Annotated in this window: 57 protein-coding genes and 2 pseudogenes (1 of these 59 only partly in view); 26 read left to right on the forward strand and 33 right to left on the reverse strand. The window is 60.0% G+C overall.

All coding sequences use genetic code 11. The features are described from left to right. From BSG20_RS20090 to ftsZ, 3 genes are all read right to left on the reverse strand, one after another. On the reverse strand, nucleotides 1–281 hold a 281-nt coding region (locus tag BSG20_RS20090; RefSeq protein ID WP_143147508.1), incomplete at its 3' end, for a transposase. A gap of 99 nt (nucleotides 282–380) precedes the next feature. Beyond that, entirely contained in the window at nucleotides 381–1229 is an 849-nt protein-coding gene (locus tag BSG20_RS20095) for an oxidoreductase (protein WP_072378000.1), read from the reverse strand. A 157-nt stretch (nucleotides 1230–1386) separates the two neighbouring features. After that, complete coding sequence (gene ftsZ, locus BSG20_RS20100) at nucleotides 1387–2415, reverse strand: cell division protein FtsZ (protein WP_072377998.1); 1029 nt, start codon at nucleotides 2413–2415, stop codon at nucleotides 1387–1389. Nucleotides 2416–2611: 196 nt separating this feature from the next. Here ftsZ and BSG20_RS20105 point away from each other — a divergent pair, with 196 nt between their 5' ends. Together BSG20_RS20105 and BSG20_RS20110 are read left to right on the forward strand one after the other, a co-directional pair. Further along, the gene (locus tag BSG20_RS20105; protein WP_072377996.1) at nucleotides 2612–2827 is read left to right on the forward strand and encodes a hypothetical protein; all 216 of its coding nucleotides are present in this window, start codon (nucleotides 2612–2614) and stop codon (nucleotides 2825–2827) included. A gap of 89 nt (nucleotides 2828–2916) precedes the next feature. After that, nucleotides 2917–3924 (forward strand): ketopantoate reductase family protein, encoded by a 1008-nt coding sequence (locus BSG20_RS20110; protein ID WP_072377994.1) that lies wholly within the window; start codon nucleotides 2917–2919, stop codon nucleotides 3922–3924. Between the two features lie 93 nt (nucleotides 3925–4017). Here BSG20_RS20110 and BSG20_RS20115 read toward each other — a convergent pair whose 3' ends face one another. Next, nucleotides 4018–5175 carry a pyridoxal phosphate-dependent aminotransferase gene (locus tag BSG20_RS20115; RefSeq protein ID WP_072377992.1) on the reverse strand — a complete coding sequence of 386 codons (1158 nt, stop codon included), beginning with the start codon at nucleotides 5173–5175 and terminating at the stop codon, nucleotides 4018–4020. 210 nt (nucleotides 5176–5385) lie between these two features. Here BSG20_RS20115 and BSG20_RS20120 point away from each other — a divergent pair, with 210 nt between their 5' ends. The 5 genes from BSG20_RS20120 (at nucleotide 5386) to aat (ending at nucleotide 9194) form a co-directional block, all read left to right on the forward strand. Next, the gene (locus BSG20_RS20120) at nucleotides 5386–6144 is read left to right on the forward strand and encodes a DsbA family protein (protein WP_072377990.1); all 759 of its coding nucleotides are present in this window, start codon (nucleotides 5386–5388) and stop codon (nucleotides 6142–6144) included. A gap of 144 nt (nucleotides 6145–6288) precedes the next feature. Beyond that, nucleotides 6289–6726: a type II 3-dehydroquinate dehydratase gene (gene aroQ, locus BSG20_RS20125; RefSeq protein WP_037117527.1), complete on the forward strand. Its 438-nt coding sequence runs from the start codon at nucleotides 6289–6291 to the stop codon at nucleotides 6724–6726. A gap of 22 nt (nucleotides 6727–6748) precedes the next feature. Continuing rightward, nucleotides 6749–7216 carry an acetyl-CoA carboxylase biotin carboxyl carrier protein gene (gene accB / locus BSG20_RS20130; RefSeq protein WP_072377988.1) on the forward strand — a complete coding sequence of 156 codons (468 nt, stop codon included), beginning with the start codon at nucleotides 6749–6751 and terminating at the stop codon, nucleotides 7214–7216. 10 nt (nucleotides 7217–7226) lie between these two features. Further along, nucleotides 7227–8573, forward strand: coding sequence for an acetyl-CoA carboxylase biotin carboxylase subunit (gene accC / locus BSG20_RS20135; protein WP_072377986.1), 1347 nt, complete (start codon nucleotides 7227–7229; stop codon nucleotides 8571–8573). A 6-nt stretch (nucleotides 8574–8579) separates the two neighbouring features. Continuing rightward, entirely contained in the window at nucleotides 8580–9194 is a 615-nt protein-coding gene (gene aat / locus BSG20_RS20140) for a leucyl/phenylalanyl-tRNA--protein transferase (protein ID WP_024317834.1), read from the forward strand. Nucleotides 9195–9197: 3 nt separating this feature from the next. Here the strand turns inward: aat and BSG20_RS20145 are convergent, their stop codons facing one another. The 5 genes from BSG20_RS20145 to gatB form a co-directional block, all read right to left on the reverse strand. Continuing rightward, entirely contained in the window at nucleotides 9198–9629 is a 432-nt protein-coding gene (locus BSG20_RS20145; protein WP_072377984.1) for a DUF2155 domain-containing protein, read from the reverse strand. A gap of 103 nt (nucleotides 9630–9732) precedes the next feature. Next, nucleotides 9733–10131, reverse strand: a complete 399-nt coding sequence (locus BSG20_RS20150; protein ID WP_007792741.1) for an NADH:ubiquinone oxidoreductase subunit NDUFA12 — start codon at nucleotides 10129–10131, stop codon at nucleotides 9733–9735. A 104-nt stretch (nucleotides 10132–10235) separates the two neighbouring features. Then, a complete protein-coding gene (locus tag BSG20_RS20155; RefSeq protein WP_072378016.1) occupies nucleotides 10236–10697 on the reverse strand; it encodes a GNAT family N-acetyltransferase in 462 nt (153 codons plus the stop codon). A gap of 13 nt (nucleotides 10698–10710) precedes the next feature. Next, nucleotides 10711–11214, reverse strand: coding sequence for a GNAT family N-acetyltransferase (locus BSG20_RS20160; protein ID WP_072377982.1), 504 nt, complete (start codon nucleotides 11212–11214; stop codon nucleotides 10711–10713). Nucleotides 11215–11218: 4 nt separating this feature from the next. Next, the gene (gene gatB / locus BSG20_RS20165) at nucleotides 11219–12721 is read right to left on the reverse strand and encodes an Asp-tRNA(Asn)/Glu-tRNA(Gln) amidotransferase subunit GatB (RefSeq protein ID WP_072377980.1); all 1503 of its coding nucleotides are present in this window, start codon (nucleotides 12719–12721) and stop codon (nucleotides 11219–11221) included. 140 nt (nucleotides 12722–12861) lie between these two features. On the opposite strand from gatB, the gene BSG20_RS20170 reads away from it, so the two are divergent. Further along, nucleotides 12862–13176: a DUF1294 domain-containing protein gene (locus tag BSG20_RS20170; protein ID WP_072377978.1), complete on the forward strand. Its 315-nt coding sequence runs from the start codon at nucleotides 12862–12864 to the stop codon at nucleotides 13174–13176. Here BSG20_RS20170 and BSG20_RS20175 read toward each other — a convergent pair. Next, on the reverse strand, nucleotides 13168–13680 hold the full coding sequence (locus BSG20_RS20175; RefSeq protein ID WP_072378014.1) for a GNAT family N-acetyltransferase: 513 nt from the start codon (nucleotides 13678–13680) through the stop codon (nucleotides 13168–13170). The genes BSG20_RS20170 and BSG20_RS20175 overlap by 9 nt on opposite strands. A gap of 296 nt (nucleotides 13681–13976) precedes the next feature. Here BSG20_RS20175 and BSG20_RS20180 point away from each other — a divergent pair, with 296 nt between their 5' ends. Further along, complete coding sequence (locus BSG20_RS20180; RefSeq protein ID WP_072377976.1) at nucleotides 13977–14234, forward strand: YjhX family toxin; 258 nt, start codon at nucleotides 13977–13979, stop codon at nucleotides 14232–14234. 43 nt (nucleotides 14235–14277) lie between these two features. Here the strand turns inward: BSG20_RS20180 and BSG20_RS20185 are convergent, their stop codons facing one another. The 5 genes from BSG20_RS20185 to BSG20_RS20205 form a co-directional block, all read right to left on the reverse strand. Further along, complete coding sequence (locus tag BSG20_RS20185; protein WP_072377974.1) at nucleotides 14278–14553, reverse strand: hypothetical protein; 276 nt, start codon at nucleotides 14551–14553, stop codon at nucleotides 14278–14280. A gap of 201 nt (nucleotides 14554–14754) precedes the next feature. Further along, entirely contained in the window at nucleotides 14755–15024 is a 270-nt protein-coding gene (locus BSG20_RS37600) for a hypothetical protein (RefSeq protein WP_244541369.1), read from the reverse strand. Nucleotides 15025–15065: 41 nt separating this feature from the next. Next, nucleotides 15066–16547, reverse strand: coding sequence for an Asp-tRNA(Asn)/Glu-tRNA(Gln) amidotransferase subunit GatA (gene gatA, locus BSG20_RS20195; RefSeq protein ID WP_072377972.1), 1482 nt, complete (start codon nucleotides 16545–16547; stop codon nucleotides 15066–15068). Nucleotides 16548–16601: 54 nt separating this feature from the next. Then, nucleotides 16602–16889 carry an Asp-tRNA(Asn)/Glu-tRNA(Gln) amidotransferase subunit GatC gene (gene gatC, locus BSG20_RS20200; protein WP_072377970.1) on the reverse strand — a complete coding sequence of 96 codons (288 nt, stop codon included), beginning with the start codon at nucleotides 16887–16889 and terminating at the stop codon, nucleotides 16602–16604. 124 nt (nucleotides 16890–17013) lie between these two features. Continuing rightward, nucleotides 17014–17718: a metal-dependent hydrolase gene (locus BSG20_RS20205; RefSeq protein WP_072377968.1), complete on the reverse strand. Its 705-nt coding sequence runs from the start codon at nucleotides 17716–17718 to the stop codon at nucleotides 17014–17016. 118 nt (nucleotides 17719–17836) lie between these two features. On the opposite strand from BSG20_RS20205, the gene ruvX reads away from it, so the two are divergent. Continuing rightward, nucleotides 17837–18331, forward strand: a complete 495-nt coding sequence (gene ruvX, locus BSG20_RS20210; protein ID WP_072377966.1) for a Holliday junction resolvase RuvX — start codon at nucleotides 17837–17839, stop codon at nucleotides 18329–18331. On the opposite strand, the gene BSG20_RS20215 is transcribed toward ruvX, so the two are convergent. From BSG20_RS20215 to BSG20_RS20230, 4 genes and pseudogenes are all read right to left on the reverse strand, one after another. Then, a complete protein-coding gene (locus BSG20_RS20215) occupies nucleotides 18268–18600 on the reverse strand; it encodes a DUF6105 family protein (protein ID WP_072377964.1) in 333 nt (110 codons plus the stop codon). The genes ruvX and BSG20_RS20215 overlap by 64 nt on opposite strands. Nucleotides 18601–18892: 292 nt before the next feature. Further along, nucleotides 18893–19555: a TetR/AcrR family transcriptional regulator gene (locus BSG20_RS20220; protein WP_072377960.1), complete on the reverse strand. Its 663-nt coding sequence runs from the start codon at nucleotides 19553–19555 to the stop codon at nucleotides 18893–18895. Nucleotides 19556–19705: 150 nt separating this feature from the next. After that, nucleotides 19706–20322: pseudogene (locus BSG20_RS20225) on the reverse strand (GNAT family N-acetyltransferase). Then, nucleotides 20322–21971 (reverse strand): acyl-CoA dehydrogenase family protein, encoded by a 1650-nt coding sequence (locus BSG20_RS20230; RefSeq protein ID WP_072377959.1) that lies wholly within the window; start codon nucleotides 21969–21971, stop codon nucleotides 20322–20324. Before BSG20_RS20230 ends, BSG20_RS20225 begins: the two are co-directional and overlap by 1 nt. Nucleotides 21972–22150: 179 nt before the next feature. On the opposite strand from BSG20_RS20230, the gene BSG20_RS20235 reads away from it, so the two are divergent. The 10 genes and pseudogenes from BSG20_RS20235 (at nucleotide 22151) to rpmG (ending at nucleotide 33299) form a co-directional block, all read left to right on the forward strand. Then, entirely contained in the window at nucleotides 22151–23107 is a 957-nt protein-coding gene (locus tag BSG20_RS20235; RefSeq protein ID WP_072377957.1) for an aspartate carbamoyltransferase catalytic subunit, read from the forward strand. Then, nucleotides 23104–24393 carry a dihydroorotase gene (locus tag BSG20_RS20240; protein ID WP_072377955.1) on the forward strand — a complete coding sequence of 430 codons (1290 nt, stop codon included), beginning with the start codon at nucleotides 23104–23106 and terminating at the stop codon, nucleotides 24391–24393. Before BSG20_RS20235 ends, BSG20_RS20240 begins: the two co-directional genes overlap by 4 nt. A gap of 20 nt (nucleotides 24394–24413) precedes the next feature. Next, nucleotides 24414–25034, forward strand: a complete 621-nt coding sequence (gene plsY, locus BSG20_RS20245; RefSeq protein ID WP_072377953.1) for a glycerol-3-phosphate 1-O-acyltransferase PlsY — start codon at nucleotides 24414–24416, stop codon at nucleotides 25032–25034. 84 nt (nucleotides 25035–25118) lie between these two features. Next, a pseudogene (locus BSG20_RS37605) lies at nucleotides 25119–25664 on the forward strand (DprA-like winged helix domain-containing protein); the annotation flags it as partial. Between the two features lie 186 nt (nucleotides 25665–25850). Beyond that, nucleotides 25851–26084, forward strand: a complete 234-nt coding sequence (locus BSG20_RS35710; RefSeq protein WP_143147509.1) for a hypothetical protein — start codon at nucleotides 25851–25853, stop codon at nucleotides 26082–26084. Beyond that, nucleotides 26084–28729: a type I DNA topoisomerase gene (topA, locus tag BSG20_RS20255; RefSeq protein ID WP_072377951.1), complete on the forward strand. Its 2646-nt coding sequence runs from the start codon at nucleotides 26084–26086 to the stop codon at nucleotides 28727–28729. The genes BSG20_RS35710 and topA overlap by 1 nt, the downstream gene beginning before the upstream one ends. Nucleotides 28730–28731: 2 nt before the next feature. Further along, nucleotides 28732–31104 (forward strand): ribonuclease R, encoded by a 2373-nt coding sequence (gene rnr, locus BSG20_RS20260; RefSeq protein WP_072377949.1) that lies wholly within the window; start codon nucleotides 28732–28734, stop codon nucleotides 31102–31104. Nucleotides 31105–31136: 32 nt separating this feature from the next. Continuing rightward, nucleotides 31137–31592: a DUF983 domain-containing protein gene (locus BSG20_RS20265; protein WP_024314697.1), complete on the forward strand. Its 456-nt coding sequence runs from the start codon at nucleotides 31137–31139 to the stop codon at nucleotides 31590–31592. A 258-nt stretch (nucleotides 31593–31850) separates the two neighbouring features. Continuing rightward, on the forward strand, nucleotides 31851–33038 hold the full coding sequence (locus tag BSG20_RS20270) for an MFS transporter (RefSeq protein ID WP_072377946.1): 1188 nt from the start codon (nucleotides 31851–31853) through the stop codon (nucleotides 33036–33038). Between the two features lie 93 nt (nucleotides 33039–33131). Continuing rightward, complete coding sequence (rpmG, locus tag BSG20_RS20275) at nucleotides 33132–33299, forward strand: 50S ribosomal protein L33 (RefSeq protein WP_003587245.1); 168 nt, start codon at nucleotides 33132–33134, stop codon at nucleotides 33297–33299. Nucleotides 33300–34008: 709 nt separating this feature from the next. On the opposite strand, the gene BSG20_RS20280 is transcribed toward rpmG, so the two are convergent. Next, nucleotides 34009–35379: a PleD family two-component system response regulator gene (locus BSG20_RS20280; RefSeq protein ID WP_072377944.1), complete on the reverse strand. Its 1371-nt coding sequence runs from the start codon at nucleotides 35377–35379 to the stop codon at nucleotides 34009–34011. An 18-nt stretch (nucleotides 35380–35397) separates the two neighbouring features. Further along, on the reverse strand, nucleotides 35398–35769 hold the full coding sequence (locus BSG20_RS20285; RefSeq protein WP_007531841.1) for a response regulator: 372 nt from the start codon (nucleotides 35767–35769) through the stop codon (nucleotides 35398–35400). 133 nt (nucleotides 35770–35902) lie between these two features. On the opposite strand from BSG20_RS20285, the gene BSG20_RS20290 reads away from it, so the two are divergent. Together BSG20_RS20290 and BSG20_RS20295 are read left to right on the forward strand one after the other, a co-directional pair. Then, nucleotides 35903–36211, forward strand: a complete 309-nt coding sequence (locus BSG20_RS20290) for a DUF3572 domain-containing protein (RefSeq protein WP_029709995.1) — start codon at nucleotides 35903–35905, stop codon at nucleotides 36209–36211. A 2-nt stretch (nucleotides 36212–36213) separates the two neighbouring features. Then, on the forward strand, nucleotides 36214–36885 hold the full coding sequence (locus BSG20_RS20295) for a hypothetical protein (RefSeq protein WP_083539953.1): 672 nt from the start codon (nucleotides 36214–36216) through the stop codon (nucleotides 36883–36885). On the opposite strand, the gene BSG20_RS20300 is transcribed toward BSG20_RS20295, so the two are convergent. Continuing rightward, complete coding sequence (locus BSG20_RS20300; RefSeq protein ID WP_072377942.1) at nucleotides 36860–37447, reverse strand: GNAT family N-acetyltransferase; 588 nt, start codon at nucleotides 37445–37447, stop codon at nucleotides 36860–36862. The two genes, BSG20_RS20295 and BSG20_RS20300, sit on opposite strands and share 26 nt — an antisense overlap. A gap of 75 nt (nucleotides 37448–37522) precedes the next feature. Between BSG20_RS20300 and BSG20_RS20305 the strand changes: the two genes are divergently transcribed. Then, nucleotides 37523–38812 carry a DNA polymerase IV gene (locus tag BSG20_RS20305; protein WP_072378010.1) on the forward strand — a complete coding sequence of 430 codons (1290 nt, stop codon included), beginning with the start codon at nucleotides 37523–37525 and terminating at the stop codon, nucleotides 38810–38812. Nucleotides 38813–38906: 94 nt separating this feature from the next. Further along, entirely contained in the window at nucleotides 38907–40142 is a 1236-nt protein-coding gene (locus BSG20_RS20310; protein ID WP_072377940.1) for a L,D-transpeptidase family protein, read from the forward strand. 2 nt (nucleotides 40143–40144) lie between these two features. Here BSG20_RS20310 and dnaE read toward each other — a convergent pair whose 3' ends face one another. After that, a complete protein-coding gene (dnaE, locus tag BSG20_RS20315; protein ID WP_072378008.1) occupies nucleotides 40145–43645 on the reverse strand; it encodes a DNA polymerase III subunit alpha in 3501 nt (1166 codons plus the stop codon). A gap of 304 nt (nucleotides 43646–43949) precedes the next feature. On the opposite strand from dnaE, the gene BSG20_RS20320 reads away from it, so the two are divergent. Both BSG20_RS20320 and BSG20_RS20325 read left to right on the forward strand, forming a co-directional pair. Continuing rightward, on the forward strand, nucleotides 43950–44534 hold the full coding sequence (locus BSG20_RS20320; protein ID WP_072377938.1) for a hypothetical protein: 585 nt from the start codon (nucleotides 43950–43952) through the stop codon (nucleotides 44532–44534). Between the two features lie 71 nt (nucleotides 44535–44605). Continuing rightward, nucleotides 44606–45070, forward strand: coding sequence for a DUF5680 domain-containing protein (locus tag BSG20_RS20325; protein WP_072377937.1), 465 nt, complete (start codon nucleotides 44606–44608; stop codon nucleotides 45068–45070). On the opposite strand, the gene BSG20_RS20330 is transcribed toward BSG20_RS20325, so the two are convergent. From BSG20_RS20330 to nuoL, 10 genes are all read right to left on the reverse strand, one after another. Then, nucleotides 45071–45754 (reverse strand): ABC transporter ATP-binding protein, encoded by a 684-nt coding sequence (locus BSG20_RS20330; RefSeq protein WP_072377935.1) that lies wholly within the window; start codon nucleotides 45752–45754, stop codon nucleotides 45071–45073. 14 nt (nucleotides 45755–45768) lie between these two features. Continuing rightward, on the reverse strand, nucleotides 45769–47076 hold the full coding sequence (locus BSG20_RS20335) for a lipoprotein-releasing ABC transporter permease subunit (RefSeq protein WP_072377933.1): 1308 nt from the start codon (nucleotides 47074–47076) through the stop codon (nucleotides 45769–45771). Nucleotides 47077–47092: 16 nt separating this feature from the next. Beyond that, the gene (proS, locus tag BSG20_RS20340) at nucleotides 47093–48415 is read right to left on the reverse strand and encodes a proline--tRNA ligase (RefSeq protein ID WP_072378006.1); all 1323 of its coding nucleotides are present in this window, start codon (nucleotides 48413–48415) and stop codon (nucleotides 47093–47095) included. Nucleotides 48416–48989: 574 nt separating this feature from the next. Then, on the reverse strand, nucleotides 48990–49271 hold the full coding sequence (locus BSG20_RS20345; protein ID WP_024314709.1) for a DUF1467 family protein: 282 nt from the start codon (nucleotides 49269–49271) through the stop codon (nucleotides 48990–48992). 127 nt (nucleotides 49272–49398) lie between these two features. Then, nucleotides 49399–49803, reverse strand: coding sequence for a methylmalonyl-CoA epimerase (gene mce, locus BSG20_RS20350; protein WP_072377932.1), 405 nt, complete (start codon nucleotides 49801–49803; stop codon nucleotides 49399–49401). 3 nt (nucleotides 49804–49806) lie between these two features. Then, nucleotides 49807–51477, reverse strand: a complete 1671-nt coding sequence (locus BSG20_RS20355; protein WP_072377930.1) for a ribonuclease J — start codon at nucleotides 51475–51477, stop codon at nucleotides 49807–49809. Between the two features lie 17 nt (nucleotides 51478–51494). Further along, the gene (locus BSG20_RS20360; RefSeq protein WP_072377928.1) at nucleotides 51495–52259 is read right to left on the reverse strand and encodes a biotin--[acetyl-CoA-carboxylase] ligase; all 765 of its coding nucleotides are present in this window, start codon (nucleotides 52257–52259) and stop codon (nucleotides 51495–51497) included. Further along, on the reverse strand, nucleotides 52259–53704 hold the full coding sequence (nuoN, locus tag BSG20_RS20365; RefSeq protein WP_072377926.1) for an NADH-quinone oxidoreductase subunit NuoN: 1446 nt from the start codon (nucleotides 53702–53704) through the stop codon (nucleotides 52259–52261). The genes BSG20_RS20360 and nuoN overlap by 1 nt, the downstream gene beginning before the upstream one ends. Before the next feature lie 18 nt (nucleotides 53705–53722). Continuing rightward, on the reverse strand, nucleotides 53723–55234 hold the full coding sequence (locus tag BSG20_RS20370; protein ID WP_072377924.1) for an NADH-quinone oxidoreductase subunit M: 1512 nt from the start codon (nucleotides 55232–55234) through the stop codon (nucleotides 53723–53725). Continuing rightward, a protein-coding gene (gene nuoL / locus BSG20_RS20375; protein WP_072377922.1) for an NADH-quinone oxidoreductase subunit L crosses the window boundary here: on the reverse strand, nucleotides 55234–56139 show its 3' end. The gene runs 1095 nt beyond the window's last position; only the last 906 of its 2001 coding nucleotides appear in the window; its start codon lies off the right edge, out of view; the stop codon is at nucleotides 55234–55236. Before nuoL ends, BSG20_RS20370 begins: the two co-directional genes overlap by 1 nt.

The raw sequence follows: 56139 nt of genomic DNA on the forward strand, positions 1-56139 counted from the left end.
CAGATCACCTCGATGTTGCGGCGCGTTTCCGCTTCCAGTCGCCGGCTGGAACGCACACGGTTGATATACCCGTACACGTAAAGCTTCAAAAGGTCGGCTGGGTCGTAACCCGGACGGCCGGTCTCCTTCGCCGCCACCCGCACGAACCCGGCGGCTTGGAGATCGAGGCCGTCAACGAAAGCCTCGATGAAGCGAACCGGATTGTCCGGCCCCACATAATCATCAACCGCTTCCGGCAGAAGCAGCAATTGAGAGCGGTCTGTTCCTGAAAGATGCGCCATGGCAAAAGCTACCACGGCAGTCTAACGTGAGGAATCCCCGACGGGGTTTTCAGACGGTCTGCGAGATTATCGCGAAGGGTGACACCGTGCTGCGACGACCTACTCCTTCGGAAAATCCGCTCCGAGGCTCGTTTCGCGCCATTCCTCGATCTGCGCCAGCCGTTCGCGCAGCTTGTTCGTGACATTGCTGTAGCCGATTTCGCCAAGCACGAGATGCCGCGGCGGATTCGCCACTTGCGTGATCCGGATCATCGCCTCGCCGGCGCGCACTGGATCTCCGGCCTGCTTGCCGCTGTATTCCGATGTCTGGCGCATGCGGGAAGCTGCGGTTTCGGCATAGTCTGAAATTCTGCTCTTCGTTTGTCGAAGTGAGCGGCCGGCCCAATCGGTGCGGAACGGACCAGGGGCGACGCAGGTCACCTTGATGCCGAGCGGCCTGCCCTCGGCGTAGAGTGAATCGGAAAAACCTTCGACCGCATGCTTGCTCGCGGCATAGAAACCTGAGCCGGGAAAGCCGATAAAGCCGGCAACCGAGGTGATGTTGATGATGTGGCCATGCCGGCGCTGCCGCATACCAGGCAGGACGGCACGGGTCATCGAAAACAGGCCGAAGACGTTCGCCTCGAACTGATCGCGGATTTCCTGCTCTTGCGCCTCCTCGACCGTTGACTGGTAGCCATAGCCGGCATTGTTGACGAGAACGTCCACGCGGCCGAAGCGCTGCTCGGCGGCCGCGACCGCCGCCTTGACCTCAGAGCGATTGGTCACATCGAGATCCAGCGCCAGTGCGTTCGCTTCATTCGCGGATGCCAGATCGGCAACGCGGGCCTTATCGCGCGCGGTCACGACCGTCGGCCAGCCGCGGGCAATGGTGAGTTTCGCAAGCTCACGGCCGAAGCCAGTGGAGCAGCCGGTGATGAGCCAGACGGGAGACTTGTCCTGAGACATGTGATTTTCCTGATGCTGTCGGGAACGCCTGAATGGGCGAAAGGGGCGAGAGCGGATTTAGGGCCGCCGCCTGACATTTCCAGCGCACGACTACGCCGAAGTGACATCGATCAGGAAAAGTCTGCGCGCCCGATCGGACGCGCAGACGATAAGAAGCCTACTGCAGCGTACGCGTGTGCAGGTCTTGGCCAGGCGCTACGCCCTGACGGGCCTGCGTTCCAGCCGTCGCCCCGTCGAGGCCCGTCGCCACAACCGCGACGCGGAACTTGCCATCGAGGTTGCGGTCGAAGATCGCGCCAACGACGATGTCGGCCTCATCCTGGACCTCGTCGCGGATGCGGCTTGCCGCTTCGTCCACTTCGAAGAGCGTCATGTCCGTGCCGCCGGAGATCGAGATCAAAACGCCCCTGGCGCCCTTCATCGAAATGTCGTCGAGCAGCGGGTTGGCGATCGCAGCCTCCGCGGCCTTCATCGCACGCCCCTCGCCCGATGCCTCGCCCGTGCCCATCATCGCCCGTCCCATTCCCCGCATGACGGATTTCACGTCTGCGAAATCGAGGTTGATGAGGCCTTCCTTGACGATCAGGTCGGTGATGCAGCCCACACCGGCATATAGCACACGGTCGGCGGTCATGAAGGCATCCGCGAAGGTGGTCTTTGCATCGGCGATGCGGAAAAGGTTCTGGTTCGGGATGACGATCACCGTATCAGCCGCCTCGCGGAGCGCCTCGATACCGACATCGGCAGTCTTCATGCGGCGATTGCCTTCAAAGGTGAAGGGCTTAGTAACCACTCCGACCGTCAGGATGCCGGCGTTGCGCGCGGCCTGGGCAATAACAGGTGCAGCCCCCGTTCCGGTGCCGCCCCCCATACCTGCGGTGACGAAGCACATATGCGAGCCAGCCAGATGGTCCATGATCTCATCGATCGATTCTTCGGCGGCTGCGCGACCGACCTCCGGCAGCGAACCGGCCCCCAGCCCTTCGGTGACATGCGCGCCGAGCTGTATGCGGCGGGATGCCTTCGAGGTCGCCAGCACCTGCGCATCCGTATTGGCCGCGATGAAATCGACGCCCTCGAGATTTTCCGCTATCATGTTGTTGATCGCATTGCCGCCGCCGCCGCCGACGCCAATTACTGTAATTCTCGGTCGCATTTCGGAAATCCCGTTCTTGGCGTTCGTCATCGCAATCTCCTTGGTGCGTTTTCGTCATGGCTCCGCATTTTTTGGGAACCGAATCGAGCATCAGCTTAGTCGCGCAACAAGGCAGAGCCGGGGCGAAAGAACAAGATGAAGCTTTCTTGAAACTTTATCCGGAACCTTTTTTGCCATCGCGCTTTATTTTGAGTCATCCCCTGCCAGAGAGAGGAGCACCGTGCAGATGCCTACGCCAGCCACCCGCCAGTCAGTTACCCCTCCAAACGAGCATATTCTTACCGCCCAGGAGGCCTTGGAACCGCTCTTTCTCAAGATCGAAGAGGAGGCCGAGGTCCGGATGATCGGCGCTGCCATTCGGGCGGGCTGGTCTGCGGAAGATGCGGTGGCAGCCATCGACGAGCTTCGCCGCAACGAGCTTCTTCCCGGCACCGGCCACTAAAAGCGACAGGCGGCTTCAAAATATCACTCGCCTCGAGGAATGGATGACCTAAGTTCAGCGCGACCCACCAATCGCGGAAAGATCATCGCATGCCCCTCAAGAATATCTGCATCTTCGGCGCCGGTGCACTCGGCGGCGCCATCGCCTCCAAGTTTGCCTTATCGCTCGGCCCAGAGGTAACGGTTTCGGTCGTTGCCCGCGGCGCTCATCTCGCTGCCATCCGAGGCGAGGGATTGCGTCTCCTTGAGGCGGGCGCAGAAGCACCCCTCATCGTCAAACTGAGAGCCACCGACGATCCGAGGGAACTGCCACCGCAGGATCTCGTGATCACCGGGCTGAAGGGCCATCAGCTCAGCGCTGCCGCGCAGGGAATCGGTCATCTGCTGAAAGATCGCACGCGCGTCATGATGATCCTCAACGGCATTCCGTGGTGGTATTTCCACCGCGATCGGGACAGCGGGCACGCGGAGCTGCAATTCGACGAGCTCGATGAGGGCGGCAAGCTTTGGCGCCTTGTCGGCCCGCAGCGCGTCATCGGCTGCGTCGCCCACCAGGGCGCTGAAGTCAGCAAGCCCGGCGAGGTCCGGCTCAGCAACAAAGGCCACTTCATTCTCGGGGAGGCCTCCGGCGAGATCAGCGCAGATCTGCGCGACATCGAGGCACTGCTGCAGCGCGCCGATATCGGCGTTAAGCTCTCGAGCCGCATCCGCGATGATATCTGGAGCAAGCTGATGGGCAACGCCTCCTTCAACCCGATCAGCGCGCTGACGCGATCATTGATGTCCGATCTGATGGCAGATGCCGCAATCACCGACCAGATCGGGAAGGTCATGAAGGAGGTAAAGGCCGTTGGAGAGGCACTCGGCGCCAATGTCGGGATGTCCGTCGAGGAGCGACTGGAACAGGCCCGGCAGATCGGGCCGGTTCGCACCTCTATGTTGCAAGACCTTCTGGCAGGGAAGTCGCTGGAGATTGCGCCGCTGGTGGGAATGGTCGTTTCATTGGGCCGCCTGACGGCAACGCCGACACCGGTTTCCGAAACGATCCTGGCGTTGGTATCGCAGCTTGACCGGGAGAATTGCCGACCGGCGAAGTGACTGTGCGAGCGGTCGAGCGGCTTGCCGCGTTCTAGGGAGAACGCTCATAAATTGAATTAGGAGATTTCCACAAGCCGCTCTGAAGCAACAGACTTATTTCAACCACGCTGCGATGCGCTCGACTGCTTCAACGATCTCGGCCTCGGAGCCGGCGTAGGACATGCGCATCGACCGGTTGCCGTCCAGCGGATCGAAATCCAGACCCGGCGTCGCGGCGACGTTGATCTCGGCCAGCATCCGCTTGGCGAACGCCATGCTGTCATTGGTGAAGCGCGTTACGTCGACATAGGCATAGAACGCGCCATCCATCGGCGATGCAATGGACAGGCCGATTTCCGGCAGACGCTTCAGCAGAAACTCGCGGTTGGCCGCGTAGCTCGCCTTGTAGACATCGAGTTCCGCAGTCGCGCCGAGCGCTGCCGTCGCTGCGATCTGCGAGAGTTCGGGCGGCGAGATGTAGAGGCTTTGCGCGACACGCTCGATGGGTCGCACCAGCCGCTCAGGCAGCACCATCCAGCCGATGCGCCAGCCGGTCATGCAATAAAATTTGGAGAAGGAGTTGATGACGATCGCCTCGTGCGTCAATTCCAGTGCGCTGGTCTCTTCGCCGGCAAAAGTCAGCCCGTGATAGATCTCATCTGAAATGAACGCGATCGAATTGGCCGTACAATAGTCGGCTAGCGCCTTCAGCCCCTGGCGGCCGGTCACAGTACCTGTCGGGTTGGCAGGGCTCGCCAGCAGAACACCCTTCAGCCTGACGTTGTGTGCCGCTTGTGCAGCCTCAAGGCTCTCGGGCGTCAACGTGAAATGCGTGTCGGTAGTGACCGGCACCTCGATCACCCTGAGCCCAAGCGCCCCGAGAATGTTGCGATAGGCAGGATAGCCCGGCCGGGCGATGGCGACCGCGTCACCGGCATCAAACAGCGAGAGAAAGGCAAGGTTGAAACCGGCGGAAGAACCGGTGGTTATCGCGATGCGCGCAGGATCGATTTCCAGCCCATGCCGGTCGCGATAGTGCCAGGTGAGCGCATGCTTCAGCCTCGTCGTGCCGAGCGCGTCCGTATAGCCGATCTTGCCCTCGACGAGTGCGGCCTGCGCCGCCTCCAGAGCGGCGCGTGGCGCCGGATGGGAGGGCTGCCCGACAGCCATGGAAATGACCGGGTGACCGCTCGCTCGCCGCTTCGTCGCTTCGGCCAGAACATCCATGGCATGAAAGGGCTCGACTTCGCTGCGTTGGGAAATGGAAAACAAGATCGCTTCTCTCTAACTTTGCTTGCGGCCAGACAATTGCCGCAATAATCGGATCATCACAATCCCGCGATTGAACTGCGGATGCGAAAATTCCTGTTTGAAGACGACCGGGCGCACCTTAATTTGGCGGCATCGGAGTGCCGCCGTTAACCAGGCAGTGTTATCCGGTGCCTAGAACGATGCATACGAACTGCAAAAGACGAGGATATAATGGCCATACTTCCGAAAATCTTCACCGCGCTGGCGCTGACCGCCTCGGTGGCAACGGCCTACCCGGCGGCAGCACTCGATGAGGCGCAGAAGAAGGAGTTCGGCGAGTTCATCAAGCAGTATCTGATCGAAAACCCGGAGATCATGCTGGATGTTCAGGATGCCCTGCAGAAGAAGCAGGAGCAGACGCGCCTCGTCAAAGCCAATGCGGTGATTGCTGACAACAAGTCGACGATCTTCGATTCTGAATACGACGTGACGATCGGCAATCCGAAGGGTGACATCACGATCGTCGAATTCTTCGACTACAATTGCGGCTATTGCCGCCACGCACTTTCCGACATGCAGACCATGCTCGAAAAGGACAAGAACGTCCGCTTCGTGCTCAAGGAATTTCCCATCCTCGGCCCGGAATCGGTTGCCGCGCACAAGGTCTCCGATGCATTCCGCAAGCTGGCGCCGGAGAAGTATAGCGCGTTCCATGTCGCGCTTCTCAGCAGTGACGGCCGCGCCGACGAAGCGAGTGCAATTGACGTCGCCGCCTCACTTGGCGTCAGCGAAAAGCAAATCCGCGACGAGATGGCCAAGAGTTCCAGCGATGCCTCCGTGAAGGAGACCTATCAACTCGCCCAGAGCCTCGGCATCACAGGCACGCCGTCCTACGTGATTGGCAACGAACTGGTTCAGGGTGCAGTCGGTTTCGATGACCTCGAAGGCAAGGTCAAGAACATGCGCGCCTGCGGCAAGACGAGTTGTTGAGACGACGCCCATCAAATCGCCAAAATCGAAGCGTTTCAGCCATGTGGACAAATGTGGCGCGATTCCGGCTGCCTCTTCCAAAGGGCTTTCATTAGGTCCGTTGGGAGTCTATAGGTTGCCGTCTCGCACTTGATGGAACACTCGATGACGCAAACGATATTCGTCCTGAACGGGCCCAACCTGAATATGCTCGGCAAAAGAGAGCCGGGCATCTATGGCGGCAAGACGCTTCAGGATATCGAGGCAGATTGCAAGGCAGCAGGGCGGGAACTCGGCTTCGATATCGATTTTCGCCAGAGCAATCACGAAGGTACGCTCGTCGACTGGTTCCATGAAGCCAACGACAAGGCCGTTGGTGTGGCGATCAACGCCGGAGCCTACACGCATACGTCGGTCGCGCTCCACGACGCAATTCGCGCTATTTCCATTCCGGTGATAGAGCTTCATATCTCCAACGTCCACGCACGAGAAGAATTCCGCCACAAGTCGATGATTGCGCCAGCGGTGAAAGGCGTCATCTGCGGCTTCGGGCCTCACAGCTATATTCTGGCGCTGCATGCGCTGAAGAATCTCACGGCATAAGAAGAACACAGGGCAAACACTCATGGCTGAGAAGAAAAACGGTATCGACCAGGCGCTGATCCGCGACCTCGCGAACATCCTCAACGATACGGATCTGACGGAAATCGAAGTCGAGCAGGACGATCTGCGAATTCGCGTTTCGCGCGCCGGCAACACCCAGTACGTCCAGGCTCCGATCGCTGCGCCCGCATTTGCCGCGGCGCCCGTCGCTGCAGCTCCAGCCGCAGCGACGCCTGCGGCCCCCGCGCGCAACCCTGCCAACACCGTCAGCGCCCCGATGGTCGGCACGGCCTACATGGCTCCGGCTCCGGGCGCGCGTCCCTTCATCGAACTCGGCGCCACGGTCAAGGAAGGCCAGACGCTGATCATCATCGAAGCCATGAAGACCATGAACCAGATCCCTTCGCCGAAGTCCGGCAAGATCACAGAAATCCTGGTCGAGGACGGAAGCCCCGTCGAATACGGCCAAGCCCTCGTCGTCATCGAATAAGGCGAGCGTCATGGTCTCGAAAATCCTCATCGCCAATCGCGGAGAAATCGCGCTTCGCGTGCTGCGCGCATGCAAGGAGCTCGGCATTCCCTGCGTCGTGGTTCACTCGACTGCTGACGCCGATGCCATGCATGTGCGCCTGGCTGACGAGAGCGTCTGCATCGGCCCCCCGCCGTCGCGCGAAAGCTATCTGAACATCCATCAGATCGTCGCCGCCTGCGAGATCACCGGCGCCGACGCCGTGCATCCGGGCTACGGTTTCCTCTCCGAAAACGCCAAGTTTGCGGAAATCCTGGAAGCGCACGGTATCACCTTCATCGGCCCGACGGCGGAACACATTCGCCTCATGGGCGACAAGATCACCGCCAAGACGACCGCCCAGGAACTCGGCATCCCCGTCGTTCCGGGCTCCGATGGCGAGGTGAAGACCGAGGAAGACGCGCTGCGGACTGCCGCCGAAATCGGCTATCCGGTGCTGATCAAGGCAACCGCCGGTGGCGGCGGCCGCGGCATGAAGGTTGCCAAGTCCGAGGTCGACCTGATCGAAGCCTGGTCGACGGCCCGCACCGAAGCGGCAGCCGCTTTCGGCAACGACGCCGTCTACATGGAAAAGTACCTCGGCCAGCCGCGCCACATTGAAATCCAGGTCTTCGGCGACGGCGAAGGCAATGCGATCCACCTCGGCGAACGCGATTGCTCGCTACAGCGCCGCCACCAGAAGGTCTGGGAAGAAGCCAATTCTCCTGCATTGAACGTCGAGCAGCGCATGAAGATCGGCGAAATCTGCGCCGATGCCATGCGCAAGCTGAAGTATCGCGGCGCCGGCACGATCGAGTTCCTGTACGAGAACGGCGAGTTTTATTTCATCGAGATGAACACCCGCCTGCAGGTTGAGCATCCGATCACCGAGGCAATCACTGGCATCGACCTGGTTCACGAGCAGATCCGCGTCGCCTCCGGCGGCGGACTCTCCGTCAAGCAGGAAGAGATCAACTTCCACGGCCACGCCATCGAGTGCCGCATCAACGCCGAGGACGCACGCACCTTCGTGCCCTCTCCCGGAACGATCACGCACTTCCATGCGCCGGGTGGCCTTGGCGTGCGCGTCGATAGCGGCGCCTATCAGGGCTACAAGATCCCGCCATACTACGACAGCCTCATCGGCAAGCTCATCGTGTTCGGCCGCACGCGCGTCGAATGCATGATGCGTCTGCGCCGCGCGCTCGACGAGTTCGTCGTCGACGGTATCAAGACGACGCTGCCGTTGTTCCAGGATCTGGTCGATAACCAGGACATCGCCAACGGCGAATACGACATCCATTGGCTGGAAAACTATCTGGCCAAGAAACCGGCGTAACAACGAATGGCAGGATCGCGCAGGAAATCTCCAGGCATTACACCGGAAATTCTCCTGCGCGCCTATTCTATCGGCCTTTTTCCTATGGCCGAGTCGGCCGACGACCCGGAAATATTCTGGGTCGAGCCCGATCTTCGCGGCGTCCTGCCGCTCGACGAATTCCACGTTTCGAAAAGCCTCGCCAAGGCGATCCGACGCAAGCCGTTCGACATCCGCTTCAACCACGATTTCGATGCGGTAATCGCAGCCTGTGCAGCAGAGACCGGGGATAGGCCGAGCACCTGGATCAATCAGACGATCAGGACGCTTTATTCGACGCTGCATCGCATCGGCCATGCGCACTCGGTCGAGGCCTGGGACGGCGACGAACTTGTCGGCGGATTATACGGAGTGTCGCTGGGCTCGGCGTTCTTCGGCGAAAGCATGTTCTCACGCCGGACGGACGCTTCGAAGATCTGTCTCGTTCATCTCGTGGAACGGCTGCGGGCCAAGGGTTTTACCCTGCTCGACACGCAGTTTACGACCGAACACCTAAAGACGTTCGGAGCCATAGATGTTCCGAAGGACGAGTATACCCACATGCTGGCGGCGGCGATGGCGTCACCACATCTTGAATTCTGAGAATTACTTGGCCGCTTTATCCGGAGCGGGAACGTTCGAGTTCTGCTTGCAATCCTTCAGCCAGACGTCGTAAATCGGATGCTCGACGGCATTGAGGCCGGGACTGTCAGCGAACATCCAGCCAGTGAAGATACGGCGGATCTTGCGGTCGAGCGTGATCTCGTCCACTTCAACGAAGCCATCGATCTTCTGCGCTTCGGTCTGATCGCGGGAATAGCAGGCCTTCGGCGTGACCTGCAGCGCGCCGAACTGCACAGTCTCATTGACATAGACATCGAAGGTCGTGATGCGGCCGGTGATCTTGTCGAGGCCGGAGAATACGGCGACGGAGTTCTCGATTCGGGCAGCGGAGGCAGCCTGCGGCAGAAAGGACGAGCCAAGCGCCAGGGAGAGTCCGACGGCACGCAGGAGATTTTTCCGCGTGAAAAGCTTCATATCTACCCGTCTCCACAGCATCTTAAAATCGAAGGCCGCAATCGCTGCGGCCATTCTGCGGGTAATGGTCAATTGTGGCCAAAAGCGGGGCCGGCACCCCTGCTCAGTTGCCAGGTGTCCACGCGTCGTAGTCGCCCGTAACCCGCGGACGTTCGCCAGGAACGACGAGTGAGCCCGGCGGGCGATAAGCCTGCGGCGAACCGGTCGGGTTTGCGCGATGCGGCTTCTGCCATTCCTTGGCGACATAGTTTTCCTGGCTCGGGGGAACGTTCGTGCGGTGGTGCATCCAGCCGTGCCAGCCCGGCGGAATCGCGGAGGCTTCGGCATACCCCTTGTAGATGACCCAACGCTTCGGCAGGCCGTAGGACGACATGCCGCCTTCGTAGTAGACGTTGCCCAATTCGTCTTCACCGACGCGCTTGCCGAAACGCCAGGTCGCAAAGCGCGTACCGATCGTCTGACCGTTCCACCAGGTGAAGATTTGCACGAGGAGATTCTTCATGTCTTTTCCTTGAGCTAGCCGAGCGGCGAGCGGGACCAGAATTTGATCCCTCGCTTATGCCGCCAGCGATACGCATTGTCCAGTGATTCCGGCGCCACACCGGCTCATTTCAGCGCCATCTTGAAGCCGAGGTGCGACTGTTTGAAGCCAAGCCGCTTGTAGAAACGGTGCGCATCCGTGCGGCTCGCATTCGATGCCAGTTGCACGAGGCGCAGGTCGCGACGTTTTGCCTCCGCTATGGCAAATTCGATCATCTGGGCACCGATGCCCTGTCCACGCATGTCACCGCGCGTCTGCACCGCCTCGATGATCATTGATGACGAGCCGCGACCGACCAGCGACGTCACGATCATTGTCTGGAAGGTGCCGACGATCTTCCCGTCACGCTCTGCCACGTAGAGTGTCTGGTCGTGTGATGTGGCGAGCCGATCGAAAGCCCTGAGATAATCACCAAAGACCTCGGGCGCAGTCGTGTCCCCGTGACCGCCGAGTTCATCTTCAGCAAAGATGGCGACGAGTGCCGCCACGTCGGCGCCGCGCGCCTCGCGAATGATGGTTTGGCTCATGCTCATACTGGGGCTAGCGCTGTTCGAGAGGCTTTTCGAGGATCAGCGTCGGTATGCCCGATTGCCCAGGCCCGTCGTTTTCATTGCGGCCGACATCTTCGAAGCCGTGGGCATGATAAAAGGCGATCGCCGTCTTGTTCCGCGGCTCGACCTCGAGGCGCATGATTTCGGCATCGGGAAAGCAGGTCTCCAACTCGGCAAAGATCTCCCGCCCGATACCCTGGCGATGCAGCGGCGGGCGGACATAGAGCAGATGCAGCATGACGGTCTTCGTCATCTCATCCGACATGGCGGCATAACCGATGCCGCCGATATCCTTGCCGTTATCGGCAACGAGGAACTCGGCATTCTTTTTCGCCAGCCGCGCCTGCAGCGCCGCTGGTGAAAACAGATGCGCAATGAGCTCGTTCACCTTCGCTTCGCCATAGAGGCCAGCATAGGTCGCGCGAAAGCCCTCATCCAGCAAGGTGCGCATCTTGCTTAAATCACCCTCGCTGGCGGTGCGCACGAAATACACGGTCTTACTCCTCAATGCCGAGCTTCGCCTTCACGAGAGCCTGGACGGCCTGCGGATTGGCCTTGCCGCCGGTCGCCTTCATGACCTGACCGACGAACCAGCCGGCAAGTGTCGGCTTGGCCTGGACCTTTGCGACCTGATCCGGGTTGGCAGCGATAATCTCGTCGACAGCCCGTTCAATCGCGCCGGTGTCGGTCACCTGCTTCATGCCCCGGGTTTCGACGATCTCGGCGGGATCGCCGCCCTCGTTCAGCACGATTTCGAACAGGTCCTTCGCGATCTTTCCGGAAATAGTCTCCGCCTTGATGAGGTCAATGATCGCACCAAGCTGAGCCGGCGAAACGGAGGTCTCCTCGATGCTTCTGCCTGTGCGGTTCAAGGCGCCGAGCAGGTCGTTGATGACCCAATTGGCGGCTGCCTTGCCGTCGCGGCCTTCTGCCACGGCTTCGAAATAGTCGGCGATCGCCTTTTCCGAGACAAGGACGGAAGCGTCGTAGATCGAAAGACCGAGTTCGCGCACAAAGCGCTCCTTCTTGTCGTCGGGCAGTTCCGGCAGATCACCTTCGAGCGCCTTGACGAAGGCATCGTCGAATTCGAGCGGCAGCAGATCCGGATCCGGGAAGTAGCGGTAGTCGTGTGCATCTTCCTTGGAGCGCATCGAGCGCGTCTCGCCCTTGTTCGGGTCGAAGAGACGGGTTTCCTGATCGATCGTACCGCCGTCCTCCAGAATACCGATCTGGCGGCGGGCTTCGTATTCGATCGCCTGGCCGATGAAGCGGATGGAGTTGACGTTCTTGATCTCGCAACGGGTGCCGAAGCCTTCGCCTGGGCGACGGACGGAGACGTTGACGTCGGCGCGCATGGAGCCCTCGTCCATGTTGCCGTCGCAGGTGCCGAGATAGCGAACGATCGAACGCAGCTTCGTCATGTAGGCCTTGGCTTCATCCGACGAGCGCATATCAGGCTTGGAGACAATCTCCATCAGCGCGACGCCTGAACGATTGAGATCGACATAGGACATGGTGGCATGCTGGTCGTGCAGTGACTTGCCGGCGTCCTGCTCCAGATGCAGGCGCTCGATGCCGATCTCGATATCCTCGAACTGGCCCTGCCGGTCGGGGCCGAGCGAGATGGTGATCTTGCCCTCGCCGACGATCGGATCCTTGAACTGCGAAATCTGATAGCCCTGGGGCAGGTCGGGATAGAAATAGTTCTTGCGGTCGAAGAGCGAGCGCTTGTTGATCTGCGCCTTCAGGCCAAGACCTGTGCGGACAGCTTGTTTGACGCATTCCTCGTTAATGACGGGCAGCATGCCGGGCATGGCAGCATCGACGAGCGAGACGTTGGAATTCTGCGGCTTGCCGAACTCCGTCGCCGCGCCCGAGAACAGCTTCGAATTCGACAGCACCTGTGCATGGACTTCCATGCCGATGATGACTTCCCAATCGCCGGTGGCGCCGGGAATGAAGCGTTTCGGATCGGGCGTGCGAACGTCGACAATGGTCATTGAGATGCTCTTTTTGAGGCTGTTCTTTTCAACTGGTGAGGTAACGGAAATGGCTTGCCGGTGCAAGGCTTTCGGCTGTGCTGTAGCAGCAAGCCAGCTAGTTTGGGGGGTGTTAACGTAATGTCGCTAGCGTGGCGCAGATGACGGCAACCGCTATTCTCAAGATCATCGGGCTCTTCCTGGCACTGAATGCCTTCGTGTTCTCGATCTATTTCCTCGACAAGCAGGCCGCTCGCGATCATCGGCGCCGGATCAGCGAGAAAACCTTGCTGACGCTCGCATTCGTCGGTGGCAGCTTGGGCGCGGTTTGCGCGCAAAGGCTCCTACGTCACAAGACGCAGAAAGAACCGTTTCGATCGATCCTTAGGGCCATCGTCATGTTTCATATGGTGGCCGCGCTTGTTTTATCAGGCGCCTTCGGCTACGTCGCGCTGGATGGCCCGCTGCTAGACTAAGACAAGGCCGTATGTGCCGTCGTCCGTGGACTCCAAGGCCTTTGACAAACCCACTGACGGCACATCACGATCGAGCTTGGGATTGTAGGCAATCGACAGCCAATGAATTGCGTATCCACGCTTCTGGAAGAAGCTGATCGCTTCGGAGTTCGCGGAGTGCGTCTGCATCATGGCCGTATCGAAACCCTGCGCGGCTATGTCTTTCTCGATCTCCTGCAAGAGTGCTGTTCCGAGACCATGACCGGTGAAGGCGGGATCGATCCAGAAATCCGAAATCTTCTCGTCGAGCGTCTCGCGCGCGGCCCATCCTGCCGGATGTCCGTTCCATTCGATGACGGTGACGGTGATCCAGCTACCGGCAACGAAATTGAAGAACGCGCTTCGGGCAGCATCCACCATGGCGTCCGCTTCGCCAATGGACGCCATTGCCTTCTGCCAGGCTCTTATTCCGATCTCGCTCAAGAGATTTGCGTCGCCCTCGCGGGCATTGCGAATGTGGATCAACAGCACCCCCGCATTTGAACCGAAGTAAAACACCGAATCACCGCGTTATCAAAGCCTTGCGTTTTCAAGCGCGAGGGTCGGGACAACATCGCCCATGGGTTGCAAAACTTGACGAGACTGCGATCAGCGGATATGACGGCCTGATGTTGAACTCGTCTTCTCAGACCCGGTAAAGGCCCCTGCCCGCAGGTTTTCCTTGCGCGCACGGGCCCAAAAAAACGAAGCCCTGACGTCCGATCGGACGCCAGATCGTTTTTGCGCGCCTCCTCAAGGCGCTACGACCGGATCAACATTCCATGGATATTTCACGCACGGAGCAGCGCATCCTGCACCTATTGGCTCAAGGTGGCCGTATTGAAATCGAACGCGACGACAACAGAAAAATCGAGGCAGCAAAGTGCTTCACGCGCGACGGTTGGGTCTATCCCGGCTTCGGTCTCGAGCTCTTTCGCAAGCTGAAGCGGAAGAAGGCCATCAAATCCTCAGGTGGCAAGCCCTATCGCATCACCGAACGGGGATTGGTTCTGGTGAGAGCGGAACAGGACAATAAGTAGCTTTCTGACTTTTGCCGCGCGTCGCCTCGGCGCGCGGCTTCCTTCAAAGATGTGCGGCAAGCTCGGCCTTTATCACCGACCATTCCTCGGCCACCGTACCGCTCCCGCGGCGCTTTCCCGCTCGACGGTACCAGTAGTCGGCATTCCAGTCGTCGCCTTCGATACGATGGCAAAGGGCGTGGCCCCAGTCGAAAGGCGCCTCGCCCTCATGTGCCTGGCAGATTTCATGCGCGGCCTGCCACTCCGCGCCCACGGTGAAACCTGCCGCCGCGAGGCAATCGAATGCTCCGATCATGTCTGCAAGATTCTGTTTGGACATAGGCCTCCTCCCGAAATTGCGCCTTTAGCCGAGACGCTTCTCCAGATGCAGCTTTTCGAGCCGAATGCCGAGTTCCGCATCGAACCTCTCACCGCGGCCAGACGATCGAGAAGCCGGCCCGCTCGTAAAGTCGCATGGCGCCGCCATTGGTAGCGCGGGTGTGGATTTTTGCAACCTTGAAGCCATCAGCGGCAAATGCGTTCAACAAAATAGCGAACCTGCGCGGAACCCGATGCCACGGCCGCCCTGACAGGCGGGATCAATCCAGATGCCAGAAATGGAATTGGGTTCGTTTTCCCGGGCGCCCCAGCCGACACCCGCCTCCCAAGTTCGGCAATCGCGACGGCACCTTTCGCCGCTGCCGAAGTCGAAGAAAGCCTTCCGAGCAGCCTCGATCACGACGGGATCGTCAAAACCAGCTTCCCCTGCACCGCTGGACTTCCACGCGGCAAAGCCAATCTCGCCGACCACTTGATGATCGGCCCTGCCATCATCCTAAATTGCAGTGCCACTTACCACCACTTTGCGGGCGTGAATCTTCCGGCAGCCTGCTCGATCACATGCGCAGTCTTGAACAATGTCTCTTCGTCGAACGGCCTACCGATCAGCTGCAGGCCGAGTGGGAGGCCTTTGTGGTCAAGTCCGGCCGGAACGGCAATGCCCGGCAGCCCGGCCATGTTGACCGTGACCGTGAAGATGTCGTTCAGGTACATCTTGACCGGATCGGAGGCGAGGTTTTCGTCGGCGACGCCGAAGGCGGACGACGGTGTCGCGGGCGTCAGGATCGCATCGACACCGGCATTGAAGGCCAGTTCGAAGTCGCGCTTGATCAGCGTGCGAACCTTCTGGGCCTTGATGTAGTATGCGTCGTAGTAACCGGCCGAGAGAACATAGGTGCCGATCATGATGCGGCGCTTGACTTCCTTGCCGAAGCCGGCGGCGCGCGTCTTCTCATACATGTCGACAATGTCCTTGCCGTCGACGCGCAGGCCGTAACGGACGCCGTCATAGCGGGCGAGGTTCGACGAAGCTTCAGCGGGAGCAACGATGTAATAGGCCGGCAGCGCATACTTGGTGTGCGGCAGCGAGATGTTGACGATCTCGGCGCCTGCGTCCTTCAGCCAGGCAACGCCCTGCTGCCACAAGGTTTCGATCTCCTCCGGCATGCCGTCGACGCGATATTCGTTTGGAATGCCGATCTTCATGCCCTTCAGCGACTGGCCAAGCGCGGCTTCATAGTCCGGAACCGGCCGGTCGACGGAGGTCGTGTCCTTGGAATCGACTGACGCCATCGACCTCAGCAGGATTGCGGCGTCGCGCACGTCGCGGGCAATCGGACCAGCCTGGTCGAGCGACGAGGCGAAAGCCACCGTGCCCCAGCGCGAGCAGCGGCCATACGTCGGCTTGATGCCGACCGTACCGGTGAAGGCGGCCGGCTGGCGGATCGAGCCGCCCGTATCGGTTGCCGTCGCGCCGGCGCACAGGTGGGCCGCAACAGCCGCTGCGGAGCCGCCGGAGGAGCCGCCCGGTACCAGCTGCTGGTTGGAGCCAGCCGAACGCCAGGGGTTGATGACCGCGCCGTAGTAGGAGGTTTCGTTGGAAGAGCCCATCGCGAACTCGTCCATGTTGAGCTTGCCGAGCATCACGGCGCCGTCGTCCCACAGGTTCTGGGTGACGGTCGACTCGTAGTGCGGCTTGAAACCGTCGAGGATGTGGCTGCAGGCCTGCGTATGAATGCCTTCGGTGGCGAACAGATCCTTGATGCCGAGCGGGATGCCTTCGAGCGCGCCACCCTTGCCGCCGGCGAGACGTGCGTCAGAGGCTTCCGCCATCTGCAACGCCTTCTCGGGCGTGACCTTAACATAGGCATTGAGCTTGTCGTTGGCCGCTTCGATTGCCGAGATGTAGGCCTCGGTCAGTTCAGTCGCTTTGATCTCCTTGGCGCGCAGCTTCGTACGGGCTTCGGCAATGGTCAGGCTGGTGAGTTCGCTCATGGTGTTTCGCTTCAAATCTGGATTGGCAACGGAGTCGGAAAGCGGCGTGACGCCTTATTCGACGACTTTGGGCACCAGGAAGAAATTCTGATCGGTGACAGGCGCGTTGGAAACGATGTCGGCCGCCTTGTTGCCGTCAGTCACATCATCCGCGCGCTTCTTCATCTCCATCGGCGTGACCGACGTCATCGCCTCGACGCCTTCGACGTCGACCTCGGAGAGCTGCTCGACGAAGCCGAGGATACCATTCAACTCGCCCACCATGCGGTTTGCCTCTTCTTCGGAGACGGCAATACGGGCAAGGCGCGCTACGCGCTTAACAGTGGCAAAGTCGACGGACATGGTATTCTCCGGATAGGATTTTCCTACCCGCTATAAAGACCATGCCCGCTGTGCGCAACGGGCATGGTCTTCTGAGTGCATAGAATTCCCTCTCTGAAATCGACGCGATTTCAGTAGACCTCGACTAGAAGGAAAGGCGCTCGCCCGGCTTCGGCGCATTCACCGCCGTCTTCGATCCTTCCATGCCGGAGACGAACTTCTCCGGCGTCTGGTCAATGATCGGGAAGGTACCATAATGGCAGGGGATGGCGGTCTTGAAGTTGAAGTAGCGCTGGCAGGCAAGCGCCGCTACGGCGCCGCCCATGGTGAAGCGATCGCCGACCGGCACGAGAGCGATCTCAGGCTGGTGCAACTCGTTGATCAGCGCCATGTCGGAGAAGATGTCGGTATCGCCCATGGCGAGAATCGAGGCTTCCTCATCGAAGTGCAGCATCAAACCGTTGGCATTGCCGAGCGCGTGGGAGACGCCGTCTTCGGTGATCTGCGCAGAGGAATGCAGCGCGTTGGTAAAGGTCGCTGAAAAACCGTCGAACGAAATCGTGCCGCCGGTATTGCCCGCCTCGATCCTCGACAGGCCTTTCGAGCCCAGCCAGGCGGCGAGATCGGCGTTGGCGAGAACGACCGCACCTGAGGCCTTGGCGAGAGCAACCGCATCGCCGACATGATCTCCGTGACCATGCGTGAGCAGGATATGCGTGATGCCGTTTGCGACGTCCTTTGCATCCTGCCCGGCAAAGGACGGATTGTGGGTGAGGAACGGATCCAGCAGGATTTTAGCCTTTCCGATCTCGATGCGGAAGGCGGAGTGACCAAGCCAAGTGATCTTCATGAAAATTCTCCTTCTATTATGGGATGCAAACGCCTGCTTTGCTCGTTATGGACATATCCGATGCGGTCGCAAAGAAAAGCGCTACCGCTTCAATTTCTTTTGACGGGATGAAACCACGATGACGGTGCTGACGATCGAGGAACTGGCAACTGCGCTGCAGCCGGGACAGGCGATTGCGGGGCTTGATCTCGGCACGAAAACGATCGGGCTTTCGATGTCCGATCTTGGCCGACGGTTTGCCACGCCGAGGTCCGTCATCAAGCGCGAAAAATTCACGATCGATGCGGTAACGCTTCTGACGTTTGCTGCAAAGGAGAAGGTTGCGGCCTTCGTCATCGGCCTGCCGATGAACATGGATGGATCGGCCGGGCCGCGTGTCCAGGCAACGCGCGCCTTCGTGCGCAACATGGAGCAGAAGACCGATTTGCCCTTCGTCTATTGGGACGAACGGCTGTCGACGGTCGCCGCCGAGCGTGCACTGCTGGAAATGGACGTATCGCGCAGCAAGCGTGCCGAGCGCATCGACTCGGCTGCGGCAAGCTTCATTCTTCAAGGAGCGCTGGACAGACTGTCCTTGCTCGCCAGAGCGGCCTCGGACGACTTGGACGCTTGACGAGCACGCCACCAAGCACCGATCGCCTTGCGCCGGCGGAAGGCGATGATGGCGAACACGACAAGGCTGTCGACAACGATCGCACGGGCGACCAGCGGCGGAATGGTTTCCGGCGGAATGCCAAGGATCTTTCCATAGATCTCAAACGTGAGGTCGTGAACCTGCCGGCTCAGCATGAAGATGCCGAAATTCATGTCGTAGTAGGAAAGCCAATACCATCCCGCCAGGAAGACGATGGGACCGGCCCAGAAGATCAGAAACCACTTCATGCGGTCGTCTCTCGTTCTCTGCGAATGGACGGCCCCTCGAACGAAACCAGCCATATCGACAATGCCATGGAACCTAGAACCAGCGCCGGCACAGCAATATCCAGCGCAAGCACAGCGAAAAACATCATCGCGGCAACAAGAAACGCGGCTCTCGCGATTTTGGTTCCCATGGTTCCAGACACCAAACATTTTGGACTGCCGTGCAACCTGACTTCTTAACCCGGAGCGCGCAACGTAAAGCATTTGTTAAGGTTAACGGGCATCCGGCTGCCTGTGGAAAGCTGTCTGCGCTTCAGCCGTAAACGCCGCGAACGATGCGTTTCAGGGCGGTCGCGGCCTTTTCCCAGTCCTTCGGCGTCTTCAACGCCAGGCCAGCGCACTGACCGCCCGCGGATGCGGACAGCACGAGATGTTGGATGGCTGCAATCAGAATCGCATTGACGGCCACGACATCGACGCCCTTCGGCGGCGTCAGCGATCCACGCATGCGGTCGAGCCAGTTTGCCAGGGCCTTCGACCGCGCTTCGGAAAGCCGCCTCACCTGCTCGGTGTTCTCGGAGACCTCCCAGGCAACGATACGCCGAACCAGCGGATCATCCCGCAAGGCCTCGAGGAACAGGAGTGACAGGCGCTCCATCAAATCCCCGTAGGTCAGGAGGAACATGCCGCCGGTGTCTTCGGGAATGCGATCCTTGACCCAAGTGCCGAGATCAGAGCCGATCGCTTCCACCAAGCCGTTTAGGCCGCCGTAGTAGCGGTAGATCAACTGCTTGTCGCATCCAGCGCGGCGGGCAACTGCGTTGATCCCGAAATTCTGGAACCCCTCCTCCGCCAGCAGCGACTTGGCTGCCTTCAGGATCGCCTTTTCGGTCGCCCCGCGGTCGCGGATGCGCTTTTCGGGTTCGACACGTATTGCCTCAGCAACGGGCGTTAGCACCATGGGATCGTTGAGCATCAGGGATTCGGTCCGGTTGTCACTCTGCGGTGAGTAGCAACGCTGCTGCGAACCGGCAACGGAGACGTCTTCGAAAGATTGTGGACAATTGGCCAAAGACGGAACAATTACAACGGTGTCACCATACGGGGACGGCTTTGCAACAGGCTCTTACAGTTTCTGCCCGAACCAGGCGGTCGGGTCGGAAGGATCGACCAATGGCGGCTCGATTCGACTAAATCCGCGGGAGCCCCAGAAGCGGAGGGCGCCATGATTGTTCGCATTCGCGCCGAGGTGGACTGCCTCGACACCGGCCTCTTGCGCATTCGTCAGCCAGCGGTCGAGAAGCCTGGTGCCCATCCCCTGCCCCTGTAGGCGAGGCAGGAGGTTCATGTGGATATGGGCGGGAAAGGCTTCGACGAGCGTCGCGGGCACACGAGACGGGTGATGGATCGCGGCGATGTACCTCTGATCCGCGTCCCAGCTGGCCGGATCGCCCTGCGGATCGGCGTACCTCTCGCGCAGCGCCGGCCACCAAACGCGTTCAGCCGTTCCTCGAAGGAAACCGTATCGAAGACGCCGACGATATAGCCTGCCACACCCTCAAAATCCTCTGCCACAAAAGCCGTTTCGGGGCTGAGCTCAATGTAGGGCGCTGAGTAGATGTGGCCGATCAGCTTGCCGTCGTGATGCAATGGGGACGCGTCGCTGCCGGCGTCGCCGGTCAGGAGAGAGATTGCGTAAATCTGTTCCAGATCTTCGGAACGGACAGGACGCAGCGTTGTCATCAGTTTGCCGGTGGATAGAGAAGATCGACGATGTAGCTGGCGTCGAAGCGCGAATCGAGCATGCCGTAGGTGGAGCGCCAACCGCTCGCGAGACGGGTCTCGATGAAGGCATCGGCGATCCGCCCTGCTCCGAGGCGATAAAGTTCGGCTGCGCCGGCGGCAAGCGCCAACTGCTCGACCAGAAGCCGGGCTGCGCCCTCGTCACGCTCGCACAGCGCCATGGCGGCCCGCAGTACGTCGATTGTCTTCTTGCCGGCCGGTCCGAGATCCCGCGCGAGCCCAGCAAAGACCGTTTCGAAGAGATCCTTGCCGCGGTTCAGGATGCGCAGCACGTCGAGCGCCATCACATTGCCGGAGCCTTCCCAGATCGCGTTGACCGGCGCTTCGCGATAATGACGGGCGATCGGACGCTCCTCGATGTAGCCGCTGCCGCCGATGCACTCCATCGCTTCGTAGATCAATGCAGGCGCGATCTTGCAGCACCAGTATTTGGCAACCGGCGTCATGACGCGGGCGTAGGCGGCCTCCTCGGCGCTAGCGCGTGCTCTGTCGAATGCGTCGGCAAGTCGGAAGGACAGTGCCGTCGCGGCGGCGACATCGAGCGCCATGTCGGCCAAGACGCGCGTCATGATCGGTTGGTTGACCAGCATCTTGCCGAAAACGCTGCGTCCGCGGGTGTGGTGTACAGCCTCGGCGAGCGAGGCGCGCATGATGCCTGACGATGCCAGCGCGCAGTCGAGACGCGTCAATGTCACCATGTCGAGGATGGTTCGGATGCCACCATCTGGCGTGCCGAGCAGGAAGCCGAAAGTATCGTTGAACTCGACTTCGGAAGAGGCATTGGAGCGGTTGCCGACCTTGTCCTTCAGGCGCTGGAAGTGCAGGCCGTTCGCAGAGCCATCTTCCAGCAGCCGTGGAACCAGGAAGCAGCCCATCCCATCCTTCGTCTGCGCCAGCATCACGAAGGCGTCGCTCATCGGCGCCGACATGAACCATTTGTGGCCGGACAGGCGGTAGATGCCTTCGCTGACCTTTTCTGCCGCCGTCTTGTTTGCGCGTACGTCGGTGCCGCCTTGCTTCTCCGTCATGCCCATGCCGATCGTCACGGCAGATTTCTGCATGGCCGGCTTGTTCGTGGAATCATACTTGCGCGACAGGATCTTCGGCGCCCAGTCCTTCTGCACGGCCGGCGACGCGGAAAGGGCAGCAACCGAGGCGCTCGTCATCGTCAGCGGGCAAAGATGGCCAGATTCGAGCTGCGCCGTCAGATAGAAGCGCGCCGCCCGGATCTTGTGTGCCTGGTCTTTCGCCTCGGTATCCGCCTGCGGATCCCAGACCGACGAGTGCAGCCCCGATGACATCGAACGGCGCATCAGCGCATGCCAGGCGGGATGGAACTCGACGACATCCAGCCGCTCGCCGCGCGGACCATGCGTGCGCAGCTGCGGCGTGCCCTGATTTGCCATGCGCGCCAGTTCCTGCGCCTCCTGCGAAGTCACATAGCGGCCCATATTGTCGAGATCATCGCGGATTCCGCGCGGCAACGTGCCGGTCAGGTCAACGATCAGCGGATCGGACCTGTAGGCATTGATACCGGACCACAGGCTCGGCTGGTTGAGTTCGGCAAGTTTCTCTTCGGCGGGCGTCATGAATCGCTTCTAGTGCAAGAGGCAGGCAAAGGGAAACCGGAAGTTATAATTTCCCTATCTCTGCAATAGTTGAATTCGGACAAAATTGCAGGGGGAGACGGGCCTTTCCCACAGCGCAAGCTTGCCGCCGCCCGGCTCACTCTTTATAGACCCCGCAGACGACAGCAAGAGGCAGGTTCATGGTCTTCTTTCCCCACCGCCACCTCATCGGTATCAAAGGGCTTACAGAGCAGGATATCACCTTTCTTCTCGACAAGGCCGACGAGGCCGTCAAGATCAGCCGGCAGCGAGAGAAGAAAACGTCGACGCTCCGCGGCCTCACGCAGATCAACCTTTTCTTCGAAGCCTCGACGCGCACGCAATCTTCCTTCGAGCTCGCCGGAAAACGCCTCGGCGCCGACGTGATGAACATGTCAGTCGGCAATTCTTCGGTAAAGAAGGGCGAGACGCTGATCGATACGGCGATGACGCTGAACGCAATGCGGCCCGATGTGCTGGTTATACGCCACTCCAGCGCCGGTGCCGCCGCCCTGCTTGCCCAGAAGGTTTCCTGCTCGGTGATCAACGCCGGTGACGGTCAGCACGAGCATCCGACGCAGGCGCTGCTAGACGCGCTGACGATCCGCCGCGCCAAGGGCAAGCTGTCGCGCATCATCGTCGCCATCTGCGGCGACGTTCTGCATTCGCGCGTCGCGCGTTCGAATATCCTACTTCTGAACGCAATGGGCGCACGCGTGCGCGTCGTTGCTCCGGCAACGCTTCTTCCCGCCGGCATTGCCGATATGGGCGTCGAGGTCTTCCATTCCATGAAGGAGGGTCTGAAGGGCGCCGATGTGGTGATGATGCTGCGCCTGCAGCGCGAACGCATGTCCGGTGCCTTCGTGCCGTCGGTGCGCGAATACTATCACTTCTACGGGCTAGACGCAGAGACGCTGAGGGCGGCGAAGGAAGACGCCCTGGTCATGCACCCCGGACCGATGAACCGCGGCGTCGAGATCTCGTCGGAGGTCGCGGACGGGCCGCAGAGCGTGATCGCAGAACAGGTGGAAATGGGGGTTGCTGTGCGCATGGCTGTGATGGAGACGCTGCTTGTGTCGCAAAATCAGGGTCCTCGCACCGAAGGAACCGGCGCATGAGAAACTCGGTTGTCCTCAAGAACGTTCGCATCCTCGATCCGTCGCGCGATCTCGACGAAGTCGGCACCATCATCGTCAAGGACGGCGTGATCGTCGCAGCCGGTGCGGATGCGCAGAACCAGGGCACGCCTCCTGGCGCCGAAGTGCGCGATTGCACCGGCCTCGTCGCCGCGCCGGGCCTCGTCGATGCGCGCGTCCATATCGGCGAACCCGGTGCTGAGCATCGCGAAACGATCGCTTCGGCGAGCCGCGCGGCAGCGGCCGGCGGCGTCACCTCGATCATCATGATGCCGGATACCGATCCTGTCATCGACGATATCGCGCTGGTCGAGTTCGTCAAGAAGACGGCGAAAGACAAGTCGCTGGTCAATGTTTATCCGGCAGCGGCGATCACCAAGCATCTTGCCGGCGAGGAAATGACCGAGATCGGCCTGCTGATGGAAGCGGGCGCTGTTGCCTTCACCGATGGTCGCTCGAGCGTGCACGACACACAGGTCCTGCGCCGGGTCATGACTTATGCGCGTGAATTCGGCGCCGTGATCTCCTGCGAGACGCGCGACAAATATCTCGGCGCCACCGGCGTGATGCATGAGGGACTGTTTGCCAGCTGGCTCGGCCTCGGCGGCATCCCGAAGGAAGCCGAACTCATTCCGCTCGAGCGCGATCTGCGCATCGCCAAGCTAACCTGTGGCAACTACCACGCTGCGATGATCTCCGTCCCGGAATCGGTCGAGGCGATCGAACTTGCCAGGGTTCGCGGCGCCACCGTGACCTGCGGCATCTCGATCAACAATCTGTCGCTCAACGAAAACGATATCGGCGAGTACCGCACCTTCTTCAAGCTCTACCCGCCGCTGCGCTCCGAAGGTGATCGCGTAGCGATGGTGGATGCACTGGCACGCGGTGCGATCGATATCATCGTCTCCTCGCACGATCCGCAGGATGTCGACACGAAGCGTCTGCCCTTCGGCGAAGCTGCAGATGGCGCCGTCGGCCTCGAAACGATGCTCGCTGCGGCGCTCCGCCTGCATCACAGCGGTCAGGTGAGCCTGATGCGCCTTATCGATGCGATGTCGACGCGGCCGGCGCGGATATTCGGCCTCGAGGCCGGCACGCTGAAACCGGGCGCGAAGGCGGATATTACGCTGATCGATCTCGATGACCCTTGGCTTGTTTCGAAGGACATGCTTCTTTCCCGCTCGAAGAATACGCCGTTCGAAGACGCGCGTTTCAGCGGACGCGCTGTTGCGACCTACGTCGCCGGACAGTGCGTGTATACGATATAAAAAGACCACCGGAGGGGAACATGGTCTCGGATCTCATGACGTGGCAGATCACGCTGCCGATCGCATTGGCGGCTGCCGCCATCGGCTACCTGCTCGGCTCCATCCCGTTCGGCCTGATCCTGACAAAGGCCGGTGGTCTCGGTGATCTGCGCAGCATTGGATCCGGCAATATCGGCGCGACCAACGTGCTCAGAACCGGCAATAAGAAGCTTGCCGCGGCAACGCTTCTCCTCGATGCGCTGAAGGCATCCGCAGCGGCCTGGATCGTCGGTTACTTCCTGGGCGACGAAGCAGCGCTGATCGCCGGCTTCTTCGCCTTCATCGGACACCTCTTCCCCGTCTGGATCGGCTTCAAGGGCGGCAAGGGTGTTGCCACCTATATCGGCACGCTGCTCGGCGTCGCCCCGATCATGGTTCTGGCCTTTGCCGCGGTCTGGTTGGCGGTCGCCTTCACGACGCGCTATTCGTCGCTTTCCGCACTGGTTGCAATGCTTGTCGTTCCGGTTGCATTGTGGATGCTTGGCGCCGAGAAGGTTGCAGCTGTCATGGCCATCATGACCGTCATCTCCTACTGGAAGCACAAGACCAACATCTCCCGCCTGATAAGCGGGACGGAAAGCAAGATCGGGGCGAAGGGATAGGAAGGACGCTCGCAGCGCAAGGCCAAACGCAATTGCGCTGGCGAAAACGGCAACGCATCGCGGGGCTGCGTCTTATCCGCTCCGAACGCCGGTCGGCTTGACGAAATCTGGAATGGCAACGGACTTCCCATCAGCGAAATGCCGTTCGGCTGGGAACCACGGGCACGCGACTTTCCGCGCCGAAACCGGCTGATCGCCGCGTTTCGCTCGTTCACTTATCATGGCAAGGCTTTCCGGCGCGTTCGCCAGGCGGGTGTTCGCGGTTGAGTGTTCGCCGCCCGACCCCGCCTTGTCACGGCACCAACGGATGGCTGAAAGATGGAGCAATGATATTCACCACTCCGGGTGATGTCACCGTAGCTTTGGCACCCCTCTCGCAGATCGATCGCTTCTCAGCGCCCGTCGCGGAGGAACCGGAGGGCAAGGGCTGTCGTTCGATACTGCCGTCGGTGACCCCGATCGCTCGCTCATCGTCGATTCGCTCGGCCCAACGCCTGTTGCGGCCGACGACGTCATCCGTCACACCAGCTGCCGGCGTCTTCGTTCTATCTTGCCCTGCTGGAGCTGGCTCTTGCCGGATGGCTTCATCGCCATCAAGGCGGCTTCGTCTCGCTTGCAATGGGCGACTGAGGTCCCTACATCGGGGCTTGCAATCACCGGCCTCCACATAGGCCATCTCGATCAGATAGCACAGCATATCGGCGTTCTCTCTTCCGCCATTTGCCTGATGGAAGCGATGTTCTCATGCGAGCCGGATCGTCCGGTATCTTTCTTTGCGAACTTGGCCGCCATGGGATAGTCTCTGAGGAACGAGAAATGCTGCCTTTCGGCGGGCCCGAACCACACTTCAAAAACGACACTTCAATTATCATAAATTGCAATACGCTGACTATCTCGTATTGGATGCATCTCGTTGTAATGCGTAAAAATGAAGTCAAGCCACTTGACCGAAACGATTTCCCTGTCCATGTCGAAGAACCGGTTATCTTGGCACAGCAGGGATTCCATCTGCTTATCCGCCGGTTTGGCGCATTTTTTAGAGAATCATGATGAATGTTGTAGTGGTAGAATCGCCTGCCAAGGCAAAGACGATCAACAAGTATCTGGGGCCCGGATACAAGGTGCTCGCCTCCTTCGGCCATGTCCGCGATCTGCCTGCCAAGGACGGCTCGGTTCTTCCCGACCAGGATTTCGAGATGTTGTGGGAGGTCGATGGTGCATCCGCCAAGCGGATCAAGGACATCGCCGATGCGGTGAAGTCTTCCGACGGCCTGTTCCTTGCAACCGACCCGGACCGCGAGGGTGAAGCGATTTCCTGGCACGTCCTCGACATGCTGAACAAAAAGCGCGTCCTGAACGGCAAAACGGTGAAGCGGGTCGTTTTCAACGCGATCACCAAGAAAGCCGTCCTCGATGCGATGGCCGAACCGCGCGACATCGACGTACCGCTGGTTGATGCCTATCTGGCTCGCCGCGCCCTCGATTACCTCGTCGGCTTCAACCTTTCCCCAGTTCTTTGGCGCAAGCTTCCGGGCGCGCGCTCGGCGGGCCGTGTGCAGTCGGTGGCGCTTCGCCTGGTTTGCGATCGCGAATCTGAAATCGAGCGCTTCATCTCGGAAGAATACTGGAACCTTTCGGCTCTCTTGAAGACGCCGCGGGGCGACGAATTCGAGGCAAAGCTGGTTGCAGCGAATGGCAAGCGGTTGCAGGCTCGCTCGATCGCAAACGGCGAACAGGCCGGCACACTGAAGGCGCTTCTCGAAGGTGCCGCCTATGTCGTCGACACGGTGGAGGCGAAGCCGGTCAAGCGCAACCCGGGACCGCCCTTCACAACTTCCACGCTGCAACAGGCCGCTTCATCGAAGCTCGGCTTTTCGGCGTCCCGCACCATGCAGGTTGCCCAGAAGCTCTATGAGGGCGTCGACATCGGTGGCGAGACGGTCGGTCTGATCACCTATATGCGTACGGACGGTGTGCAGATGGCGCCCGAAGCCATTGATGCGGCACGGGCGGCCATCGTCGATCAATTCGGCCAACGCTACATGCCGGAGAAGGCGCGCTTCTATTCCACCAAGGCGAAGAACGCCCAGGAAGCCCACGAAGCGATCCGGCCGACCGACTTTAATCGCTCGCCCGATCGAGTGCGTCAGTTCCTCGATGCCGACCAGTTAAGGCTTTACGACCTGGTCTGGAAGCGTGGTATCGCGAGCCAGATGGCCTCGGCGGAGATCGAACGCACGACGGCTGAGATCACCGCCGACAACAACGGCCAGACGGCCGGTCTGCGCGCTGTCGGCTCCGTCATCCGCTTCGACGGTTTCATCGCCGCCTATACTGACCAGAAGGAGGACGGCGAACAGAGCGACGACGGCGACGAAGAAGGCCGCCTCCCCGAGATCAACGCCCGCGAAAACCTCGCGAAGCAGAAGATCAATTCGACCCAACACTTCACCGAGCCGCCGCCGCGCTACTCGGAAGCGTCGCTCATCAAGAAGATGGAAGAGCTCGGCATCGGGCGTCCGTCTACCTACGCCGCGACGTTGGCGACACTACGTGACCGAGAATACGTGACCATCGACAAGCGGAAGCTCATTCCGCAGGCGAAGGGCCGGCTGGTGACTGCCTTCCTCGAAAGCTTCTTCACCAAGTACGTCGAGTACGACTTCACGGCAGACCTTGAAGAGAAGCTCGACCGGATCTCGGCGGGTGAACTGAACTGGAAGCAGGTCCTGCGCGATTTCTGGAAGGACTTCTTCTCCCAGATCGAGGACACGAAGGAGCTTCGCGTCACCAACGTTCTCGACTCGCTCAACGAGGCGCTGGCGCCGCTTGTTTTCCCGAAGCGCGAAGATGGCGGGGATCCGCGCATCTGTCAGGTTTGCGGCACCGGCAATCTTTCGCTGAAGCTGGGAAAATACGGCGCCTTCGTCGGCTGCTCGAATTATCCAGAATGCAACTATACCCGTCAGCTTTCGTCCGAAGGCGGTTCGGAAGCCGAAGGCACTGGGCTGAACGAGCCGAAGAATCTCGGCACCGACCCGGTGACCGGCGAGGAATTGACGCTGCGTTCCGGACGCTTCGGCCCCTACATTCAGCGTGGCGACGGCAAGGATGCCAAGCGTGCTTCCCTGCCGAAGGGCTGGAAGCCTGAGGATATCGACTACGAAAAGGCAATGGCATTGATTTCGCTGCCACGCGATATCGGCAAGCACCCGGAAACCAGCAAGATGATTTCCTCCGGCATCGGGCGCTATGGACCGTTTCTCTTGCACGATGGCGGCTACGCCAATCTCGAAAGCGTCGAGGACGTGTTCTCAATTGGTCTTAACCGCGCCGTCACCGTGATCGCCGAGAAGGCGAGCAAGGCACCGGGCGGGCGGGCGTCAGCGGCAGCCCTGAAAGAGCTCGGCGACCATCCGGATGGCGGCGCAATCACCATTCGCGACGGCAAGTATGGCCCCTATGTGAACTGGGGCAAGGTCAACGCGACGCTGCCGAAGGGCACCGATCCGCAGGCTCTGACAGTCGAGGAAGCGCTCGCGCTGATCGCCGCAAAGGCAGGCAAGGCACCGGCTTCGAAGAGCAAGGCAAAACCGAAGGCAAAGGCGGCGGCGGCCGAAACGAAGACGTCAAAGACTGCCGCCAAGCCGAAGGCGACGAAGGCCAAGGCGCCGGCAAAGACGAAAAAGAGCTGAGAGTGAGCAAAATCCCGCGGGAAAGAATGAAGGGCATGGGCAAGCGCCCGGGCAAGATTGGACATTCCAGCCAGCCACCCGCCGCCGATCCACTGAACATCGCCCATGGCGCGCTGCCCTCCCGTGAGGTTATCCTGCGTTTCATCGCCGATCATCCGCAGAAAGCGTCGAAGCGCGAGCTGGCGAAGGCGTTCGGGCTGAAAGGCGAAAGCCGCGTCGAGCTCAAGCACCTGCTGCGCGAACTGGAGCAGGAAGGCATGCTCCAGAAGACGCGCAAGTCGCTAATCCGGCCGGGAGCCTTGCCGCCCGTCACCGTGCTTGACATCACGACACGCGACAAGGACGGCGAACTGATCGGCCGGCCGGCGGAGTGGCCCGATGACCAGGGCGTCGCGCCTGCCGTCGCCATCCGCCAATCGACCTCTCCCGCGGGACGCAATGGCAAGGGCAAGGCGCCCGTTGCCGGCATGGGCGATCGCATTCTAGCGAAGATCTTTCCGGCCGCCGACCGCGGCGGACCGGCCTATACCGCGCGTATCATCAAGATCCTCGACAAGCGCCGCACCGCCAGCATGGGCGTCTTCAAGGATGCGCCGGGTGGAGCCGGACGTCTGCTCCCGATCGACCGGCGCGGCGAGGAAATGGTCATCGACCCTGACTATAAGGGCGAGGCCAAGGACGGCGATCTCGTCGAGGTCGAAGTTGCACGTCTTGGGCGCTTCGGCCTGCCGCGCGCCAAGGTGCTGTCGATCATCGGTTCTGTCGCGTCAGAGAAGGCGATCTCGATGATCGCCATCCATGCGCATGGCATTCCCCACATATTCCCGCCCGCAGTTGTCGCCGAGGCGGATGATGCCAAGCCCGCGACGATGTCGCATCGCGAAGATTGGCGCGATGTCCCACTCATCACCATCGATCCGGCCGACGCGAAAGACCATGACGACGCGGTCTATGCCGAGACAGATCCTTCAGCTGACAATCCGGACGGCGTCATCGTCACCGTCGCCATCGCCGACGTTTCCTATTACGTGCGCCCGAACTCGCCGCTCGACCGCGAGGCCTTGAAGCGCGGCAACTCGGTTTATTTCCCCGACCGGGTTGTGCCGATGCTGCCAGAGCGGATTTCGAACGATCTCTGCTCGCTGAGAGAAGGCCTGGACCGCCCGGCGCTTGCCGTTCGCATGGTGTTTTCGAAGGACGGCCGCAAGATCGGCCATACCTTCCATCGCATCATGATGAAGAGTGCGGCAAAGCTCTCCTACCAGCAGGCACAGGCAGCGATCGACGGAAAACCCGACGACAAGACGGGACCGCTTCTTGAACCCATTCTGAAGCCGCTCTGGAATGCCTACGGGGTGATGACGCGCGGGCGCGAACGACGTCAGCCGCTCGAACTCGACATGCCTGAGCGCAAAATCCTGCTGAAGCCGGATGGCACCGTGGACCGCGTCTTCGTGCCGCCACGCCTCGACGCGCACAAGCTGATCGAAGAAATGATGATCCAAGCAAACGTTTCGGCAGCCGAGACGTTGGAGAAGAAGCGGCAGGTATTGATCTACCGAATTCATGACGGGCCGACGCTTGCCAAGCAGGAAGTGGTGCGTGAGTTTCTGGCGACCCTTGGCATATCGCTCGCCAAGGGCGGCAACATGCGCGCCAACAATTTCAACATGATCCTTGCCAAGGCCGATGATACCCCGCATCAGACGATGGTCAACGAGATGGTTTTGCGCTCGCAGAGCCAGGCAATCTACAGCCCCGAGAACATCGGGCACTTCGGCCTGAACCTGATGAAGTACGCGCACTTCACCTCGCCGATCCGTCGCTATGCGGACCTCATCGTCCATCGTGCGCTGGTCGGCTCGCTCGGCTTCGGCGAAGGCGGCATCACACCCGATGAGGAAGGGGTGCTCGACGACATCGCCGCCGAGATCTCCACCTTCGAGCGGCGAGCCATGGCTGCCGAGCGCGAAACAATAGACCGCCTGATTGCCCATCATCTTGCCGGCCGCGTCGGCGAGGAATTCGAAGGACGCGTATCAGGTGTGACGAAATCGGGACTATTTGTCACTCTCCCGGACTATGGAGCGGACGGCTTCGTTCCTATATCTACGCTCGGAACGGACTACTTCATCTACGATGAGGCGCACCAAGCGCTGTCTGGCGAAAAGACCGGGCTCGGATATCGCCTTGGCGACAGTGTCACGGTCAAGCTTGCAGAAGCCATTCCGCTTGCCGGTGCGCTACGCTTCGAGATGATCAGCGAGGGGCGAAAGATGCCGACCGCTGTACGTTCGTTCCACAAGGCGGGCCGGCGCGACGCAAGCCGCGCGCGCAAAAAGGCCGGAACAAGGCCGCCAAGAGGGCGGCGATAGGCGTGTAGGGACGCCGCGAAAGGAAACGAACCATGACGACCACCTCGAGCGACCAGGCAATCCGTTACGGAGGCAGCGACGAGGTTGAGCGTCCGCTCGGCCGCTCTATCAAGCGCGGCATGCTGAACACCTGCCCCGCATGCGGCAGCGGCAAACTCTTCAAAAGCTTCCTGAAGCCGGTCGACAATTGTGCTGCCTGCGGCGAAGCCATGCACCACCATCGCTCGGACGACCTGCCGCCCTACCTCGCGATCGTGGTCATCGGCCACCTCATCATCGGCGGCTACATGGCAACTGACCTCGTTTGGCCAATGCCCCTCTGGCTCACCTTCGCGATCTGGACGCCCATCACCCTGATCGCCACGCTGCTGATCATCCAGCCGATCAAAGGCGGCGTCATCGGCCTGCAATGGGCGTTGAAGATGCACGGCTTCGGTGGCCAAACCGACGATCATGACGCCTACGAGATACCGGGCCGCAAACGCTAGGCGTACCTGCCCCTTCACCTTCACGACACAATTGACGTGTAGTGGCACGCCCCAAAGGCGCTGCGGTTCCGCGGGGCGAAATCTCATGCGTATTCGGTAAGCTTCTTTGACGATACCAATTCAAGTTCATCCAGGTTATTGCCGCCAGCGCGTTTCATCTTGTAAAGCACAGCCGTCACTTGGATTTGGCACGACTGTGCCTTTCTATGGTGCTGCGCGGTGAGCGATTCTGTGCAGCAGGTCTCTAAGGATGCGTATATGTCTCAGCCGCGAAACGGCACAACACCAGGCGATGTCGAAGAAATTCATTGGCCTTCGCTGGTGGCAGCCGTCTCGTCCATCTCCGCTGTCGGCATAGCCATCGGCCTCGGGCTTCCGCTTCTCAGCATCATTCTCGAAAAACGCGGCATTCCCTCGACGCTTATCGGATTGAACACGGCTATGGCCGGGGTTGCCGCGATGGCGGCTGCCCCGATCACCACGAAATTGGCGCACAAGTACGGCGTCGCCCCGACCATGATCTGGGCCGTCGTGATTTCAGCGGTCAGCGCGCTCGGCTTCTACTACGCCCAGGACTTCTGGATGTGGTTTCCGCTGCGTTTCGCCTTTCACGGCGCGACAACGACGCTGTTCATCCTATCGGAGTTCTGGATCAACGCCGCCTCGCCGCCCTCAAAGCGCGGTTTCGTGCTCGGTATCTATGCGACGGTCCTCTCGTTCGGGTTTGCAGGCGGGCCGCTCCTCTTTTCGATTCTCGGCAGCGATGGCATCCTGCCGTTTGCTGTCGGCGCAGGCGCCGTTCTGTTGGCTGCCATCCCGATCTATATCGCTCGGTACGAAAGCCCGGTTCTCGAAGAGAAGCCGGAGCTGCATTTCATGCGCTATGTCTTCCTGGTCCCGACCGCAACGGCTGCGGTCTTTATCTTCGGGGCCGTTGAAGCCGGTGGCCTAGCGCTGTTCCCAATCTATGCAGTGCGCGCCTCCTTTACCGAATCGCAGGCAGCCCTGCTGCTGACCGTCATGGGAATCGGCAATGTGATCTTCCAGATCCCCGTCGGCCTGTTATCGGACCGCATGAAGGACAAGCGGCCGCTGCTGGCCGCCATGGCATTCATGGGCCTCATCGGCTCCCTGATGCTGCCGGTCCTCGTGCACAGCTGGGTTCTGATGGCGACGGTACTCCTTTTCTGGGGAGGGTGTGTCGCGGGGCTCTATACAGTGGGCCTCAGTCACCTGGGCTCGCGCTTGACCGGCTCCGACCTCGCGGCCGCCAACGCCGCCTTTGTGTTTTGTTATGCGGTGGGCACCGTGGCCGGACCGCAGGTGATCGGCGCAGCCATCGACGTTGCCGGCAATGACGGTTTCGCCTGGGCGATCGCCGGATTCTTCGGCCTTTATGCCCTGCTTTCCGCCATCAGGCTGCTTTTCCTCCGAAAGCGGGCTTGACTTTTCGGGCGGGATTCGTAGTTTCGCGCCAGAATTTGCCGTGGAGCCTATCCGGCCTGCCACGGCTTTCATTTTATTAAAGGCAGGACGACCATGGCCAAGGCTACCACAATCAAGATCAAGCTGCTGTCGACGGCCGACACCGGTTTCTTCTACGTCACGACGAAGAACAGCCGTACGATGACGGACAAGATGACGAAGACCAAGTACGACCCGATTGCAAAGAAGCACGTCGAGTTCAAGGAAACCAAGATCAAGTAATCGCTGGATCTGACGTTTTTCAAGAAGGCGCGCGCCCACCGGCTGCGCGCCTTTTTGTTTGCCGGCTTTGCTGTCTGGTTCGAGGCACAGAAACAGAAACGCCGTCCCTCCTGAAAATGCGGAAAGGACGGCGTTTACTCGAAAGGGGGTCGACCGGCAAGCAACGCGGCACGAGGAACCGCTTAATGTTGCGAACCAGCCGACCGACCCCACGACCCAGGAGATGCGGCGGACCTGAGCATCATGGGGTATCCCGGACTCCTCACAGGGAGTACTTATCTCTTATGGCCCGATAATTTGCTCGAAAATGAAAGAAAATCAACAAATTCTTAATGGTTAGATTTCCGAGGTTGATTCCATGGTTAAAAGTACGGCTTTGGGACAATTTTTAGAGTTTCGAGTCGCCTCCGACGGCAAGAATAGCGCCAAATTGACAAAGAAGCGCGAAACTATAGACCAATAGTATTAGCTTGAGCCATTACGCCTCGAAGCTCGGTTATCGAAGCTACTTGCGAAATGCCGGCTAAATCTGATTGATCCTCACATTTTCCGCTGAAGCCCGTGCCCCATCTGCTTGGCGCGATATCAAAAGCCAACAAATGTTGGGGGAAAATGGCCGGCTTTGTATTCGAGTTGCTTGGCTGCTGCGCATCGGCAGGCATGAATCAAGTAGCTGTGGATGACCCAAAATGCTTCAAAGACGTGTTACTCAAGCCGCGGCGACGACGCGATTTCGGCCGCCCGTTTTTGCCTCGTAGAGCGCCAGATCGGCCTGCTTCATCAACTGTCCTGGAGTGATGATGGAGGAGATCCGTGACGAAATTCCGAATGAAGCCGTGACGCTCAACTCCTGCCCCGATGACTTCAGCAGGAACGGTACCGTGTCGACCGCCGAGCGCAACCGCTCCGCGACGGCTGCAGCGACTTCTGGCGAGGTATCCGGCATGATTACCACGAATTCCTCGCCGCCGTAGCGGCAAGCAAGATCGGCACCACGGACGGTGGAACGGATGCGGCTCGCGAACTCCCGCAGCACATCGTCCCCCGCATCATGCCCATAGGTGTCGTTGACCTGTTTGAAGCGATCGATGTCGGTGATCAGCACCGATAGCGGACGACCCCGCGCCATCGAGCGATTGAACAGCGTGCTCAAGTGATTATCCAGGTAGCGGCGATTGCTGAGCCCGGTCAACGGATCCGTGACCGCAAGCTCGATCGTCTGCTTCACGCTCGCGCGCAAACGATCATTGTAGCGCTTGCGACGCATCTGCGTCAGGCTGCGTGCCACCAGTTCGTTGGAATCGACCGGGCGAACGATATAGTCGTTAACGCCGAGTTCCAACGCCCGGATCGCCATGTCGTCGTCGCCCTGCTCGGTGATGATCAGTATCGGCAGAAAACGGGTGCGCTCCAACGAGCGGAGCTGTGAACACAGGCGCAGCGGATCGTAATCCTCGAAGTTGGCGTTGACGATGACGAGTTCAAACGGATTTTCCGAGGCCTCGAAGAGAGCCGCCTGCGGATCCGAGATTGCGGAGACATCGGCGACAGGCTTCAGCGCCTTGATGATACGTTCCTGGGAGTTGGCACGCCCATCGACCAGCAGTACCTGGCCCGATTCGTCGCCCCGCCCCTCACCCGACCGCAGCAGTTCGTCGATCCCCATCGTCTGGGCGGTTTCAGCGCGAATGCGCAGTTCATCGCTGAGCGTCTTCAGCCGCAAGAGGCTCTTCACCCGCGAAATCAGTTGAAGGTCATTGACCGGCTTGGTGAGAAAGTCATCGGCGCCGGCCTTCAGGCCACGCACGCGGTCAGTCGGCTGATCCAAAGCCGTCACCATGACGACGGGTATGTGCGAGGTCTTTGGATTGGCCTTCAGGCGCTCGCACACTTCGAAGCCGTCCATCCCCGGCATCATGATATCTAGGAGGACAAGATCGACCTGGTTCCGCTCGCATATTGCCAGGGCCTGATAGCCGTCGCCGGCGGTCAATACATCGAAATACTCGGCGACTAGCCGCGCTTCGAGCAACTTGACGTTGGCCGGAATGTCATCAACCACCAGAATGCGCGCAGTCATAGGCTTCTTTCCGATGCGTCAGGCATCGCCCAGATAGGTCTTGATCGTCTCGATGAATTTGGGAACGGAGATGGGTTTGGAGACATAGGCCTCGCAGCCGCCCTGGCGGATGCGCTCCTCGTCTCCTTTCATGGCGAATGCTGTGACGGCGATAACAGGAATGACGTGCAGATCATCGTCTTCCTTCAGCCATTTGGTGACCTCGAGACCAGAAACCTCAGGGAGCTGAATGTCCATCAGAATCAGATCAGGCCGGTATTTACGAGCTAGATCAAGGGCTTCCATGCCGTTTCGGGTCTGGATCGTCGTGTAGCCAGACGCCTCGATAAGGTCGCGAAAGAGCTTCATGTTGAGCTCGTTATCTTCTACAATCATCACCTGTTTGGGCATGACACGCGTCCTACGTCCGTTCTGGTAACCGCTTCCCCGCATGAAGAAGGCTTATGCGACGGCATGGTTCCATAGAACCGATGGCTGCAGGCTAGCGGTATTTGGTTGAAAAATAGGTAATTTACCCCGAGAAATGCAAAGCAACTTCAAGACTTCGAAACAACTCGCGGCCGATCCGCAGCAGACTGCGATCGCCGTTCTCGCCTGGCTTGCCAACGAACCGGATTTGTTCGGCCGTTTCCTTGCATTGACCGGCGTCGAACCGGCGCAAGTGCGCGGTGCACTCAAGGAGCCCGGATTTCTCTCCGGCATGATGGATTTCATCATGCAGCACGAGCCGACGGCCATGGCCTTTTGCCAGGCGACCAACACCGCACCCGACGTCTTGAACGCGGCATGGCTGCACTTTTCGCCACCCGGATTGGGCTCGGGAGAATATTGAGCATGGATATGGCAACCAACGCCAGCCAGATTCGCCTCGGCGACCGGCCGTTGATCGTCTGCGACATCGACGAAGTGGTTCTCGAATTCCTCTCGCCGTTTACCGCTTTCCTTCGCTCGCACAGTTACGACCTCCTGCCCCGCTCGTTCCGGCTCTACGGCAATATTGTCTCGCTCCTCGACGGCAGCGAATTGGACAAGGCCGCAGTCGATTCGTTCGAAGAGGTGTTCTTCGCAAACCAGCACCTCTGGCAGACGCCGGCGGAAAGGGCGGTGGAAACGCTGCGGGCGCTCTCCGATGACGCCGACGTCGTCTTCCTGACTGCGATGCCGCCTCGGCACCACGCAATCCGGCGCAAATTGCTCGATCAGCTCGACCTCTCTTTCGACCTGATCGCCACGCAGGAGCCGAAAGGGCCTGTTGTCGCCAGGCTGCATGATCGCAGAAGCCTGCCTGTCGCCTTCATCGATGATATGCAACGCAATCTCCTTTCCGTTGCCGATCATGTGCCCGAGTGCCTGCTCCTGACCATGATGGCCAACGCCGATTTCAAGCCGTTCGCACCACCGCCGGTTGGAAGCATCGTGGCCGCCGCCGGCTGGGAACATGCTGCAGACCTACTGAGGGCGCATTTCTCGGCGGATATTCTCAAGATCGCAAATCCAGCCGCATGAGCGGCCGGCCATCCTTTCTCCTTGCCACAGTTTCAAATCCGGCCGCATCGAAGATCGCCGTGGACCCCGTACAGAGCGTCACCGACCTCGATTGCTTGACGTGGTCGATCGGACAGCCCTCGAGATAGCGAGCACCGTGACGCCGCGCATGGTCTATCGCACCGGCAAGAAGGCGATGGCTGAGCCCCTGCCCTCGCAAATCCGACTTCAGGAAAAAACAGCTCACGGCCCAGAATGACGGATCGTGTGCATCGCGTTCTTCCACCGGTCGGGACACGGTGCGTGGCGAATTGAATTGCGGCACGTCGTGCCTCGATCCGACCTGGACCCAAGCGACCGGCTCGTCATCAGCATAGGCCAGGATGCCTGGCGGCGGGCCGACAGCTATTCGGCCCTGCATGTGCGATTTTCGCTCTCCCGGCCCCATTTTCGTTCGCACGGCATGAGGCAAGCGCAGGGCAACGCACCAGCAGTCATAGAAGGCTCCGCGAGGACCGAAGAGCCGCTCGAAGTCATCCCACCGGTTTGCGGTCACCGGCTCGAAACGGAGATCGATATCCAATGCAAACCTCCTCGCCTCTCTTGAGACTCAAAAGCTTAGAGGCTAATGTTGCGATGTTCAATCTTTGTTCTGGTCATGACACTTGCGTACGCCAAGACACCCGGCTTCTGTCGCGACTGCCTTGCCGAGCAGAAGGCCGAAACGCGCCGCTGCGCGGCGTGCGGAAGTCCCCGTCTTGTGCGGCACCAGGAGCTGTACGAGCTGACGCTGGCGCACATCGACTGTGACGCCTTCTATGCGACGATCGAGAAACGTGACAATCCCGAGCTCGCCGACAAGCCTGTCATCATCGGTGGCGGCAAGCGCGGGGTGGTCTCGACCGCCTGCTACATTGCGCGCATTCACGGCGTTCGTTCTGCGATGCCGATGTTCAAGGCCCTGGAGGCCTGTCCTCAGGCAGTGGTTATTCGGCCCGACATGGAAAAATACGTCGAGGTCGGACGCAAGGTCCGCACCTTGATGCAGGAACTGACGCCGCTCGTTCAACCGCTTTCGATCGACGAGGCGTTCCTGGAGCTCGGCGGCACCGAGCGGCTGCATCACGATCCGCCGGCGCGCACGCTTGCCAAATTCGCCCAGCGCATCGAGAAAGAGATCGGCATAACCATTTCTGTCGGCCTCTCCTATTGCAAGTTTCTCGCGAAAGTCGCGTCCGACCTGGAGAAGCCTCGCGGCTTCTCTGTCATCGGCCGGGAGGAGGCTGTTTCCTTCCTCGCACCGCGACCGGTGACGACGATCTGGGGCGTCGGCAAGGCGTTTGCAGCAACGCTGGAGGCCGATGGCATCCACACGATCGGCCAGTTGCAGGAGATGGAAGAAGGCGACCTCATGCGCCGATATGGCAGCATGGGGCAGCGTCTGGCACGCCTTTCCCGTGGCGTCGACGACCGCGAAGTGCATCTCAACGACGTCGCAAAGAGCGTCTCATCCGAAACAACCTTCTTCGACGACATTTCCCGCTATGACGAACTCCTTCCGATCCTCCGCAGTCTTTCCGAAAAGGTCTCGTGGCGGCTGAAGAAGCACGGCATTGCCGGCCAGACGGTGGTTCTGAAAATGAAGACGGCGGACTTCAAGCAACGCACGCGCAATCGCAAGCTCGAAGACCCGACCCAACTTGCCGACCGGATCTTCCGCACCGGGCTGGACCTTTTGGAGAAAGAAACGGACGGCACGAAGTTTCGTCTGATCGGCATTGGCGTGACCGATCTTTGCGATCCCGCAAGGGCAGATCCGCCCGACCTCATCGATGTGCAATCGGGCCGCAGGGCGGCGGCCGAAGCGGCGATGGACAAGCTGCGCGACAGGTTCGGCAAAGGAACCGTCCAGACCGGATATACTTTTGGGGGAAAGCGCGATCACTAGTATGTGAGCCTGCCTCAAGGTCCTTTGTTTCAAGTTTTCCTTAAGCTTCGCCGATTAGGCTGGCGCTTCACGTATTGCGTATCGGTTGAGTCATATGTTGTCGCGTCTCGTTTTTGGCCTCGGCTTGCTGTCGGCCACCGCACTCGTGCACCCTGCGCTCGCGGCGGATGCACGCACGTTGCAGATCTTCGTATCGAAGGATGCGCAATCGCTCACGCTCTACGAGGGCACCGAGGTCGTGGCGACCTCGAAGGTCTCGACGGGGAAACCGGGCCATACAACGCCGAGCGGCATCTTTTCCGTCATCGAGAAGCAGAAATATCACGAGTCCAACCTCTATTCGGCTGCACCGATGCCCTTCATGCAGCGGCTGACTTGGTCTGGTATCGCGCTTCACGAGTCCAATTCCGTGCCGCGATACCCCGCGTCACACGGCTGCGTCCGCATGCCGGCAGCCTTTGCCAAGCAGCTCTATGAAATGACAGAGATGGGCGTTCCGGTTGTCATTACCGACGCGGAAGTGACGCCGGAACCGATCGATCATCCGGCGCTCTTCCGGCCGGACATGCCGGAGCCCCCGGCGCTGCTTTCCGACGCTGCTTTGCGGCCGGCGATCGGGCAGGCCCCCGTTCAGGTCGCCATGAACGACGTCGCACTACCGGCTGCCCAGACCCCGGCGGCAAGGGCTCCCGCCAACGATACGCCGATCCGTATTCTCATGACGCGCCGCAGCCTGCGCGAGGAGATCATTGACCTTCAAACATACCTCAATGAGCTCGGATTTGCCGTGGGTGAGCCGGATGGCTTCCTCGGACCAGAAACGCTGCAGGCAATCAGCGATTTCAAGTTGCAGCATCCAGTTGAGCCAACCGCAGACAAGTCACCGGCAAGTGACGTGCTCATCCGAGCCGTCTATGCCGCGGCGGGCAAGGGAACGCCTCCGAATGGAGTCATCATGATCCGCCAAGGTTTCCAGCCTGTTCTTGAAGCGCCGATCTCGATTGAAAATCCTGGCCTTGCCCTCGGTACGCATTTCTTCATGGCACGCAGTGTCGATTTCGAAACAGGCTCGGCGGACTGGATGGGTGCGACGCTTCCCACCACGCTCTCGCGCGCAACCATGACGCGGCTCGGAATCAGCAGCCTCGAAAGCTCGATCATCAGCGGCACGCCGATCGCCAATGCTCTGAGCCGTATCCATATTCCCGCGGAGACGCGGCGCAAGATCGACGCCATGTTGACCCGCGGCTCGACACTGACGATCTCCGACACCGGCCTCGGAGCCGAGACCGGCAAAGGAACCGACTTCATCACGGTTACCAAAAGCTGACGTCAGACCAACTCGACGTCAACGACACCGGGTGCTGCGCGAAGCGCCGCGGCAATTTCGGGCGTGATGCGATACTTCTGCGGGAGTTCAACCTCCACCTCGCGCTTGCCCTCCTCCTTGATCACGATGAATGAGACCAAGCCATCGCCCTTGGCGTTCAGGTGCGCCGCGACCGCGCGCAGCGGCCCGCAATCGCGCACGTAGACGCGCAGGGCCTTCTGCATCTGCAGCGATTTCTCTTCCAGCGACTGGATGGTCTGCAGCCGAAGGCCGACGCCTTCCGGCCGCTCCTCCCCCGTCGCCGTGATCACGAAGGACTTTCCGGACTCCAGTACGTCACGGTATTGGTTCAGCATCTCAGAAAACAACACCGCTTCGAACTGACCCGATGAATCCGAAAACACGATGATGCCCATCTTGTTGCCGGTCCTCGTCTTGCGCTCCTGCTTGGAAATGACCGTCCCTGCAAGGCGGCCGTTGCTCGCTCCCTGCTTCACTGCCGCCGAAAACTCGGCGAAGGTCTGCACGCGCATCTTCTGCAGAATGTTCTGGTAGCTATCGAGCGGATGCGCGGTCAAATAGAAGCCAAGGACCTGGAACTCCTTGAGCAGCTTCTCAGAGGCCAGCCACGGCGAAAACGGCGGCAGCGAGATTTTCTCGGGGCCTGACGAAAGAGCGCTGCCGAAGATATCGGACTGGCCGCTCAGCTTGTTTTCCTGTGCACGCTGGGCATAACCCATGATGCGATCGAGACCGCCTGCCAGTTGCGCGCGATCGAGCCCGAAACAATCGAACGCACCGGCGAAGATCAGGCTTTCCAGCACGCGACGGTTCACCTGCCGCGGGTCGATGCGCAGGCAGAAATCTTCAAGGCTTGCGAACGGCGTGTCGCCGCGGACCTCCACGATATGATCGACGGCCGATTCACCGACCCCCTTCAACGCTGCCAGCGCATAATAGATCCTGTTGTCGCCAGTCTCGAAATGACGGAACGAGGTCTGCACCGAGGGCGGGATCACCTCGATCTCGAGGCGCTTGGCGTCCTGGCGGAAGTCGTTGACCTTTTCGGTGTTCGACATATCGAGCGTCATCGACGCGGCAAGGAACTCGACCGGATAATGCGCCTTCATATAGGCAGTCTGATAGGAGACGATCGCGTAGGCGGCGGCGTGCGACTTGTTGAAGCCGTAGTTAGCGAACTTGGCGAGTAGTTCGAAGATGTTGTCAGCCTGCGGCTTCGACACGCCGTTCTTCACGGCACCATCGACGAAGCGCTCGCGCTGTTGGTCCATCTCCGCCTTGATCTTCTTACCCATGGCGCGGCGCAGAAGGTCGGCTTCGCCGAGCGAGTAGCCGGACAGGACCTGGGCGATCTGCATCACCTGCTCCTGGTAGACGATAACCCCTTGCGTCTCCTTCAGCAGATAGTCGATCGTCGGATGGATCGACTCGACTTCTTCCTCGCCGTGTTTGCGGGCGTTGTATGTCGGGATGTTCTCCATCGGGCCCGGGCGATAAAGTGCCACGAGCGCGATGATATCCTCGACGCAGTCCGGCTTCATGCCGATCAGCGCCTTGCGCATGCCCGCACTTTCCACCTGGAACACGCCGACCGTTTCGCCCCGCGAGAGCATCTCGTAAGTCTTCTTGTCGTCGAGCGGTATCGAGGCCAGGTCGACATTGATGCCGCGCTTGGCGACGAAATCGACCGCTACCTTCAGCACCGTCAGCGTCTTCAACCCGAGGAAGTCGAACTTGACGAGGCCGGCCTGCTCGACCCACTTCATGTTGAACTGGGTGACGGGCATGTCGGAGCGCGGATCGCGATACATCGGCACCAGCTTCGACAGCGGGCGGTCGCCGATGACGATACCGGCGGCGTGGGTGGAGGCGTGGCGGTATAGGCCCTCGATCTTCTGGGCAATGTCGAGCAGGCGCGCGACGACAGGCTCCTTGCCGGCCTCCTCCTGCAGCTTCGGCTCTTCCTCGATCGCCTTCGACAGCGGCGTCGGGTTGGCCGGGTTGTTGGGAACCAGCTTGCAGATCTTATCGACCTGTCCGTACGGCATTTCCAGCACACGGCCGACATCTCGCAACGCGGCGCGAGCCTGCAGCGAACCGAAGGTGATGATCTGCGCGACCTGCTCGCGGCCGTATTTGCGCTGGACGTAGCGGATCACCTCTTCGCGGCGATCCTGGCAGAAGTCGATGTCGAAGTCGGGCATCGAGACGCGTTCCGGGTTGAGGAAGCGTTCGAAGAGCAGCGAAAAACGCAGCGGATCGACGTCGGTGATCGTCAGGGCATAGGCGACCAGCGACCCAGCACCCGAACCACGGCCCGGGCCGACGGGAATATCATGCTGCTTTGCCCATTTGATGAAATCAGCAACGATCAGGAAGTAGCCAGGAAACTTCATGCGTTCGATAACGCTAAGCTCGAACTCCAGCCGTTCGCGGTATTCCTTCTCCTCGTAACCAGGCGACATGCCGAGCGTGGCGAGGCGATTGTCCAGCCCTTCCTCCGCCTGCCGGCGCAGTTCGAGCGCCTCTTCGCGTTCCGCTTCCTCGGGATCGGTCGTGGCGCCCGTGAAGCGCGGCAGGATCGGCTTGCGCGTCTTGAGGATGAACGAGCAGCGGCGGGCGATCTCGATGGTGTTTTCCAGCGCTTCCGGCAGATCCGCAAACAGCTTCGCCATTTCGGCGCGGCTCTTGAGGTAGTGATCCGGCGTCAGGCGAAACCGCGTGTCGTCGGAGACGATGGCATTGTGGGCCACCGCCATCAGCGCGTCGTGCGCATCGTAGTCGTCACGGGTCGGGAAGAACGCTTCGTTGGTGGCGACCAGCGGCAGATCGTGCTCATAGGCAAGGCCAACGACCTTCTGTTCATGGCGTTTGTCATAGGTGCCGTGACGCTGCAGTTCGACATAGAGACGGTCGCTGAAATGGCGCTTCAGCAGCAGGAGGCGTGCTTCTGCCAGCGCTGCGTGCCCATCCTTCAGCGCCAGATCGATCGGCCCGGTCAAGGCACCTGTCAAAGCGATCAGGCCGTCCGCTCCGATCTCATCGAGCCAGGAGGCACGAATGTGGATCGACTGACCGTTGCCCTCACCGCCGAGATAGGCCCGACTGACGAGATCAACCAGTCGCTCGTACCCGGCGTCGGTGGCGGCCAGCAGCACCAAGGACGGGAGCTTGACGAGCGCCTGCTGTCCGCCGCGCCGCTCCGTCTCAAGGCCGTCTTCCATGTCGATCGAGACCTGGCAGCCGATGATCGGCTGCAGACCTTCATCCATCGCCTTCTGTGAGAATTCGAGGGCGACAAACAGATTGTTGGTGTCGGTGATCGCGATCGCCGGCTGGCTGTCGCCCGATGCCTTGTAGAGGATCTTCTTCAGCGGCAGCGCGCCCTCGAGCAGCGAATAGGCCGAGTGGACACGAAGGTGAACAAAGCCCGGCGTACCGCCGATAAAACCGCTCGCCGCGTCTTTCTCCGCACTCGCCATGACATGCCTTCCGATCACCTGAATCAATCGGGTGCATTCTCAGCATTGAGGGGTCGATGTCCAGAGAAGGGAGTGCGTTTGGACCGCATGGCAGCCATGCGGTCCCCGGAATTCTCACATTGCCATGCAGATTAGCGAGAAGCTGGCAACGAACATTGCGATGGAGGTGAATGCTGCGATATCACGGATCATGTCAGTCATTTGGCTCTCCTGTTCTCTTATGTTTTTAATTTGTTCTGCTATTGTTCTATTGTCAACAGGATTCTTTTCCGCTCTGCTGGCCGCATGGCGATGGGAGAAAAGCATGTTTAAGTTTGTATTAATTGCTGGATTGGCGCTATCCACGGCGTTTACCGCCCGAGCCGAGCAGATTGATCCTGCACGCATCGTCGACGCGGCGATGGGCGATTGGGATGGCGACGGGCGGGCGGATCTTGCAATGTTGGTTGCTCCAGTCGACAGCGCCAGCGATGATCAAATCGGCATCTACATCTATCTTCGCGACGCCGACCACGAACTCCTGCGACTTTCGCTGAGCGCGCCAAACAAGATTTGGGGCAGCACCAGTGCTGATGGGGTCTTCGGCCAGGAGCCGTCGTTGAAAGCCGTCGGCAAGTCCTCGATCGCGATACACTCGCAGAACAGCGCCATCGGCCGCGATCGCTGGGACCAAACGCTGACGATCGCCTATCGCAACAAGCAGTTCGTCGTGGCCGGTTACACTTACAATCACTACGACACGCTCGACCCCAACGCCGGCAGCTCCTGCGACTACAACGCGTTGGCTGGCAAGTTGCAGAAGAATGGCAAGGACGTCAAAACCGAGCCCCGTGTCATCCCGATCGCCCAGTGGAACGACGACACAGGGCAATCGATCTGCGGGCAATAGCTTTCGTTCTGATTTTGTTTTTTACAGTTGGCACCGTTGTTGAGACGCTGCCGAGCGGGAGGCAACAGGCCATGAATATTGCCGCATTGAACAGTTTTATCGTCGAGGCGAAGGCCAACACCTATGTCGGCGGCGGAATTCCTTCGCCGGCCTGCCGGACGGGATCGCACGACATCGGCTATCAGCGCGGCGGGTGGCGCTATCTCGACAGCTATTTCGGCGGAACCGATTTCGCCGGGCAGGAAGTGGTCTGGCTGGATGGCGAGCCGATCTGGGCGATGAACTACTTCGGACGCATCGTCGAGCATGCGCTGATTGATGGAGAACGGGCGGGGACCGTCATTAAGGCTGCGCTGTCGAAAATGTATGGCGAATACCGACGCTTTCTCGGCGGCATGGAATTCGAGCATGCCTTCGGTTTCTATGCCGATCAAAGCACGGGCGACTGCAGTCATTTCAGCGGCCGCGAAGTGATCGTCGTGAACGAGCGCAGGGCCTACGAATTGGACTACCGTGGCGGTCTCATCCACCGCTGATCAGAAATCCACGACCTTGCCGTCGGCGATCGTGACGCGCCGGTCCATGCGGCCGGCGAGTTCGTGATTGTGGGTCGCGATTAGCGCCGCCAGGCCAGATTGGCGCACCAGTGCTTCTAACGCGTCAAAGACATAGCTTGCGGTTTCCGGATCGAGGTTGCCTGTGGGCTCGTCCGCCAGGAGCAGGCTCGGCGCATTGGCGACGGCGCGGGCAATCGCCACGCGCTGCTGTTCGCCCCCGGAAAGCTCCCCGGGGCGATGCGCGCCGCGATGGCCGATCCGCATGTAGTCGAGCAACTGGCCCGCCCGCTCCTTTGCTTCCTTGCGCGGCAGGCCGGCGATCATCTGCGGCATCATGATGTTCTCGATCGCGGAGAATTCCGGCAGCAGATGATGAAACTGGTAGACGAAGCCGATTTCATTGCGACGGATCGTGGTGCGCTTGTCGTCCGGCAAGCCGTCGCAGGCATTGCCATTAATCGTCACCTCGCCGCCATCGGGATGCTCAAGCAGGCCTGCAATATGCAGCAGCGTCGATTTTCCCGTGCCTGATGGCGCGACGAGGGCTACGATTTCACCGCTGTTCAACGTAAAATCCGCACCCTTGAGGATCGAGAGCAGCGTCTCGCCCTGGCCGTAGTGGCGCTCGACGCCGGAAAGCTTGAGAACGGTATTCCGTTTCATGAACAGGGCATTCCTTATTCGTAGCGCAGGGCCTGCACGGGATCGAGCTTGGAGGCTCGCCATGCCGGGAAGATCGTCGCGATGAAGGACAGCGTCAGGGCCATAATCACGACCGACAGCGTTTCGCTGAAGCTCATTTCGGCTGGCAGCTGGCTGAGGAAATAAAGCTGCGGATCAAACAGCACTGTGCCGGAAACCCACGAGAAAAACTCGCGGATCTTCTCGATGTTGACGCAGACGAGAACGCCGAGCAAGACACCGGCCAGCGTGCCAACGACACCAATGGCGGCGCCCGTCATGAAGAAGATGCGCATGATCGCGCCGGAAGTCGCGCCCATCGTGCGCAGGATGGCGATATCGCTGCCCTTGTCCTTCACCAGCATGATGAGGCCGGAAATAATGTTGAGCGCAGCAACGAGCACGATGAGCGTCAGGATCATGAACATGACGTTGCGTTCGACCTGCAGGGCCGAGAAGAAGGTCTGGTTGCGTTGGCGCCAATCGGAAATCGCGATCTGACGACCGGCCGCGGCTTCAACCTTCGGCCGCATATTGTCAATGTCGTCGGGATTGTCGACGAAGAGCTCGATGGATTGAACCAGTCCCTCGGCATTGAAATAGAGCTGCGCCTCCTCGAGCGGCATGTAGATGATCGTCGCGTCGTATTCGGACATACCGATCTCGAAAGTACCCGAGACCTTGTAGGACTTCACGCGCGGATTGACGCCCATCGGCGTAATGTCACCTTCCGGAGACATCAACGTGATCGTATCCCCCGCCTGGAGTCCGAGCTGTTCGGCCATGCGCGAGCCGACCAGCACGCCTTGTCCGGCGGCAAAGCCGACCAGATCACCGGACTTGATGTTGCCGGAGACGGTTTTCACCTTGTCCAAATCTTCCGGTCGGATACCACGCACCAGCGCACCTGTGCCGGCTCCGCTTGGCCCGGCAGCGAGCGTCTGGCCTTCCACCAGCGGCAGTGCCATTTTAATGCCCGGCACGCCAGCAAGCCTATCGGTCAGCGCCGGATAGTCGGTGAACGGCGTATCGACCGGTTGAACGATCATGTGACCGTTGATGCCAAGAATGCGAGAGATCAGCTCCGTGCGGAATCCGTTCATCACCGCCATGACGATGATGAGCGTAGCAACGCCAAGCATGATGCCGATGAAGGAAAAGCCGGCGATCACCGAAATAAACGCCTCCTTGCGGCGGGCGCGCAGATAGCGCCACGCCACAAGCCGTTCGAAGGCGGAAAATGGCCGGCTGGCCGGCGCCGAGCCGGATTTAGAACCCTGCTGGCTCACCGCTACATCTGCCATCCTGCCTCCCGCCTTCTCAGCCCAAGAGCTTGTTGATCGCCGCGTCGATGGTCATCGTTTCGCGGGCGCCCGTCTTGCGGTCCTTCACTTCGACTTCGCCGCTCGCGACCGCGCGCGGGCCGGCAACGATCTGCAGTGGAACGCCGATCAGGTCGGCGGTCGCGAATTTCGTCCCGGCACGGTCGTCCGTATCGTCATAGAGAACGTCCTTGCCGGCGTTCGAGAGTGCCGCATAGATCTTCTCGCAGGCAGCATCGCACGCCGCATCACCGGCCTTCATGTTGATCACGATAGCATCGAACGGCGCCACGGACGCCGGCCAGATGATTCCGTTCTCGTCATGCGATGCTTCGATGATGGCGGGAACAAGGCGGGTTGGGCCGATCCCGTAGGAACCCATGTGGACAGTATGCTCCTTGCCATCCGGACCCTGCACCTTCGCGCCCATCGGCTCCGAATACTTTGTGCCGAAGTAGAAGATATGGCCCACTTCAATGCCGCGCGCGGAGAGGCGGTGCCCTTCGGGAACCTCGTTGAACGCAGCTTCGTCGTGCATCTCCGATGTCGCGGCATAAAGCGATGTCCACTTGTCGAAGACCGCCTTCAGACCTTCGACGCTGTCAAAGTCGGTATCTTCCGCAGGGATATCGAAATTGACGAAGTCCTTGTGGCAGAACACTTCGGATTCGCCGGTGTCGGCCAGGATGATGAATTCGTGGCTGAGATTGCCGCCAATCGGACCGGTATCGGCGCGCATCGGGATGGCGCGCAGGCCGAGGCGGTCGAAGGTGCGCAGATACGCGGCGAACATCTTGTTGTAGGAGTGCTCTGCAGCTTCGCGCGTCAGGTCGAATGAATAGGCGTCCTTCATCATGAACTCGCGCGAGCGCATGGTGCCGAAGCGCGGACGGATCTCGTCGCGGAACTTCAGCTGGATGTGATAAAGGTTGAGCGGCAGGCTCTTGTAGGACTTCACGTAGGACCGGAAGATATCCGTGACCATTTCCTCATTCGTCGGGCCGTACAGCATCGGACGGTCCTGACGATCCTTGATGCGCAGCATTTCCTTGCCGTAGGCGTCGTAGCGCCCGCTTTCCTGCCAGAGCTCTGCCGACTGCAGCGTCGGCATGGAGAGCTCTATCGCGCCGGTGCGGTTCTGCTCCTCGCGGATGATGTTGTTGACCTTGTCAAGCACACGCTTTCCAAGCGGCAACCAGGAATAGATACCCTGCGACTGCTGCCGGATCATGCCGGCACGCAACATCAACCGATGGGAGACGATTTCCGCCTCCTTGGGATTTTCCTTGAGGATAGGCATGAAATAGCGAGACAGGCGCATGGCGAATTCCAGAGCGTTGAGAGACCGCATGTCGCGGAATCGAAGGCGATCACAAATATTGGCAGCGTTCATAGCTGCTTCGCGAAAGGAAAGAAACCCGCGACGGGCCGAAGCGGCCTTCCGTTAAAGCAAGTTCGCACTTGCGAAGCAGACAAAGTAAGAAAAAGGCGGAATTATAATGGTTTGTACGAAATTCTTATCAACAGAAAAAATTTGCTGGAGTGTAGCAAAAATGCAAAAAAACCTGATGACAAAGCCCATTCTTTGAGCTAGTTTTAGCCCACAAAACAGGCAGGGAGCTCAAATCCCTGTCGATTTCGCGGTCAAGTCTTGGGAGGATCAGATCTTAGGCGCGCTTGTCGCAGCCCCGGCAACGGATAAGGATCACGCGATACTTAAAACAAGGCTTTCAGCCTTGTTTTTTTTTGGCTTTTTCTACCCATATCCGCTTTGCAACGCCCTTCACTACCGTAGCGTAAGGCCCCCGTTCCGTTACGGCACCTCCATGCCGCAACTTCATGACATGTGTATGACGGCCAAAATCTGCATTCGCCCAAAAACTGGGCAAACGCCCTTAGACGTTTGAGAATGAAGGGCCAATCTGCGGCAGGGCGTCGAAGCCCCACCCGAAGTAGTTCGAAGCAATGTACCACAACGCGTAGATGACGGCGGAGATGAGTGTCGTCATCGAGAAAACAAATACTGGCCGGAACCGGGTCGGCGCGCTGTGAACGGTTCCCAACACGATATCGTTGTCTTCCGCTTGCGTGCGCAGGCCGATCGGTAGGACGGCAAAGAGGGTAATCCACCACACGATAAAGTAGACGGCGAAGCCCTGTAGAAATGTCTGCAGCATCGAAACGGTCCCACTTTGCGACTATCGCAACTGTCGTGCTTATAGGCCGGAATGTCCGTCAACTCAAAGCGGGTTTGAACCACTTGCTGACATTTGCCGGATTTGTGTCACTCTGCCGCAGGCTTGCTCAGACCTGCTCCAGTTCGATGAGTGTCCCAAAGAAATCCTTCGGATGCAGGAACAGCACTGGCTTGCCATGCGCGCCAATCTTCGGCTGGCCGTTGCCGAGTACCCTTGCACCGCCCCGGATCAACTGATCGCGAGCAACGAAGATATCGCCGACTTCGTAGCAGATATGGTGCATTCCACCGGATGGGCTCTTCTCCAGGAAAGCCGCGATCGGCGAGTCCGTTCCCAACGGCTGCAGGAGTTCTATTTTGGTATTCGGCAGCTCCACGAAGACGACGGTGACGCCGTGTTCCGGCAGAGCTTGCGGGGCCGAGACGGTTGCGCCGAGTGTGTCCCGATACGCGGTCGTTGCGGCCGCAAGGTCGGGAACAGCGATAGCAACGTGGTTGACCCGGCCGAGCATTCGTCAGACCTTCGTAACGAAGACAGTGACCACGGGCTTCTTGCCCCAGGTCTGGTTGGCCGTTGAGCGAATGGCGCGGCGCACCGACTCCTGCAACAGGTCGAGATCCTTCCGGCGCGCCCGCGGTATGCTCTCGATGGCGCCAACAGCAGCATCGTACAGCGTGTCTTCCATCTCGTCGCCCTCATCGTCATAGACAGGCAGGCCTATCGCAACCAGATCCGGGTCGCCGACGATATCGTAGCGGCTGTCGATCACGACGTTCACGGCGACATGGCCGACATAGGAGAGCTTCTTGCGCTCACCGATGCCCATCTCGTCGAAATCGCCGATCAGCGAGCCGTCCTTGTAGATACGACCATGTGGCGCCTCGTCGATCACCTCGACTGGTCCCGGCGCCAGACGAAGAATGTCGCCGTTGCGCACGCGCGGCACGATCGAGATGCCGGATTGCTCTGCAAGTTCCTTGTGCGCTGTCAGATGCGTCGCCTCGCCGTGCACTGGCACGACGATCTTCGGCCGTGTCAGCTCGTACATCTTCTGCAGCTCGTTGCGGCGCGGATGTCCGGAAACGTGGACGAGGGCCTCGTTGTCGGTGATCACGTGGACGCCCTGCTCGATGAGGCCGTTCTTGATATCCTGGATCGCCTTCTCGTTTCCCGGAATGGCGCGGGAGGAGAATACGACGATATCGCCGGCGGCAAGCGCCACATTGCGCATCTCATCGCGCGAGAGCTTGGCAAGGGCCGCACGCGGCTCGCCCTGGCTTCCGGTGAGGATGACCACCACCTTGTCGCGCGGAATATAGCCGTACTCATCTTCCGAAATGAACGGCTTGATGCCCTCCATCAGGCCGATATCGCGAGAAACGTCGACCACGCGCTTGAGCGAACTGCCAAGGAGAAGTACTTCGCGGCCTTCAGCCTCCGCCGCCTCGGCTACCGTGCGGATACGGCCGACGTTAGATGAGAACGTCGTCACCGCGACGCGGCCTTCGGCGTTCTCGATAATCTTGCGCAAGCTCTCGGAGACGTCTTTCTCCGACGGCGAGACACCATCCCTAAGAGCGTTCGTGGAATCGCACATCAACGCCAGAACGCCTTCGTCGCCAACTTGGCGGAAACGGGTCTCGTCTGTCAGAGGACCGAGAGACGGCTCATGGTCGATCTTCCAGTCGCCGGTATGGATCACATTGCCGAGTGGTGTGCGGATCACCAGCGACATCGGCTCCGGAATGGAGTGGTTTACGGCCACGCCCTCGACGCTGAAGGGTCCGGCATTGACGGTATCGCCTGCCGTAAACAGCGTCACCGGGATCTCACCGATCGCCGACTTCTCGAAATTGCGCTTCGCCTCCAGCAGGCCCGCGGTAAAAGCTGAGGCATAGACCGGCACGTTGAGGCCCGGCCAGAGATCGGCGAGCGCGCCGTAGTGGTCCTCATGCGCATGCGTGATGAAGATCGCCTTCAGGCTCTTCCGTTCCGTGGCGAGATAGCGAATGTCGGGCAGCACAAGATCGACGCCCGGCAAGTCGGGTCCAGGGAAAGTGACGCCGCAGTCGACCATGATCCACTGACGATGGTCCGGCGGGCCGTAGCCATAAAGGGCGAGATTCATTCCGATCTCGCCAACGCCGCCCAACGGCAGAAATACCAGTTCGTCCTGCTTCGTCATATTATTCTTTTTTCCAATCAACCAAAGAAGACATCGCCGGCTGCAATCGTCATCATCCTGCCTGCGCCAGTATCGAGCATCAACAGGCCATTAACATCAATTCCGGCGAAGTGGCCGGAAATCGACCGGTCCGGCAGATTCACAGTTATCTTTTCGCCGATACCGCAGGCGACTTGGCGCCAGCGTTCGGTGATTTCGCGCACTCCGCGGCCGCGATCCCATGCCTCGAGGACTTCGGCCATCGACGCGAAGAGATGCGCGAAAACCTCTTCGGGGGAAGCAAAGCTCCCCTGCTCGCGCAGGCAAGTCACAGGGTAAAGCGGGTTGTCGGGCATGAACGCAACGTTGATGCCGATACCGATGACGAGGGCGTGGCGTCCATCCGGCAAGGCTTCGCCCTCGACGAGAATGCCGCAGGTCTTCTTTCGCCCGATCAGGATATCGTTCGGCCATTTCACTTCCAGCCGCTCGGCCGTGTGCGGCAGCACCTGGCGCACGGCCTGATGTACCGCGACGGCAATTGCCAGCGGCAGTGAGCCCAGACGCTCCATAGGTGCAGGATCGATCAGGAGAAGCGAGGCGTAGAGATTGCCTCGTTCCGAAACCCAGGGGCGTCCTCGCCGGCCGCGGCCGCCGGTCTGCTTTCCCGCCGTCACCCAGAGGAGGCCCCGGTCCCCTGCCCGGGCTCGGGCAAGGCATTCGCTATTGGTGGACGATGTCTCCGACAGGGCCTCGTGCCTGAAATCGTCGAGCGATATCCGGCGCCGTGCCTCGGAGTTCATCAAAACAGCGTCGCAGCAGCAAGCTCGGCCGCCCCGCCGATCGGACCGCCGATGAGGACATAGGCGAGAACGAAGAGACCGGAGACACCGAAGACCAGGCGCAGCGAACCGGACACGCGAGCAAATTCGTCGGTGGCTTCATCGAACCACATTAGCTTGATGACGCGGAGATAGTAGTACGCGCCGACGACCGATGCGAGAATGCCGATGATGGCAAGCGCATAGAGCTTTGCCTCAATTGCAGCGACAAACACGAAGTACTTCGCGAAGAAGCCTGCGAGCGGAGGAATACCGGCCAGCGAGAACATCAGGATGGTCAGCACCGTCGCCATGAACGGATTGGTGGTCGATAGGCCAGCCAGATCGTTGACCTCCTCGACAACCGTGCCGTCCTTGCGGCGCATCGACATGATGATCGCAAAGCTGCCGAGTGTCATGACCATGTAGATGACCATGTAGAGCATGACACCTGAGACGCCGGTCTGCGTGCCGGAAGCAAGACCAACCAGCGCATAGCCCATGTGGCCGATCGACGAATAGGCCATCAGCCGCTTGATGTTCCTCTGACCGATGGCGGCGAACGAGCCGAGCAGCATGGAGGCAATCGAAATGAAGACAACGACCTGCTGCCAGTCGGCCAGAACTGGCTGGAAGGCGGTGATGACGATGCGGGTCATCATCGCCATCGCAGCAACCTTCGGGGCGCTTGCAAGGAAAGCCGTGACCGGGGTCGGCGCACCTTCGTAAACGTCCGGCGTCCACATATGGAACGGAACGGCCGAAATCTTGAAGGCGATACCGGCAAGGATGAAGACAAGGCCGAAAATGAGGCCGAGCGAACGCGCGCCGTCAACACTCAATACCTGAGCAATCGCAGCGAACTGCGTGTGGCCGGTGAAGCCATAGACCAGCGACATGCCGTAAAGCAGCATGCCCGAGGAGAGCGCGCCGAGCACGAAGTACTTCAGCCCGGCTTCCGTGGACTTGACGCTGTCGCGATTGATCGCAGCAACGACGTAGATTGCGAGCGACTGCAATTCGAGGCCGAGATAAAGCGAGATAAGGTCGTTGGCCGAAATCATCAGCAGAATGCCGAGCGTGCAGAGCACAAGCAGAACCGGAAACTCGAACTTGTCGAGCTGGTTTTCCCTGGCAAGGCCGAGCGACATGAAGAGCGCCACGATCGAACCGACCAGCGCCGTGATCTTCATGAAGCGACCGAAGCCGTCCGACAGGAAGACGCCGCCGTATGCCACACCTTCACTCGGAACGAAGATCAGCCAGAGAGCGGCGGCCGCCAGCACGATCAGCGCGAGAACGCTGACCATGCGGCCGGAGCGTTCTCCCGAAAAGACGCCGACCATCAACAACACCAAGGCGCCGACCGCGAGGATCAACTCCGGAATGGAAAGATGCAGGCTTGCGAGAATTGTTTCAGAGGTCATGTCCCAAAAGTCCCGTCATCATTTCATCGACAGCGCGACGTCGTGCGCTGCCTGGACTGCGGCCGTATAGCTATGAATCAGCTGGTCAACCGATGCAGCGGTCACATCGAAGACCGGAGCCGGATAGACGCCGAAGAAGATGGTCAGTGCGATCAGCGGATAGAGGATCAGCTGTTCCCGCCGGGAAAGGTCGAGCAGCGCCTTGAGCTTTTCCTTTTCCAGCGCGCCGAAGATGACCCTGCGATAGAGCCAGAGCGCATAGGCAGCGGAGAGGATAACACCCGTTGCGGCGAAGAGCGCGACCCAGGTGTTGACGCGGAAGACGCCAATCAGGGTCAGGAATTCGCCGATGAAGCCCGAGGTGCCCGGCAGGCCGACGTTTGCCATCGTGAAGACCATCATCGCAACGGCGTATTTCGGCATGTTGTTGACCAGACCGCCATAGGCCGCAATCTCTCGCGTATGGGTTCGGTCGTAGATGACGCCGACGCAAAGGAAGAGGGCGCCCGAGACGATGCCGTGCGACAGCATCTGGAAGATCGAGCCCTGCAGACCCTGCGCGTTGGCCGCAAAGATGCCCATCGTCACGTAACCCATGTGGGCAACGGACGAGTAGGCGATCAGTTTCTTCATATCGTCCTGCATCAGCGCCACCAGCGAGGTGTAGATGATGGCAATGACAGACAGCGCGAAGACGAGCGGTGCGAAGAACTCGGAGGCAACCGGGAACATGCCGAGCGAGAAGCGGATCAGGCCGTAGCCGCCGAGTTTGAGAAGCACGCCGGCCAGAATGACCGAGCCGGCCGTCGGCGCCTGAACGTGCGCGTCTGGAAGCCAGGTGTGAACCGGCCACATCGGCATCTTCACCGCGAAGGACGCGAAGAAGGCAAGCCAGAGCCAGGTCTGCATCTGCGGCGGGAACTGGTAGGCGAGCAGTGCCTGAATATCGGTCGTGCCGGCCTGCCAGTACATCGCCATAATGGCGAGCAGCATCAAAACGGAGCCGAGCAGCGTGTAGAGGAAGAACTTGTAGCTGGCGTAGACGCGATCCTTGCCGCCCCAGACACCGATGATGAGGAACATCGGAATGAGGCCGGCTTCGAAGAAGACGTAGAAGAGAACGATATCAAGCGAAACGAAGACGCCGACCATCATCACTTCCAGGATCAGGAAAGCGATCATGTAGTCCTTCAGGCGCTTCTCGATCGACAGCCAGCTCGCCAGCACGCAGAAGGGCATGAGGAAGGTCGTCAGGATCACGAAGAGCATCGAGATCCCGTCAACGCCGAGATGATAGCTGATGCCGGTGCCAAGCCAGCCATGCTTCTCGATCATCTGGAAGCCCGGGTTGGCATTGTCGAAACCAATCCAGAGGAAGAGCGAAAGGACGAACGTCACGACCGTCGTAATCAACGAGATGTTGAGCACGTTGCGGCGGCCACTCGGACCGTTTTCATTCATCAGCAGGAGGAGCACCACGCCGACGAGCGGCAGGAAGGTGACCGTTGAAAGAATAGGCCAATCGGTCATCAGAAGGAACTCCCGAGCATCATCCAGGTAACAAGCGCCGCAACGCCGATCAGCATGGCGAACGCGTAGTGATAGAGGTAACCGGTCTGCAAGCGCACGACGCGGTTGGTGACATCGACGACGCGGGCAGCGATGCCGTTCGGGCCGTAGGTGTCGATGACGCCGACGTCACCCTTTTGCCACAAGAAGCGGCCGAGCGCTTTTGCCGAGCGTACGAACAGGAAGTCGTAAAGTTCGTCGAAGTACCACTTGTTGAGCAGGAACTGGTACAGCACCCGATGCTGCTGCGCGAGGATGCGCGGCGTCGATGGCGACTTGATGTACATGTACCAGGCCGTGACGAAGCCAACGAGCATCGCAATGAAGGGGCTGAGGCCGACCCACGCGGGAACGTGGTGGAACTGCTCAAGCAGCTCGTTTTCCTTGGAGGTGAAGAGCGCGCCCTTCCAGAACTCGGCATACTCCTCGCCATAGAAGCGGCCTTCGAATAGCACGCCTGCCAGAACCGCACCGGCAGCGAGAAGATAGAGCGGAACCAGCATGACTTGCGGCGATTCATGGACGTGGTGCATGACTTCGTGCGAGGCGCGCGGCTGTCCGAAGAAGGTTAGAAACGCCAGGCGCCAAGAATAGAAACTGGTGAACAGAGCCGCAATGACCAGGAGCGTGAAGGCGAAGCCCGCGACCGGCGAATGCGACGCGTAAGTCGCTTCGATGATGACGTCCTTCGAGAAGAAGCCGGCAAAGCCGAACGGCGTGAACGGAATGCCGACGCCGGTCAGTGCCAGCGTGCCAATCGTCATCATCCAGAAGGTGACGGGGATGTGGGTCCGCAGGCCACCCATGTAACGCATGTCCTGCTCGCCATCGACGGCGTGGATGACCGAGCCGGCACCGAGGAACAG

Source organism: Rhizobium tibeticum, assembly GCF_900110205.1.
GTDB lineage: Bacteria > Pseudomonadota > Alphaproteobacteria > Rhizobiales > Rhizobiaceae > Rhizobium > Rhizobium tibeticum.

Bases quoted from the DNA above. Each gene is read 5' to 3' on its own strand.
- BSG20_RS20280 (WP_072377944.1), bottom strand. From the start codon at position 35,379: ATGACTGCGCGCATTCTGGTGGTTGATGACATTCCGGCCAACGTCAAG.
- BSG20_RS20155 (WP_072378016.1), bottom strand. From the start codon at position 10,697: ATGAGCCAAACCATCATTCGCGAGGCGCGCGGCGCCGACGTGGCGGCA.
- BSG20_RS20240 (WP_072377955.1), top strand. From the start codon at position 23,104: ATGAGAAACTCGGTTGTCCTCAAGAACGTTCGCATCCTCGATCCGTCG.
- dnaE (WP_072378008.1), bottom strand. From the start codon at position 43,645: ATGGCGAGTGCGGAGAAAGACGCGGCGAGCGGTTTTATCGGCGGTACG.
- BSG20_RS20220 (WP_072377960.1), bottom strand. From the start codon at position 19,555: ATGCTCAACGATCCCATGGTGCTAACGCCCGTTGCTGAGGCAATACGT.
- aat (WP_024317834.1), top strand. From the start codon at position 8,580: ATGGCAGGATCGCGCAGGAAATCTCCAGGCATTACACCGGAAATTCTC.
- BSG20_RS20295 (WP_083539953.1), top strand. From the start codon at position 36,214: ATGGATATGGCAACCAACGCCAGCCAGATTCGCCTCGGCGACCGGCCG.
- BSG20_RS20120 (WP_072377990.1), top strand. From the start codon at position 5,386: ATGGCCATACTTCCGAAAATCTTCACCGCGCTGGCGCTGACCGCCTCG.
- accB (WP_072377988.1), top strand. From the start codon at position 6,749: ATGGCTGAGAAGAAAAACGGTATCGACCAGGCGCTGATCCGCGACCTC.
- BSG20_RS20335 (WP_072377933.1), bottom strand. From the start codon at position 47,076: ATGGCAGATGTAGCGGTGAGCCAGCAGGGTTCTAAATCCGGCTCGGCG.
- BSG20_RS20170 (WP_072377978.1), top strand. From the start codon at position 12,862: ATGACGGCAACCGCTATTCTCAAGATCATCGGGCTCTTCCTGGCACTG.
- mce (WP_072377932.1), bottom strand. From the start codon at position 49,803: ATGCTCGGCCGGGTCAACCACGTTGCTATCGCTGTTCCCGACCTTGCG.
- BSG20_RS20265 (WP_024314697.1), top strand. From the start codon at position 31,137: ATGACGACCACCTCGAGCGACCAGGCAATCCGTTACGGAGGCAGCGAC.
- BSG20_RS20150 (WP_007792741.1), bottom strand. From the start codon at position 10,131: ATGAAGAATCTCCTCGTGCAAATCTTCACCTGGTGGAACGGTCAGACG.
- BSG20_RS20320 (WP_072377938.1), top strand. From the start codon at position 43,950: ATGTTTAAGTTTGTATTAATTGCTGGATTGGCGCTATCCACGGCGTTT.
- BSG20_RS20230 (WP_072377959.1), bottom strand. From the start codon at position 21,971: ATGACGCCCGCCGAAGAGAAACTTGCCGAACTCAACCAGCCGAGCCTG.
- BSG20_RS20235 (WP_072377957.1), top strand. From the start codon at position 22,151: ATGGTCTTCTTTCCCCACCGCCACCTCATCGGTATCAAAGGGCTTACA.
- nuoN (WP_072377926.1), bottom strand. From the start codon at position 53,704: ATGACCTCTGAAACAATTCTCGCAAGCCTGCATCTTTCCATTCCGGAG.
- BSG20_RS20345 (WP_024314709.1), bottom strand. From the start codon at position 49,271: ATGCTGCAGACATTTCTACAGGGCTTCGCCGTCTACTTTATCGTGTGG.
- BSG20_RS20370 (WP_072377924.1), bottom strand. From the start codon at position 55,234: ATGACCGATTGGCCTATTCTTTCAACGGTCACCTTCCTGCCGCTCGTC.
- BSG20_RS20110 (WP_072377994.1), top strand. From the start codon at position 2,917: ATGCCCCTCAAGAATATCTGCATCTTCGGCGCCGGTGCACTCGGCGGC.
- BSG20_RS20330 (WP_072377935.1), bottom strand. From the start codon at position 45,754: ATGAAACGGAATACCGTTCTCAAGCTTTCCGGCGTCGAGCGCCACTAC.
- BSG20_RS20305 (WP_072378010.1), top strand. From the start codon at position 37,523: ATGACACTTGCGTACGCCAAGACACCCGGCTTCTGTCGCGACTGCCTT.
- BSG20_RS20355 (WP_072377930.1), bottom strand. From the start codon at position 51,477: ATGACGAAGCAGGACGAACTGGTATTTCTGCCGTTGGGCGGCGTTGGC.
- topA (WP_072377951.1), top strand. From the start codon at position 26,084: ATGAATGTTGTAGTGGTAGAATCGCCTGCCAAGGCAAAGACGATCAAC.
- aroQ (WP_037117527.1), top strand. From the start codon at position 6,289: ATGACGCAAACGATATTCGTCCTGAACGGGCCCAACCTGAATATGCTC.
- BSG20_RS20360 (WP_072377928.1), bottom strand. From the start codon at position 52,259: ATGAACTCCGAGGCACGGCGCCGGATATCGCTCGACGATTTCAGGCAC.
- BSG20_RS20215 (WP_072377964.1), bottom strand. From the start codon at position 18,600: ATGAAGTGGTTTCTGATCTTCTGGGCCGGTCCCATCGTCTTCCTGGCG.
- BSG20_RS20270 (WP_072377946.1), top strand. From the start codon at position 31,851: ATGTCTCAGCCGCGAAACGGCACAACACCAGGCGATGTCGAAGAAATT.
- BSG20_RS20285 (WP_007531841.1), bottom strand. From the start codon at position 35,769: ATGCCCAAACAGGTGATGATTGTAGAAGATAACGAGCTCAACATGAAG.
- BSG20_RS20095 (WP_072378000.1), bottom strand. From the start codon at position 1,229: ATGTCTCAGGACAAGTCTCCCGTCTGGCTCATCACCGGCTGCTCCACT.
- BSG20_RS20325 (WP_072377937.1), top strand. From the start codon at position 44,606: ATGAATATTGCCGCATTGAACAGTTTTATCGTCGAGGCGAAGGCCAAC.
- BSG20_RS20180 (WP_072377976.1), top strand. From the start codon at position 13,977: ATGGATATTTCACGCACGGAGCAGCGCATCCTGCACCTATTGGCTCAA.
- ftsZ (WP_072377998.1), bottom strand. From the start codon at position 2,415: ATGACGAACGCCAAGAACGGGATTTCCGAAATGCGACCGAGAATTACA.
- rpmG (WP_003587245.1), top strand. From the start codon at position 33,132: ATGGCCAAGGCTACCACAATCAAGATCAAGCTGCTGTCGACGGCCGAC.
- BSG20_RS20310 (WP_072377940.1), top strand. From the start codon at position 38,907: ATGTTGTCGCGTCTCGTTTTTGGCCTCGGCTTGCTGTCGGCCACCGCA.
- BSG20_RS20185 (WP_072377974.1), bottom strand. From the start codon at position 14,553: ATGTCCAAACAGAATCTTGCAGACATGATCGGAGCATTCGATTGCCTC.
- BSG20_RS20145 (WP_072377984.1), bottom strand. From the start codon at position 9,629: ATGAAGCTTTTCACGCGGAAAAATCTCCTGCGTGCCGTCGGACTCTCC.
- gatB (WP_072377980.1), bottom strand. From the start codon at position 12,721: ATGACCATTGTCGACGTTCGCACGCCCGATCCGAAACGCTTCATTCCC.
- proS (WP_072378006.1), bottom strand. From the start codon at position 48,415: ATGCGCCTGTCTCGCTATTTCATGCCTATCCTCAAGGAAAATCCCAAG.
- gatC (WP_072377970.1), bottom strand. From the start codon at position 16,889: ATGTCCGTCGACTTTGCCACTGTTAAGCGCGTAGCGCGCCTTGCCCGT.
- BSG20_RS20290 (WP_029709995.1), top strand. From the start codon at position 35,903: ATGCAAAGCAACTTCAAGACTTCGAAACAACTCGCGGCCGATCCGCAG.
- ruvX (WP_072377966.1), top strand. From the start codon at position 17,837: ATGACGGTGCTGACGATCGAGGAACTGGCAACTGCGCTGCAGCCGGGA.
- BSG20_RS20205 (WP_072377968.1), bottom strand. From the start codon at position 17,718: ATGAAGATCACTTGGCTTGGTCACTCCGCCTTCCGCATCGAGATCGGA.
- plsY (WP_072377953.1), top strand. From the start codon at position 24,414: ATGGTCTCGGATCTCATGACGTGGCAGATCACGCTGCCGATCGCATTG.
- gatA (WP_072377972.1), bottom strand. From the start codon at position 16,547: ATGAGCGAACTCACCAGCCTGACCATTGCCGAAGCCCGTACGAAGCTG.
- accC (WP_072377986.1), top strand. From the start codon at position 7,227: ATGGTCTCGAAAATCCTCATCGCCAATCGCGGAGAAATCGCGCTTCGC.
- BSG20_RS35710 (WP_143147509.1), top strand. From the start codon at position 25,851: ATGCTGCCTTTCGGCGGGCCCGAACCACACTTCAAAAACGACACTTCA.
- BSG20_RS20105 (WP_072377996.1), top strand. From the start codon at position 2,612: ATGCCTACGCCAGCCACCCGCCAGTCAGTTACCCCTCCAAACGAGCAT.